Here is a 57,671-nt window from a genome sequence, read left to right as displayed (position 1 = left end):
CTTCGTCGCGAGTGAAGGCGCACGGCACGGTGCAGGCGAGGAGCGCCGCGCTCCGAGGGGTCATGGCAGCGCATTTCAGTATTGATCAGCGGTTCGGCGACTAGCGAATTCTCGTGACCATCTCCGCTCATATTTCCACTGGCGCAAGGAAGCCCGCCATGAACATTGCCGCATCCCGGACTGCGGAAGCTCCTACTGCGCGCGCTCAAGTGCAGTGGAGCCTTCGCTGGGAAAGCGAACTGCTGCTCGCTGATCATGCCGAGCTCGCCGAGTTCTTCCGCAAGAGTTACGGGCCGACCGGTGCGTTCAATGCGCAGCCATTTGAGGGCAACCGAAGTTGGGCTGGTGCAAGACCTGAGGTCCGCGGAATCGGTTACGACGCGCGCGGGGTAGCTGCTCACATCGGGCTACTGCGCCGCTTCATCAATGTTGGTGGGGTCGATCTTCTCGTGGGGGAACTGGGGTTATATGCGGTGCGTCCGGATCTTGAAGGCCTGGGAATTAGCCAAGCAATGCGCGTGATGTATCCCATGCTGCAGCGGCTTGGGATTCCATTTGGCTTTGGCACGGTTCGGCCTGCGCTCGAGAAACATATGACCCGACTGGTCGAAAGGCAGGGGCTCGCGACCCTCATATCTGGCATTCGCGTCCGCTCCACGCATCCGGATGTCTATCCCAATTTGTCGCCGATCCGCCTCGAAGACGTGATCGTGGTGGTGTTTCCGGTTGGACGCTCGATAAGCGAGTGGCCGGCCGGGACGATCATCGATCGGAACGGGCCCGAGTTGTGAAAGAGCTTTTCCGCCCATCTGCTGTCCGTTGCGACTACGCTGACGTGAGTGGAAGTCGCCCTGTCTACTTAACCTTTGATGATGGGCCCAATCCATTTTGCACACCAGAGGTGCTCGATGTGCTGGCGCAACATCGGATTCCGGCGACGTTCTTCGTGATCGGCACGTACGCGGCCGAACAACCTGAGCTCATTCGACGAATGATAGCGGAGGGGCACGAGGTTGCGAACCACACGATGACGCATCCGGATCTATCCAGATGCGGACCAGCGGAGGTGCGCGATGAAATTCTGACGGCGAGTGAGGCGATCCGTTCGGCGTGCCCGCAGGCCTCACCGAGGCACATGCGAGCACCTTACGGCAAATGGACACAAGAGGTGCTCGCTGAGTCAGCGAGCGCTGGCCTCTCAGCTGTGCACTGGTCGGTTGATCCGAGAGATTGGTCCCGTCCAGGGGTCGATAGAATTGTGAATTCAGTGCTGGTGAGCGTTCGCCCGGGTGCAATTGTGCTCCTGCACGACGGATATCCTCCTGATGAGGAGCGACCGTGCACTGGTGCCACGCTGCGCGATCAGACCACGATCGCGCTGTCACATCTGATCCCGGCACTACAACGGCGCGGGTTTGTAATCCGTCCACTCCCTCAACTTCACTGAAAAAAACTGAGACCTTATGGACCTGCTCGCTACAACCAGTGCTGTCGCTGTTTCGTCTTATGCGCTGCTCTCGACGATCTACAAGAGCGCGCAGGCGCTTTATGCCCAACCGCCGGCGAATTCATCGCTGCAGGACAACCTGGGACGATCGGAAGCGGTCCTTCCCAGTGTAGACGTCATCGTACCGTGCTTCAACGAGGATCCAATCACGCTCGCCCAATGTCTGGACTCGCTTGCGAGTCAAGACTACGCCGGAAAGCTACAGGTCTATGTAGTCGACGACGGATCTGCAAATCGCGACCTTGTCGCGCCTGTACACAAAATCTATGCGAACGATCCGAGGTTCAGCATCATCTTGCTGGCGAATAACGTTGGAAAACGAAAGGCGCAGATCGCCGCCATACGCAGCTCATCCGGTGATCTGGTTCTCAACGTTGACTCAGATACGATACTTGCCGCCGACGTCGTCACGAAGCTTGTATTGAAGATGCACGACCCGGAAGTCGGTGCGGCCATGGGTCAGTTGGTAGCGAGCAACCGCAGCCAAACCTGGCTGACCAGGCTGATCGATATGGAATACTGGTTGGCATGCAACGAGGAGCGCGCGGCGCAGGCGCGTTTCGGTGCCGTCATGTGCTGCTGCGGCCCATGTGCCATGTATCGTCGCTCGGCGCTCGCCTTGCTTCTCGATCAATACGAAGCCCAATTTTTTCGTGGGAAGCCGAGCGATTTCGGCGAGGATCGCCATCTAACGATCCTCATGCTCAAGGCGGGATTTCGAACGGAATACGTCCCGGACGCGATCGCAGCAACAGTCGTCCCGGACAGCCTTGGGCCATATCTACGCCAGCAACTCCGCTGGGCGCGCAGTACCTTCCGGGACACGTTGCTTGCATTACGCCTGCTGCCAGGGCTCGATGGCTATCTGACGCTAGACGTTATCGGGCAAAATCTTGGCCCGTTACTTCTCGCCCTGTCATCACTGGCTGCGCTCGCACAGCTCCTAATCGCCGGCTCTGTACCCTGGTGGACGGGATTGACGATTGCAGCAATGACAATGGTCCGTTGCAGTGTGGCAGCCCTTCGTGCTCGCGAACTGCGGTTTCTCGGCTTCGCGCTCCACACACCGATCAATATCTTTCTCTTACTTCCTTTGAAGGCCTATGCGCTTTGTACCTTGAGCAACAGCGATTGGCTATCGCGCAAGGTCGCCAATGTGCCGGCCGAAGGGGAAAAGCAGTCTGTCATCCTGCACCCGAACGCTGGACGACATGCTGCAAGTAAAAGGGGAATGTCTGGAACAATTCATAAGGCGGGGCTTTCGAGCGCTGAATCGAGCCTGACGGCAGCGAAGAGTGTTTGCGGTTGCGATCGTTCGACCGCCTGCAAGTAGGTGATAGTCGCATGATCCCGGACGCAAACTATCAGCTATTAGAGCGAGAGTTGTCTGCCGACGATCCATGGCGCCTCGACAGTAGTTCCTTCGAGCAGGAGCGATACGCGCAAATGCTCCGGATGTCGCGTTGCAATGGAGACGTTGCGTGTGCCCTCGAAGTGGGATGTGCAGCCGGTGCATTCACCGGCATGCTGGCGCCGCTATGCGAACGACTCACTGTGGTCGATGTCATGCCGCAGGCCATCGAGCGAGCGCGACGACGGACCAGGAAGTGGTCGCATATCACGTGGATGACCTCCGACATCCAGCGGTTCTCGACCACCGAGCGGTTCGATTTGATCGTCGTGGCCGAAGTTCTTTACTACCTCAAGGACATTATCGAGATGCATGCGGCTATCCGCAACCTAGTGAGTATGCTTGCGCCAAATGGCGCTCTGATTTTCGGGTCCGCACGTGATGCCACATGTCAACGATGGGGCCTTGCTGCTGGTGCCGAAACGGTGATCGCTCTCTTCAACGAGAGCCTATCGGAGGTCGAGCGTCTGCATTGCCACACCGAGTCGGTCAACGAAGACTGCTTGATCGTCCGGTTCCGGAAGCCGGGTCATTCGTCAGAACAATCAAACGTCGGCCAGTAGACCAGGGGATCGTATGCGCATCTGCGGCATCAAGTTAACACATGACGGGGCAATCGCTGTTGTCGAGGACGGGCGGCTTGTCTTTTGCACCGAGCAAGAGAAGCGCGGCAACAGTCCACGCTATCAATCCGTCGAGAATCTCGATGCAGTCGTGCTCGCCTTGGCGGAGCATGGCCTGGATCCGCGGGATATCGATCAGTTCGTCATCGACGGCTGGGATGGGGAGATTGAGTCGCAGTTCCAGGTCCTAAGTGGCGCTGTGCCGATCGCGCTGAAAGGGGCGCCGTATGTCGAGCGCCATGCTGAGGGCCTTCTTGATTCCGTCGACGGCTTTGGCCTGATCCTCGGAGGCAAGGTGTTTCCCTATAAGAGCTACCCGCACGTCACGGGCCACGTCGCGTCAGCATATAGCACCAGTCCCTTTGCCAGCGGGGGAAAACCCGCGTTCTGTCTGGTATGGGACGGCTGCATCTTTCCGCGTCTTTACTATGTGGAACCCCGGGGGGCACGGTTCATCGCATCCCTGTTTCCGATGATCGGCCATGCCTATGCTGCCGCGGGCCTTCACTTCGGCCCTTACAGGCAGCCGAACCGCTCCAGTTGGGATTTAGGCATCGCCGGCAAGCTGATGGCTTATATCGCACTTGGTTCTGTCGACGAAAGCATTGTGGCAGTGTTTCAGGAGCTCTATGAAAAGCGCTTCGCCGCTGACACGGAGCAGGCTCGTCGCTACCGCGCTGACATCAACAATGCAGAATCGACGCTTGCAGCTGTGCACGACTTCTTCGAGGCAAGCTCCTTGCGCCTGACGGCCAAGCGAGCGGAGGACGTCCTTGCGTCGTTTCATGTGTTCGTGGAACGTCTTCTTGTCAAGGAAATGGCGATGGTTCTGCTGCGATACTCGTCGCTTCCAGGAGCGCGAAATCTATGTATCGCCGGAGGTTGCGGTCTCAATATCAAGTGGAACAGCGCGCTTCGTGCGGCGGGATTGTTCGATGACGTTTGGGTGCCGCCGTTTCCGAATGACAGCGGCTCGGCAATCGGCGCTGCTTGCGGGGCGATGGCGGCGCAAAATGGCTTCGGGCCATTGGAATGGTCAGTCTACAGTGGCCCGGACCTGCAGGACAGCGAGCTTCCGCCGGATTGGGAGGCGGCGCCATGCAGTCTGCGTGAACTTGCGGCGATTCTGGCCGACAACAAGCCGGTCATCTTCCTTTCCGGGCGCGCCGAGCTTGGGCCGCGGGCGTTGGGCGGCAGAAGCATTCTCGCAGCGCCGACCTCCCCGGCGATGAAGGATCATCTCAACGACATCAAGCGGCGCGAGCACTTCCGGCCAGTGGCGCCGATCTGTCTGCAGGATCGGGCGCCAGAAATTTTCAGCCCAGGTACGCCAGATCCTTACATGCTGTTCGATCACCAGACCCGGGCGGAATGGCGCGACAAGGTCCCCGCTGTGGTCCATCTTGACGGCTCCGCTCGGCTACAGACAATCTCCCGCAACTCTCCGCACAAAATCGCCGCGCTTCTCGTCGAATTTGAGCAACTCACGGGCATACCGCTGCTCTGCAACACGAGCGCCAATCTCCATGGACGTGGATTCTTCCCGGATGCTGCCGCGGCCTGCCAATGGGGGCGTGTCGAGCATGTCTGGTGCGACGGCCAGCTCTGGACCAACAAGGTGGTAAGGAAGCCATTGTCGGCCGAGCGACTTCTGTCAGCCTAAGAGTGACCATGTCCACCGTAGCAATCGAGCTTGCCGGCGTGAAAAAGTCATTTGGCGACAAGGTCATCGTCAATGAACTATCATTCTCGGTTGCGCGCGGAGAATGCTTCGGCCTGCTTGGCCCAAATGGAGCTGGCAAGAGCACGATTGCGCGTATGCTCCTCGGCATGATTTCGCCGGACGCAGGCACGATTACGGTCCTCAATGAGCCTGTGCCTTCCCGCGCTCGTGTGGCGCGTGTGCGCATCGGCGTGGTGCCGCAGTTCGATAACCTTGAACTCGAGTTCACCGTTCGAGAGAACCTGCTCGTGTTTGGTCGCTATTTCGGCATGAGCGCTCGCAAGATCGAGGCGGTCGCGCCATCGCTGCTCGAGTTTGCGCGCCTCGAAAGCAAGGCGGACGTGCGCGTCTCCGAGTTGTCCGGTGGCATGAAACGGCGGTTGACGCTGGCGCGTGCGCTAATCAATGACCCGCATCTGCTCGTGATGGATGAGCCGACGACTGGTTTGGATCCGCACGCCCGCCACCTGATTTGGGAACGTCTGCGAGTTCTGCTTGCGCGGGGCAAGACGATTCTCTTGACCACTCACTTCATGGAAGAGGCCGAACGCCTGTGCGATCGGCTGTGTGTCCTCGAGGGTGGACGCAAGATCGCCGAAGGCATGCCGGACGGCCTGATCGATGAGCATATTGGCTGCAACGTGGTCGAAATCTATGGCGATGATCCACATCAGCTCTGCGAGTTGATCAGGCCGCATGCACGGCACATCGAAGTGAGTGGAGAGACGCTCTTTTGTTATACCCCACATCCGGACCAGGTACGCGTGAAACTGCGCGGGCGAGCGGGCCTTCGTATTCTGCAGCGCCCCCCTAATCTCGAGGACGTGTTTTTGCGGCTGACCGGGCGCGAGATGGAGAAGTGAGCGATGGGTGAAAGTTTTGCGGCGGTGATGCCCGCGAACGCGTACAATTGGATTGCGGTATGGCGTCGGAACTTCCTAGCATGGAAGAAAGTCGCACTTGCATCGATTCTCGGCAACCTCGCAGATCCCATAACCAATCTGTTTGGCCTCGGCTTTGGCCTTGGACTGATCGTGGGGCGCGTTGAGGGGACGTCGTACATCGCGTTCCTGGCGGCAGGCATGGTCGCGACCAGCGCCATGACGTCGGCGACCTTTGAAACCATGTATGCAGCCTTTGCACGCATGGACGCCAAGCGCACCTGGGAAGCAATCCTCTCCACTCAGCTCACGCTTGGCGACATCGTTCTGGGTGAACTGGTGTGGGCGGCCAGTAAGTCCGTTCTGGCCGGAACAGCGATCGGGATCGTCGCTGCCACCCTGGGTTATGCGTCATGGCCATCCATTCTGTATGCGATGCCAACAATCGCCCTTACTGGCCTTGTCTTCGCCAGCCTTGCTATGGTCGTCATAGCTCTTGCGCCAAGTTACGATTACTTCGTGTTTTACCAGACACTTGTTCTCACTCCTATGGTGTTTTTGTGTGGCGTGGTCTTTCCGGCGAGCCAACTGCCCGGCTCATTTCAGCAGTTCGCCGGCTTGTTGCCTCTCGCACATTCGGTCGACCTTATTCGCCCAGTGATGCTTGAGCGCGGCGCCGACAGCGCTGCCCTGCACGTAGGTGCGCTCTGCGTTTATGCGGTCTTGCCCTTTTTCGCGTCGACAGCACTACTTCGGCGCCGCCTGCTGCGTTGACGTGAGTTCAGCGAAAATGGAGAAAGTCACATCGATGCAATGTCACGATGCGTTCTGCGGCAGCTCGGGATGACCCGGTCTGTCACAGCAGCTGCTTCAATGGCCTTAAGAGGCCCCGATCGACCAAGGTCTACGGCCGTCTGTTCGGTCGATCGGTGCGGACGCCAGCACCGGTACTTTCTGAGCGCCTGTCGCTAGGCGCCGAGACGGACTTTGCAAAGTTGTGTGTGCTGCCTGGCCCGCGCACCCGACGGAGCGTGACTGTAAAGATTGGATAGGTGGGACGCAGTTGGCGTTCCCCTCATGGTCAAATGGAGAACGGGATGTTGTGCCTGGGAGTGAGTGGCGGTCTTGACAGAATCCATGAAAGCTCGCCGGAGCTGCCGAATACATTTCTTCACGATGGCGCTGCGGTTCTTGTGCAGGATGGCCGCGTGATTGCTGCTGTCGAAGAGGAGCGCCTCAACCGCGTCAAGCACTCCAACAAGTTTCCGAGCAATTCGATCCAATACTGCCTTTCTACCGCAGGAGTTGAGCTCGGCGAGATCGACCGTATCGCGTTCTACGCGACTGAAGCCTACTGCAACACCATGCTCGAGCGTCTTTCTGTTTCTCAGCCCGTTCCGTTGGACGCCAAACTGTTGCTGCGCCAGCTGCTGGCACGGGAGTTCGGCGCTGAGATCGATCCGTCGCGGCTTTCCTTCGTGAATCACCACGAAGCGCATGCCGTGAGCGCGTTTGCCATGTCCGGCTTCGAGCAAAGTCTCGTTTTTGCGATCGACGGCGGTGGCGATTTTCTCTCCGGCTTATTGGCGGTGGGGTCTGGTACCGAAATTGCGCAACTTGCAAGCTTCCCGGAACATAACTCCCTGGGTCTGTTCTATCTCGAGACGATCCGATATCTCGGGTACGGGTTGTTCGACGAGTACAAAGTGATGGGGCTTGCCCCGTATGGTGATCCCGCTCCCTATCGCGAGCTCTTCGCGCAGTTCTACGAGTTGTTGGAAAACGGTGGCTATCGCGTTCACCTTGATCGGATCGGTCCGGCCCTGGTCCGCAACATCGAGGTTCGGCGAAAAGGAATGCCATTCACCCAACAGCATCGAGATGTCAGCGCTTCACTGCAGGAGGCGCTGGAACGGATCGTGTTTCACATCCTACGGTACCATCGTGAAGCGACGGGCATTACACGCTTGTGCTTGGCTGGGGGAGTAGCCCATAATTGCACGCTGAATGGTAAGCTGCTTTATTCCGGGCTATTTGACGACATCTTTGTTCAACCCGCGGCGCACGACGCCGGCTGCGCGCTCGGCGCTGCGTTGATGCTGTCAAACGAGCTGGGCAGGCCGGCGCCGCGGGAGCGACTGCCGCACGTTTATTGGGGGCCCGATCTCGGCAACGAGCAAGCCGTTGAGCATGAGCTCAACGCATGGTCAGGCCACCTCGACATTCAACGCAGTGATGACATAGCATCCAGTGCGGCAGACTGGATGGCGAATGGCGATGTAATCGGCTGGGTTCAGGGCCGCTCTGAGTTCGGCCCACGTGCGCTTGGTAACCGCAGCATTCTTGCGGACCCGCGGCCTGCGGGAAACAAGGGCCGCATCAACGCGATGGTCAAGAAGCGCGAGGGCTATCGCCCCTTTGCGCCATCTGTACTGGAGGAGGATGCGAGCGAGTTCTTTGAGCTCCCGGACGGCACGCGGCAGCTCCCCTTCATGAACTTCGTGGTTCGTGTGCGGGAAGCCAAGCGTAACGTGCTCGGTGCGATCACACACGTTGATGGGACCGCTCGACTGCAAACAGTATCGCGCAAGGCAAACCCCGCCTACTGGGATGTAATTAATGCGTTCAAGAGGCGAACGGGCATCCCAGTTCTTCTGAATACCTCATTCAACAACAATGCCGAGCCGATCGTGGAGTCCGTGTCAGATGCGATCACCACGTTCTTGACGACTGACCTGGACGGACTTGTTGTTGGGCCGTTCCTCGTCAGAAAGCGGCCAGCATCACTGCAGGATTGGAGTGCGCTGAGCGTTTCATTGCCGCCGTATGCATCCCTTCATCGTGTTCGCTCCCACACAGCGCCAGATCGTCAGGAAACGGTCTGCGAGATCCGCACGGGACGTTCCGCCCACGACAGTATGCGTATCTCACATGAGCTTTTCGAGATCTTGATGCGGATCGAGGGCGAGGCGTCGCTCGGCTGGCTTCTCGACGCAACCATGCTGGACCAGGCCAAGCGTGAAGATCTCGTGAAGGAACTGCGGCTCGTGTGGGAGCTGCGGGGCGTTCGGCTGCATCCGCCGCGCGCGGCTTGCGGCTGCAATAAAGTGCAAAGCGAAACATAGCCGGAACTCATGAGCATGGTCATGCCTATGCCTGCATGTGAGGAGGCCAGGCCATCCGACGCGCGGGGATCATCGGGCGTCCGACTGGAAATCGGGCACGTCGACGCAACACCGCTCAGGAAAAGACAGAAAGTGTTGCGAGAACGCGGCCCATCACGGATAGCGCTGCTATGAAGTTCTACCGACGCAGCTCGCCGGCACCGCGATTTCAGACCGTAACGTCGGACAAGATGATACGTGAGATGTCTGCAATGACGTCTCTTGTCCAACCAGGAGCCCGGGAAGAGGCAATGCAGAGCGGTTCGAAGAATGATAGGTTCGTAGTTTCCCGGCGACGCACGGGGTTCGGCGACTGCCTGTGGTCACTGGCGGCAGCTTGGCGTTTTGCAAAGCAGACAGGACGGACGCTAGCCATCGATTGGAGGGGATCTTGCTATCTCGATGAGCCATCCATCAACGCCTTTCCAGTCTTCTTCGAACCGGTTCAAGACATTGCTGGCGTGCGGGTGATTTGCGATGACAAGATCAATCAGTGTTCATTTCCGGGACCATTCTTCCCGACATGGTGGAACAAGCCATCCATCGATTGCGTCTATCGCCCGGACGAGCAGATTTTCCGGGAGCGCGACGAACTCGATCAACTGTTCCAAAGTCACAAAGATAGTGACGCTAACACGGTTGTGTGTGATGCGTGCCTGATGTGGCGCTGCGATCAGGAGGCCGAACGAGAAATCTTTCGGAGCATCAAGCCACGACCTGAAATTCAGTCTCGGATTGATGCTATCTACCGCGAGCACTTTGAATCGTACAGCGTAATCGGCATCCATGTCCGGCATGGCAACGGCGAGGACATTATGGGGCATGCTCCCTACTGGGCTGACCCGGAGCGCGCCTTTCGACAGGTCTGTAATGCCATTGATAAGGCTAGGGGGTTACCCCACGCAAAACCCGTGAAGGCTTTCCTGTGCACGGACAGCGCGATCGTCCTTGAGAAGGTTTCGGCTATATTTCCTGATGTTTTCACGATTCCAAAACAGTTCCAGGCACCTCAGGCCGGCCCATTGCACAACGCCGCGCTCGGAGCCGAGGGCGGCTTTTCCGCCCTCATCGATATGTACCTCCTTGCGCGCTGCGATACCGTGATCCGTTTTCCCCCGACGAGCGCCTTTACGCGCTATGCGCGTCTCTTTGCCCCACGCGTTATAGAATTCGATTTGAAGGATCCGGGCCGATTGATCCTGATTGAACAAACCTCGCGAGAGCTCGTGGATTCATGAAAGTCGTAGCCCGCCTGATCGATCTGATTGCCGCTTTTTGCATCCAGCAATATTGGCAGATCTTCTCGGGGCGGCAATTGTCTGTCCAATGTGAAGCTCTGTCGCGGACTTCCACCGAAGAACAGCGCGACGCGGGGTCCGAATGTCTTCCGCTCGACGTCGACAACAGTGACCTTAACATGCTGCCGCCCCGGTAAACAGGTGTAACACGTCTTCGTCTTCGACTCGGGGAGGCCGCAAGTCGAAGCTCATCGGTGGTCGGTCGCGGATGGACATATCGAAAGCGTCTCCGTTCAGCCGTCGAGTTCCGTCTTACGGTCGGTACTCGCTGGTTGAACGGGCGCTATCGGAGATTCACTGTGTTGAAGAAACATTCAGTGCGCCAGGTCGTGGTCCGGGATCAATCCGCCCGGCGATGTGCCAGTGCTGGACACAACAGAGCGGGGCGCGATGAAGTCGGCCGCAGTTGCGGACAATCTAACGTACAGGTTGGTAACGTCAGCTTTCGTTTGAAGCGGCTACTGGCGGCGGCCGCTATCCTAGGATGGTTGCCTGACGAGAGGCGCTGGCCATTGCTTGGCTCTTCCAGTTGTGCGATCAGGAAGGAGAGCGCGGCTCGTCGCCTTATCTTTACGACGGCGAGTGTGCTCGCGACATTGCGTAGCTGATGCACCAGCGCTGTCACAAAACACACGCAGCGCGTCTTGAACCCGCCAAGCATTCCGCGTGCGCGACATTAGGACGCAAAACGGAAGCGGATTTACATGCATCGCAGTGGCCTAAATCCTGCTACGCGTGCGGCGCGCAACAGGGGAGGAGGCGGGCGTGGGTCTGGATCTGCCAAATGACGATCTAATCAGAGGCCCGCTGCCCGAAACACATTTGGCTTGCCCGTTTCAGGTCGATAAAGCCGGTGTTCATGGCGGAGAACAGAAGGCGATGTTGCTCACCGGAGCATCGCGCGGAATTGGTCATGCCACTGCCAAGCTGTTCTCGGAGGCGGGCTGGCGCATCATTTCTTGCGCGCGTCAACCGTTCGACGGCGAGCGATGCCCCTGGGGGGCAGGGAACGAAGATCATGTCCAGATCGACCTCAGCAATCATCGAATGCTGCCGCGCGCGATCACTGAGGTCAAGAAACGCTTGGCCGGTGCACCTTTGCACGCGCTAGTGAACAATGCCGGTGTTTCGCCGAAAACGCCCGCTGGCGATCGGATGACGTCGTTGACGACGTCAATCGAGACTTGGATGAAGGTGTTCCATCTCAATCTGGTGGCCCCGATCCTGTTGGCGCAGGGCTTGTTTGACGAGCTAAGAGCCGCGTCAGGATCGATCGTGAATGTGACTTCGATTGCGGGCTCGCGGGTGCACCCGTTTGCCGGCAGTGCCTATGCGACGTCGAAAGCTGCGCTTGCGAGCCTCACGCGCGAAATGGCCCACGATTATGCGCCGCATGGCATTCGCGTGAATGCGATCGCGCCCGGCGAAATCAGGACGGACATGTTATCGCCCGATACAGAAGCGCGTCTCGTGCCAAGTATCCCGCTGCGCAGAGTGGGAACCCCGGATGAAGTGGCCAAGGTCATCTTTTTCCTGTGCTCAGATGCGGCCAGCTATGTCACGGGAGCCGAGGTGCCGATCAATGGTGGGCAACATCTGTGAATCGGCCGGCCTTGGCTACGCAGCTGACTTGAGCTGCAGCAGCGGTGCTTATGTTCTCCGCTGACGACGCGCACGCAATCCGCAAAAATGCCATGAAAGCACACCGTAAGTTTACCGTCGTGCCATGAAAAGGTGTTACGGTTCTATGTCATCTCGTCAACACTTGGCGTTAGAGCGAGAGTGACATGCAAAAAGAAGCTCGCCAACCAGGACAAGGTACCAGGGAGGATGATCAAGAGAACGGAGGCCGCCTCATGCTGGATATACCTTCCTCACGTGAAAGACCTGCCTCGCAACCTGAGCCGGAGGGTAATCTCTCGGGGGAGCCGTTGCGTGAGAGCGCGCTAACCGGCATCTTCGAAATATCGAAAATACTCGCCGCACCCTCGCGGCTCGAAGTCACGTTGGCCAACGTTGTTGGTCTTCTGCAGTCGTTTGTGCAGATGCGACACGGCATCGTCTCACTGCTCGATGACGAGGGCATGCCGGACATTACAGTGGGCGCCGGCTGGAGCGAAGGCAGCGACGAACGTTATCGGATGCGATTGCCGCGGACGGCAATCGACCGGATCATCGCGACCGACAGGCCTCTTGTCGTCGAGAACGTGGCCGCCGAGCCGTTATTCAACGCTGCCGACCGGGAAGTGCTCGGCGCCTCGGATGATATGCCCGTGTCGTTCATCGGGGTTCCGATTCGCATTGATCCGAAGGTCGTGGGTACGCTGACGGTTGACCGCATCCGCGACGATAGGTCGAGTCTCGGGCTCGAGTACGATGCGCGACTGCTCGCCATGATCGCTAACCTGGTGGGACAAACAGTGAAGTTGCATCGCTTGTTCGCCTGCGATCGCGAACGACTGATGGCGGAGAAGGACCGGCTACAAAAGCAAATACTAGAGCTCAGGCAACCCGCTCGGGAGCGCAAGAAGCTACACGCCCATGGGATCATTGGGGACAGTCCAGCCCTGCGCGGGCTGCTCGAGAAGATTGCGGTTGTAGCCAGATCTAACAGCACGGTTCTGCTGCGTGGCGAATCCGGTACCGGAAAGGAACTCGTCGCCAAGGCCATTCACGAATCATCGTCCCGCGCCAGGCGCCCGTTCGTTAAGCTGAATTGCGCGGCGCTTCCTGAGACCGTCCTGGAATCCGAATTATTCGGACATGAGAAAGGCGCCTTTACCGGTGCGTTCAGCTCGCGCAAGGGGCGCTTCGAACTTGCCGACAAAGGAACGCTGTTTCTTGATGAGATCGGCGAGATCTCAGCTCCGTTCCAGGCGAAGTTGCTGCGCGTTCTGCAAGAGCAGGAGTTCGAGCGCGTCGGCAGCAACCAGACTGTTAAGGTCGATGTTCGAATAATAGCTGCGACCAACAAGAACCTTGAAGAGGCTGTCGGAAGGAGTGAGTTTCGCGCGGACCTTTACTATCGCATCAGTGTAGTTCCCTTACTGTTGCCACCTCTGCGCGAACGACGCAGTGATATCCCGCTGCTTGCGAGGGAGTTCCTCAGAAATTTCAATAACGAGAACGGCCGTACGCTGACCTTGGAGGCGAGTGCGATCGATGTACTGATGAACTGCGGCTTCCCGGGAAATGTCCGCGAACTCGAGAACTGCATCGAGCGTACAGCGACGCTGTGCGCGGGATCATCGATCGTGAGAAGTGACTTTGCATGCTGCCACGGCCAGTGCCTATCTGCGATGCTGTGGAAAGGCACGTCGGACGAGAGACCAGACCAGCCCGCACCCATGCCATCGGTGCCTGCAAAGTCCACCATTCCGCTAGCTCAGCCGACCCAGCCGGTCCAGTCTGTCGCCGGCGAACTGGCCTCACTGGGGCCTCCCGGCACAGTTCTCGTTAGTGGCGCGAAGATGGCCGACCGCGAACGGGTCATTGCGGCCATGGAAAGATCTGGCTGGGTGCAGGCGAAAGCAGCGCGCCTGCTCGGACTAACGCCGCGCCAGATTGGCTACGCGCTGAGGAAATATGGAATCGAGATAAAGCGGTTCTGAACGACGACATCGCTCGGAACTGCTACTGCCAAATAGCTATCCGAAGACGATCTCCGATAGGTAATCTCATCACAATCTGAAGGAAATGGGTCCGCCCACGGGCGCGACTTGGCCCCGAGCGTCACCGTGCGCGCTTGCGGGACTGCTATCGAAAGGCGGGCTCACCTAGTTCGATGACAGAGGACTTTGCTCGCAATGACATACTTAGCATCACCTGCGGGCCATGCAATCGCGAGCAGTCGGTTGCTGAACATCTAACAAGCGTCATGCCTATCCGTCGATCAAGGTCGGACTAAGTCAACCGGTCCGCCGGCCGCTGGTGATTGGCGGCGGTGGTCTGTCGCAAGCCATGCTGGCGCGCCCTGCGGAAAGCGCTGTCGCAGTCCTGACTATGTTAGCATTCGTTCGTCGGGAAGCGGGCTAGAGGGACGCATTACCCGGTCTAAGCCTCTGTGATGGCAAGCCGATCCCAAAAGGGGCGGGCGATGGTACAACACTTGCTGTGCTCTCCGCACTGTCGCAGCTTTTGGAGCAACATCGTGCACAATGTCGTCTGCATCAAACAGGTTCCGGACTCGGCGCAGATCCGCGTGCACCCCGTGACCAATACAATCATGCGTCAGGGAGTGCCGACCATCATTAACCCATATGATCTCTTCGCCCTCGAGGCCGCGCTAGAGCTGCGCGATCGGTTCGGCGGCGAAATTACGGTGCTTACAATGGGACCGCCATCGGCAGAGGATTCTTTGCGAAAGGCGCTGACTTACGGCGCCGATCGCGCCGTCCTACTCACTGATCGCTGCTTTGCGGGCTCCGACACCCTGGCCACAACGTATGCACTTGCAACAGCCATCCGAAAAATCGGTAAGGAATATGGCCCGACAAACCTCATCTTCACGGGAAAGCAGACCATCGACGGCGATACGGCGCAGGTTGGGCCCGGCATCGCAAAGCGACTGGGCGTATTGCAGCTAACCTACGTTGCGAAAGTCAGATCCTTAGATCTCGCCGCCCATACAATTGAGGCGGAACGACGCTCCGAAGGTGGTGTTCAGGTGCTGCACACGAGGCTGCCGTGTCTGATCACAATGCTGGAGGCAACGAATCAGATTCGGCGCGGCGCGATGCCGGCTGCGTTGCGTGCCGCGCGTGCCCAAATCGTTAAATGGAGCGCAAACGATGCCGGTATCGAAGACGTCTCCAAATGCGGCCTCAAGGGATCGCCGACCGTCGTCAAGCGAGTGTTCGCTCCCTCTGCGCGCGCTGAGAAGGCAGCGCTGGTCGAGGCCGGCGAGCAACCGGCGCAGGCGTTGATAGACGCTATTTTCAAGCATCAGCCGAAGCTCGAAGCCGATCTTGCTGCACTTGTCCGTGACACTTGATCTGGCCGAAACGGTCCAAGATGTACCAACACCATGAGGCACCCGCATCCAGTGAGCGCGCAAGATGTAGCTAGGCATCTCAGAACGCTGCAGCGAGACCGAAGTTTGGACCACCCAGAACTAGAGTTTTGCGCTTCTTTGCAGCGAGACCGAACTTTGGACCAGCTGGAATTAGAGTTTTGCGCCTCTGATCACGTTGGCGGGCTGGTAGCGCCGACGTGTTTTTGCAGCAAAATCGGCGGCCGATTGCCGATCGCCCCGTGGGGCCGTTCCTCGTTATAGTATCTTCGCCAAGTCTCCACCTTTTCCTGGGCGTCCGCAAGGGACAGGAACCAATGGGCATTGAGACATTCGGCCCGGAAGCGCCCATTGAAAGCTTCGATAAAGGCGTTGTCGGTCGGCTTGCCTGGCCGTGAGAAGTCCAGCGTGACACCGCGCTGGTAGGCCCACAAATCGAGGTCGCGCGACACAAACTCGCTGCCTTAATCGACGCGGATCGTGGCAGGGATTCCCACTTCATTGCAAAGCCTTTCCAGAACATCCACGACATCGGTGCCGCGGAAGGTGAGCCGCGGCTCCAGCGCCGGCGAGAAGCGAGAGAAGATATCGATGATCGTGAGCACCCGGAGCTTGCCGCCGGTTGCCAGCTGGTCATGGACAAAGTCCATCGCCCAGATCTCGTTGACCCGCGTCGCTGGCCGGCGGTCATCGCGCAGCTTGGCCTTGACCCGGCGCTTTGGCGATTTGTTACGCAATTGCAGGCCCAGTTCGCGATAGACGCGGCGGGTCTTGTTCTGGCCGTGACGCCATCCTTCGCGGCGCAACAGCACATGGACACGGCGATAGCCGTAGCGTACGCGAACATGGCAGATCTCCTTGATCCGAGCTTCGAGGGCCGCCTGGCCGGAGCGACGCGATTTGTAGTGATAGGTCGATCGATCGAACTCGAGGGCCTTACAAGCCTTGCGGATCGAGACCTGCCACTCACCGCAAACCCTCGACGAGCTTGCGCTTCCGACCAGGCTTCACAGCTTTCGGCGGATCACGTCCTGCAGCATCTCCTTGTCGAGCGACAGGTCCGCCACCAGCTTCTTTAGCTTGGCGTTCTCGTCCTCGAGCTGCTTCAACCGGCGCATCTCTGTCGGCAGCAGTCCGTCGTACTTTTTCTTCCAGTTGAAATAAGTCGCCTGGCTGATCCCGGCTTTGCGGCAGATCTCCGCAACCGGGCCCCCGTCGTTGCCCTGCTTCAGGATAAACGCCTTCTGGGCGTCCGAAAACTTCGAGGCCTTCATCGTTGTCCGCTCCTCCCAGCCGAGGGGATTTACGCAGCGCAACTCTAGCCAAAAATGGTCCAGTTTGCCGGTCTCAGATCACGCGACCACTCTGTTCCATTGCGTTCTTCGATTGCTCGCGGTCACCTGGGACCGCTGTTCCGTAGACCAAATCATGGCCTCGATCGATGCCCGGAGTTGAACGCGATTGGCAGGCGCATCGACAAAGGGCTGCGCATGCGTCCAGATGCCACTTTATGGACGTGTTCGACGGCGTTGAGGCGACTGCCTGCCTCTCGCGTACTTGTCACGAGCTAAGACGGATTACGTCAGCGATCGGGATCACCATGCTAGCGCCCAAACCCCCAAAGCGTTTGTCGAGCGGATCAGGGCGTGAAGCCGACCTATGTGGCACTTTGGACCAATCTCCGCGATTCAATATGCCTATACCCATCGTGAGTGGCGGCTGGCTGTTCGCCGTCTGGTGTCCGACGACCGTGCAAGCGCTGTCAGGTTCAATACACTTGCGATGAGGAGTCGGTCGCGATTTTGTCGATGTATTCAGAGTCTGTGGAGCGAGTGCACGAGTTGGCACGGTGATTGCTGTAAGCGTGCAAGAAGACATCGTGGTGGCACTCGCGAACGTGAAACATAGCGGCGGTCTCTTTAGGAAGCTTGTGCCGGCCAGAAGCCGGCATTTCGCGCTGTTTGCTAGCGAAGGCCAAGAGCCAAGTAGATGCGGATAGTCCTTGCAATGCTGTACGAGGCTTATATCGGTGCGATCGACTGGCAGGAGCAGCAGCAGCGAGGGCCTGCGCGGCGCAATATCTCATCATGACTCTGCAAGCGTATGCTGGCCTTGCCGGGAATTCGCGGTATCGGAGTTTTCGTGCACCGGAATCCGTCTGGATCGCCGCCGCTCAGTTGATCTACGCGCTCCCTTCGATGCGAGTGAGCAGCGCTGAACATACCGCTGCTCCGCTACCGCGAAGGTGGCCATCAAGAACGTCGTCTGGATGGTGAGCGCGAACACAAGCCCATCAAAACCAACAAACTCGCGGTAGCCAATAATTGGGCGGATACGAAATTGCTTCGTAAAAGACCGTTCCCTCCTCATCACCAGGGGTCAAATGACATCTCAAGCGTCTCGACTTACACCCGATCAGCCTCCGCAAATATGCTGCGAGTATTTGACTGAGCAGGCGCGAGCCCTGTTCGGCCCGCACCCGTTCGCTGCGGAGATGTCTGAGGACCAGATCGCTCGCCTGTTGCCTGAATATCTGGCGATGTCACAAGCGTTCCCATACCTGCAGGCGGGGTCGCAACGGGATCTCATTTTTGATGCAATTGATCACAATCGGGATATTGCGAGAGACATTGAACTGACCAGCGTGGTCGGAAATTTCATCTGTTGGGATGAGACGGGCGGTTATGGCCAAGTTCTCAAGGGCGGCAAGGCGGCGCTACCCGACATTCTGGTGACCGAGAACTTCCACTCCAACCTGCTTAGAAAGGATGCGTCCCAACTACTCGGCAGAGCAATACAGCCCAACTACAGCGCCACAACGAAGCGGTACCTGCATTCTCTCTATGCCGGATTGTCATCGAAAGATCCCTTAGTACGTTGCGCCTACATGGTCGCTTTTGAGCTACACGCTGCGGACATGATCCAGTCGCTATGGACCACTCTGGTCAAAACCTTTAAGGCGCGGCCTGACGATCTTGAGTATTTCTGCAGCCATGTCGGCGGAGAAGATCCAGCGGAGAAGTATCACGGAGAGATGACAAGCCGACTGATTGGCGAACTTATCCCGGCTGACCGGAATGATCGCTTTTTAGATGAATTCGATCGGGCCTATCGGCTCAGCCTACAGTGGTGCCGCGATCTGCTCAGAATTGTCTCACTTAAGAGAGATCATCACTCGGAGATTGAACACCATGGCCGTTGTCACTGTGGTTCTGTCAAATTCTACGTCAAAGCACCGCGCGAGCTCTCTGCAGTTCGATGCAATTGCTCAATCTGCCAAATGTCTGGATTTCTGCACCTGCTCGTACCTGGCAATAAGCTTGGCATTGAGTGCGGCGAAGAATTCCTCACGGCGTATCAGTTCAACAAGAACATCGCTCGGCACACGTTTTGCCGGGTTTGTGGCATAAAGCCATTCTATAGGCCGCGGTCGAACCCCACCGGGTTCAGCGTAAATATTCGATGCCTCGATAAAAGGACCATCGAACGCATAACAGTAAGCGAGTTCGATGGCGAGCATTGGGACCAAGCATTCCGCTCGATGCAGCAGGACCTTCAGCCCTGCGTTGAAGACAGACCCTGGAGTGAACTCGAATGGCGCGCGTAATGAATCATAAATCCCGTCTGCTTTCAGAAGAAGCTTTGACAAAATACCGCATAGAGCTGTTGGTAAAGGGGACGGTCGTGATCGGCCCCCAGATATTGTTCACCCAAGATGACTTGGCCAAGATCGATCAGCTGCAGGCTGAGATTCCCGAAGAAGAAGTGAGGGTGGGAGATGCCGGCGACTCGCACAATGTTTTCGTCAAACGCGTGAGGGTCGACCCGCCCGGCCGCGCTCCTAGCGACGCGAGCGGTGCAGCTCCAGGGCAGATCATGGAACTACTCGAAAGGAAAGACCGCAGCTTCGCGCTAAGAAAGATTTTGGGAGCCACGTCGGATTACATGATTCGCCGATGCCAAATGCATCGGATGCCGGCTGGTTCCTTTGTTGGCATTCATCTGGATGCTGCGAGCGACCCTGATTTCGAGTACGCGGTGATTGTGCAGCTGGCGAGGGACTTCGAGGGGGGTGGGTTCGTGGTATATCCAAACGGGTACGAATACCAGGTATTCCGACCGCCATTTGGCGCCGTGCTTATCACCACATGTAAGCTCCGGCACGAGGTGAAGCCTGTGCTGTCCGGCGAGCGCAGATCGCTGGTCTACTTCTGTTCAAAACGAAGCGGCGCGAACCGCCGGATCATCGAAAGTTCTACCGCTGGCGTATGAGGTGGGGTGGCCGAAAATTCGCTTTCGAGTGAACTTGGTAAGGGGTGAGCTCTCAGGAGAGGGGGGAGCTTGGCCATCTTGTGTCACTGTCCAAAGGCGGCCAGGGCGATGAGCATGTGGAAGAGTTGCAACGGAACGAGCCGGATCTCGCCGCCCAGACCCGATTCGTTCAACCTGCGCGAGCCCAGCTGCTGCGCTTGATCTGAGCCGGAGCGACCGCGTACAAACCTTCCAGCAGATCGTCAATGATCAGGATGGCTACGATACCGCCTGTTCGTGCCCGGGAACGATGCTGGCGTTACTGGCGGCGGCGCCCACTTGTCGCTTCTGTTGGTTGTTCGGCGCGTGCCTACCGCGCCGGTTGCCTATCACTATGACTCCGCCTGGTCTTCCAACAGTACCGTTGCAGAATAACTTGCCGCACGTCTGGGCTTCCGCCTGCAAGCGGCCCGCTGGCCCGGCAGCAGAACGGCCATGATTGCGGGGTCTACGTGGTAGAGGCGAGGCGAGCGCTGATTGGACGATTGGCGCGAGGCGAGCGGCCAGACAATGAGCCGATGCACCTCGAGCACCTCATCGCCGATCGGCCAGCCCTTCAGGAGCGACTTAAGTGCGGTCGCGATTGGAGCGGACAGAGCTCGAGCTCGACGAGCGTCAGGTACCGCGCGCGATCGAAAGCAGGGACAAGTTCCGATGAATTGAGCGGTTGAAGATATGGCCGATGTGATCTCAATCAAACCATTCGCAGTAGGTGGTGCTGTAGATCGCGGGCCGCGGCCCTATCGCGCGCAATCACAAGGCACTCCACCGTGCCAGCCTCTTGGTCGGCGGCAAGCGGGATCACGCCCTCCTTGCGTGTGCGGTCGAACAGAAATCCTTCCCTGACCAAACGATCATGCGCTATTTTGAGAGATCCTGATCGAACATTTCTTACGGATAAAATAACGTTGCAACCGGAATAGTCGAATCCCAGCAGCCGGACGGCAATGCTGTGTAACACCGAGCCGCCACCCCAACGGCCGTTCGCTTCATTAAACAGCAACCGTCCGTCAGTAGCGAAAATGGCGTCAATGTTGATCATTCCGCGATATCCCAGGTTTCGCGCAAGCGCCACAAATCGGTAGGCATGCGCCTGGGCAGTCAACCATTGCTCGTTCCCCAGGTCGCTTGGAAGCTCAAGTCCTGTCCAGATCAGAGCTCTCTCAGATCGATCCGCGCTTTTACACAGTCGTATGTTTCCACTGTTCCTGAAAACGATTGAACCATCATCCTCGATTTCATACTCGAGATAGAACAAAGACTTCGCCAGGTGGTAGGACTCAACGACCAGCGTCTTACAGGATGCCGTTGTCATCTCAGACCAAAGCGCGTCAGGATCAAAGGACGGCCATGGAATCCGCCGGGTATCTCTTGCCCCAGGTAGTGGATCGCTTTCATTGCCGGTCAGAATGACATTTCCGACCCCACCGGCTCCATTGTCCAGCTTTACGATGACGCTGCCGGTCTGGGTTCTGAGCGAATCGACCGCTCTGAATAGTTCGTTCGAGTCCGTCGTGACAGATCCATTGGGCAGCGGAAGCGCGACGCTTGTCGCCAATTGACGGAAGTGGCTCTTGCGGTTCAACAGATCAGGCCCTCGCTGCAGAGCGAAGTCGTCGCCGGTCTGCGGTATGCCCAGCGTGGCCGCCAGGCGTGCGACGCCTTCAGTAGAGTAGCAGGGATATAATCGCCAGGTTGAGTCCTGACGAATATGTCTGGCGATTCGCTCAACAACAGTCTTGGACAGGAGTGTGCAATCATCAAGGACCGGCGATTGGCTGCCGCCTTGAGGTACAAGCAGGCAGAGACTCGATGCGTCGAAATCGAGCGTCGCGCCAATGAAGGATAGCAGATCCGCCGGGATGACTACCGGGGAGACTATCAGGTCACTCTCATGAGCAAACCACGCTGAACGGTATGCCGAGTTGGCGGCCAGCGAAAGTTGAGCTGGTGACAGATCGGCGCCCGACATTTGAGCCGTACCGGCATTCATGATCAGGATCCGCGGCATCCGCGACCTCCGGACATCTCGACGCGATCAGAAAGGGATCGTGATGCAAAAATGCTGAACTTGCTGCGCCGTGGTGAGGCACTGAGCGAAGCTTGATTTCGCGCGGTCTTGCTCCGAGAGAGGATGGGTCGGTGCGTTCTCATCGACCATTGCAGCCCCAGAAAATGCGGCCTGCTGAAGCTGAGGATCGCTATCCGCTCTCCCATCTGCACGCTGAGCTGATTGAAGGCGCGAGCGATACGCTCAGTCTGTCGGTTGAGGGTGACGTAACTGAGAGGCTGCTCTTCGAAATGGATCGCAGTTTTGTCGCGAGCATACGTAGCGTTTCGGTCGATCAGGCAGCAGAGATCCAACAACCTATTCATGCCCCTCGCGCCCGCATATTACGTTTCCGCCGCAACCCGGAATTGCTTGGTGAGGCCCCGATCACATGTTTCGGTCTCCCTTGTACAGGCTATGATCACACGGACTTGGAAGGATCATGGTTCTCATGGGTTGCGAACAATGGATATTGCTTGAGGGATCTCGGCCGATTGATCTCTCTCTTTGCTCTGCTGTGCGGCGGTCGTGTGCATCTGTCCGTAGTGATAAACACACCACGAAGACAGTTTCTTGCCGCGTCTTTGATATACAGGCTCGCCACACATATAGGCCTCTCTGGCATCTCCATCTTTGAAGCCGATGATGCAACGGCATTGGCCTTCGATATGGTCGATCAACAGGATCTTCTTGAGGCCGTCGGGCTCTTTCAACTTGCTGCTCCATAATGCCGACCAATATCTTCCGATGCCGCGCTGGCCACGCGGAGCGACAATTGCAGCTTAGGCTCGTTGAAAACCTGCGCAGGCCCGCCGTCTGTCGCACCTTTGCGCGATGGAAATGCCTTGCTACCACGGGAAAGCAGTGACAGAGCGGAAAGTCGGTTCGGCAAACTGATTTTGGCGCGGTGCCGCGCCAGAGGAGGGGCTTGGTTCAGATTCGGGAAGCAGCGTCCCCCACTTAGGGGTTCGGATGGAGGCCTACGTCGCTCAATTCTGATCTCGTCGGCCCTCCGGTGCCCCGGGCCAGAACAGCCACGTAGTCTCGCTTCCGGAATGGCGAGCCTTTCAAAGCTACGCTCGAGCCATAGCGCCGCAATTGGGACTCGCTGCAAAACCCTTCCGACCGACCCACCACGGGGGATGAGGATCCTGACTGACCATGGGGATGAGGATCTGACCAGCTGAGACATTCGCAATCCTTCACAATCCCGGAGGCAGAGCGAGATAGGTGCCCACCTCAAAATCGTACAACTTAACGTTACGTCCGATTCAAGCCCTTTTATGCAGCCGTGTGTGTGTGGCCAAGCTCTCAAATCGGTCCGCCGTCCGGTCTCGTGTCGCACGCATTCGGCGCGGCGATTTGCGTCAAGAAAGTTCGTCTCCCTTCGATCGGGGCCGCTGCCGATAAGCCCATTGTCGGAAACCGCCCTTTTGCGACCAAGTGCTCACTACCTTTGCAGCCGATTGCCCCCCTGACCTCCGCTGCCGTCATCGGATAGCTCGGTCACTTCTATCCGACGCTGATTTGCAATGCGAAATCCGGCATGCGGCCGATAGTTTTCGATGAGGTCGGCCTGACGGGGGCGCAGCCTGTAGCCCTTGGGCAGGGCGAAGAACGGTCCTGCGAATCTGCCGGCGGCCGTCGATCACTGACTTCGCCTGGCGCCAGGATTATCGCAGCGTCTGATACAGGCGGTACAGCAACCGCGCGCGAGGTTCAATCGACCAGATGTAGAGTTGCTCATAGTGCGTATGCGCGCCCTTGCCGTCAACGCCAAGGCCATCAAGGGTTGCGGTATGAGGCGCGGTGAAATTACTATCGGAGCCGCCGCCGCTGAACGCGTCGAGCAGCTCGAAGCCAAGTTCGGAGGCGAGCTTTTTAGCGTGTGCGTAAAGTGCGGTACCGGCGCTGGTCTTCTCATATGGCGGACGGTTCAATCCGCCTGATATCTTCACGCTGACGCCCTCGGTGCGCGAGGTGACGCCGAGAATCTTCGGCACCAGCTCGTCGGCATGGGCCATGGTCGGGACGCGCATGTCGACTTGTGCATAGGCCAGTTCCGCGACGACGTTGGGCCTGGTGCCGCCGCGGACGACGCCGACATTCACGGTGATGCCGCGCGTGAGATCGTTCATCGCCTCCAGCGTCTGGATCACATGGGCGAGTTCCCGGATCGCGCTGCGGCCGTCCTCGGGTCGCGTACCTGCATGCGCGGGAACCCCCTTGATGAATACGTCAAAGCGCGCAACGCCCTTGCGCCCCGTAATGACCTTGCCCCCGTCGCGCGCCGGCTCGGTCACCAGTACGTATTTGGCCTTGCGGCCCTCGGCCTCGATCAGCGCGCGCGAGGTTGGGCTGCCGATCTCTTCGTCCGAGACGTAGAGGTGCGTGATGCCGAGCGGCGGGCGTGCATCATCGGCGCAGATTTGCCGGAATGCGTGATAGGCCAGGTAGGCACCGCCTTTCATGTCGTAGATCCCGGGGCCGAACGCACGGTCGCCCTCGATCTTGAATGGTAGCCGTTCGATGGATCCCACCGGATGAACTGTGTCGAGATGGCTCAACACCAGAATGCCTGGTACGCCCTGCCCCCAAGAAGAGCGGGTGACCAAATGATCTCCGCAGCCGTCACGCCCCGCAACGCGCTCAACGCTGGCCGGCAGGTCGCGATAACCTGCTGCGACAACATCAGCCAGTTTGTTGATCTGATCCGGTCGCTCCGTCGGAGATTCGATCAGGACCCAGCGGCGAATGCCCTCGAGAATCTGGGCGATCTCGAACGCGTTGCTGGACATAGTTGCCTGACGTCTTTGAATTCGGCTTCTCATCGCTTCTGCAAGATCATGACATCACCGTGTACTCACATCTGAATCGAGCCCGAGGATCTAGAGAAGCGCCAACCGTAGTGACCTGGGGCGTGCCTCTGGACCCGATCCCTGCTGCGGCAACAAAACTACTCGCCTGTCGATCACAACTGATCTACCAAAGCTGGTAGTTTTCGACGGGATTATGCAGGCCGAGGCGGTACTGGAGTTGACGTTCTGGTGAGCTGTGGTTGGAACTACTCAGGACCTTACTGGGATATCGGAAAAGCGCGTCCCGACGCGGAAGGTCGCAGACCGGCGCAAGCATAGCACGACAGGCGAAGCGCCGAAATCGCCGGAGCTGATAAGGCCTTTCAATACGAGCTAAAATTTGTGAAACCAGGCGCGCCCCGGGGAATCGTTCGATGACTGTCGTGGAAGCGACCAGGAATTGAGGCCATCGACCGTTCTGCTCTCCCGACGGGATCTGCGCCAAAGATCGCACTCAGTCAAAAGTACGAAGCGCGCCCCGGAAGTTGATCAATGGACTGCCATCGCTTTGTCGGGTCGCGATAATTCGTCCGATAAAGACGGTGTGTGTGCCAAGCAGCTTGTGGTCATACAAAACGCATTCGAGCGCGCAAAATGCGTTGGGCAATAGCGGTACATCGAGGACGCCCTGATCCCAGGGCGCGGTATCGAAGCGGTGAAGGCCTTTCGCCCCCTCCTCACCGCCAAAACGCAAGGCAAGGTCCTCCTGGTCACTGCGGAGAACGCTGACTCCAAAGCTGCCGTTGGCAAGGATGTCATCATGTGCTTCGGAGCGGGCATTGACGCCAACGACCAGGCACGGCGGCTCCATGCAGATGGACGTCACAGAACTCACGGTCAGTCCACGTCTTCCGGCTGCCGTCCCGGTCGTCACGATGGCGACACCGCTTGGCAGGCTTTGCATGGCATGGCGGAACTCTGCCGGTCGGATAGACGGCATATCCCGAATCGCAGGAGAGAACTGGTGGGTCATGATCAGCCTCTGCAGTTGAACCCCACTTCTAGTGTCTCCACACCAGAGACGACTTTGATCCCTGTTGGGCCTGTAATGGGTACCCGGTTTCAAAATTGCGTGACGAGTAGGCTCAGATTGAGACCGAGTATGCCTTTGCTACAGTCATGACCCGACGGACGTGCAATATCTCGGCGCGTTACGCTGGATGGCGATCGCGGCGGCGGAACTGAGAATTGTCGCCGCCACTGTTTCAACAGGGCCCCCATCAAACAGCGAACCGTGCTGAGCCCGGCGACGCGCCAGTGCACATGGAGCGGTGGTCGCGCTCCGACCAGCTGGGCTGGAACCTCGCCGGGCCTCGTGCGGACCGGATGACGCCGATTGCGGCATCGGCCCGCGCCTGCCAGAGTTTCTCCGCATGTAGACGGCATCGGCGCACCTAATGTACTTTTAGGAGAACACGTTTTTTTGCCTCGAGAAGATGCTGATCGAGCGTCGCGTGCAGCGTACCACGCAGCTCCGGCGGGATTGAGCTATCTGTATCGATCAATTCCCGAAACTTGCGAATGATGTGTTCTATCACTGCAATAGATCCGAGTGTTTCAATCCTCTGCCAGGATATCATCGATTATCTCCTTTGGCGCGCAGCGCCTCGTCGCGGGTTCTCACCTCGGCAACCCCGGCTGCAACAGGCTCTCGTCGATAAGAAAGTTGGCTCTCGCGTCCCGTGCTCACGCGAACTGGCGTCAGGCCGAGCTCAGGCGGCGCACGCTCCTTGAAATTCCGCAGAAGTGACGTGCATTCCTGGCTCCAATATTTTTGCGCTCGTGAGCTGCAGACTTGGTCGCAATACTGGAACATCGGCCAACTCGGCTGTCAGGCGTTTGAAACTGCGACGAGGCGCTTCAGTCGAGCGGCTGCGGCGCCGCGATCAAGTGATTCTTGTCCAAGTGCTACGCCTTCCTGCAGTGTCGAGGCCCGCCCGGCCACGACCAACGCCGCCGCCGCGTTCAAAAGCGCGGCGTCGCGAAATGGACCTGATGCGCCATCAAGCGCATTTTGCAGCGCAACGGCATTAGACTCAGCATCGCTGCGCTCCAGCGCGTCGTTGCGGCAGCGGCGGAGCCCGGCTTGTTCCGGCGTCACTTCGAAGGTGCGGACTATACCTGCCTCAAGCGCAGCGACAAATGATGGGCCGGTGAGGGTTAGTTCGTCGAGCCCGTCCGAGCCATGAACAACCCAAACCGACTCGGCACCAAGGTTCTTCAAGACGCACGCCAGAGGCTGCACCCATTCGGGAGACAAAGCCCCAACGATCTGCCGCTTGACCCCGGCCGGATTGCACAGAGCCTCGATCAGATTAAAGATCGTATGGGTTCCAACTGCGTTCCGGATCTGCCCAATGCGCTGCATCGCCGGATAGTGGGCTGACGCAAACATGAAGCCGATGTCGGCTTCCTGCACACAACGTGCGATGGCCTCAGGCTTGAGATCGACCTTCACACCGAGGCGCGCCAACACGTCTGCGGTGCTTGAACCAAAAGACGCAGCGCGGTTGACATGCTTGGCGACGGGAATGCCGGCCCCGGCGACGATGAAGGAAGCGCAGGTCGACACGTTGACGGAATACATAAGGGTCTCGCTCGTGCCAGCGAGACCGACGGGCTCGCATGCCACCTCGACCCGCGGCATTCTATTCCGCATGGCCGCGGTGGCGCCGGTGACTTCTTCGACCGTCTCGCCCCGGACCCGCATCCCCATCAACAAGGCACCGATTTGCGAGGGAGTCGCGTAACCCGACATCATGCTGTCGAAGGCTGACGCAGTTTCGTCACGCGTCAGAGCGGCGCCTGTGGCAACTTTGCCGATGATCGATCTAAGAACTTCCATCGAACTTTACACGTTTCCTGTCCAAACCTCGAGCTCTTCCGTTCAGCGAGACATCGTTGAAGAGACCCGGCACCGCCTTGATGCAGCGGCTCGCCCCACGCGGCGTGGCCTCTTTGACGTTTGAGGCGGCCGTTGATTGTGTGTGGGCACACTTGCCGAGGCTACAACCTGACGCAACGTGAGGGTCAAGCTCTCCATTTCGGCGGTGCCGACGAGAGGAGATCGTCGACCAGCTAAAACACTGCAGTTTCTTGTCGTACGACCGATGACACTGTCTCGCGCCCGGTGGCCGCGTCCGCAGCGGCCTCTTTACCGCGGTGTTCCGGCCGGATCACCGCATCCTACAAAGCCTCTTAGCCTTCGGGCGCCGCCGTGGTGAAGCGTTGAAACGGCAAACGAACAGGCCGCCACATCGTCACTTCGATTCGCTGCTTTTCTTGCCAGTGTCTCGCACGGAGATCACGTGGCGACATTGCTGACTGAGGCTCGCCTGCTTGGATCTGAGGCAGGCAGTGATAGCTGCGCGATCTGGTATGTAGCTGCTACAAAGGCGGAATACGTCCTCCATGCAGGCCTCTTTCTCTTCTGCTGTCGGCGTTTGATCGCGCGCGTTGACCGGCCCGGGAATTACAGCTGTCATTGCGACGACAAGAGCGATGGCGCAGTGGTAGATTGTGAGGCGCGAAGTTAACTGACTTCGTTGATTTTGAGTCATGATATCCCTTCAAGTCCGTGTGGCTACGTTATCGTCCTGCGTGGAGCGCGACATGACCTGTCAACCGGTAATCAGGCCGAACTCCTTAAGGACGGTGCAGGCATGCTCGTGCGTCCGCCTTTGCGGTCCGCACGGTGCTGGTCATCTGTCCGGCACGACAGAAACGACACGTGCCCTAGTGGCGCAGCACCACTAACCGTGGAAGCACTGGCGGCTGAGCTGGCCCAGCAAGTGATCATTCTGGAACTTCCAGTTGTTCGGTGCATGCCTCGACGTCGCGAGGCATTCTGGCGTCTGACATGTGCTTAGGTACTTTGGCTCACCCTACCGCCAACCGACTAATGACGCCGTGGCAGGGAAGGGCTCGTGCCAGCTATCGCGAGGCAGAGAGAGCAGGCAAAGGGGCAGGTGCGCCCAAGCCACTGTTGATGATGCATTCGATCGTTCAGAGCGAACCATGATGGCGCGCGCCGAGACTATGTTTGGTGTAATCGCGCCTGTGTTCAGCGATATGTGAAGACCTTGGGTGGGGTATCTGGGATGGAGCCTCCATCGTCCGTTCTGCCGAGGCGACGGTGATGGGAGCGCCTACCGTGCAGAGCTCGAAACGCGCGATTGCGTCCAGCCGCGACAGGAACAACTCCGACGCAGCGCGGACAAGGATGCACCTGGAGAATCTTATCGTCCTGATCGAGTCGCGCCAGGTGAGTTTAGATGTCTGAAACATTCGCAATTCTCATGACCTGTCCGGAACGGTCGGGATTGTCGGACGTGGTTCCCGCTTGTCGAGGATCGTACAATCTAACGCTACGTGCGGTTCAAGCCCCCTCGTGCGTCTGATCGCCTGAAGATGTCGGATCTGTGCATTCTTCGTACGAGCCTCGGCTGCAAAGCGCACTGTGGTGTTTCAGAATAGCGGCTGTGCATGCGACTGTGCGCTTCGCAACCGTGGCTCCGAGCGTCGCTGTTACGTGATTATACGGAGCGCCGGTGTCGCATTTCTTTGATCTGCGAATTGCATGCTCGCGGCATGAATCCGAAAAGTAAACTCTACCAACCCGACCACTGGCGAGGCCGTGCGGAAGCAACGCGAAAGAAAGCGGAAGCGCTCACTGACGGAAAAGCCAAAGACAGGCTGCTCAAAATTGCCGTGGAATACGACAAGCTGGCTCGGCGCGCCCTCGTGTGGCAGATGCACAAAGAGGAGGACGAGACCTGGCATGAGGAAGAGCTGTAAAGCGTCCCTTCGGATCATCAAAAGGCGCCAGCCTGTTGATCGCTAGCCAACCCAATGGCCACGCAAATGTCGCTCAGCGAGCGAGTCAGTACCTGGAAGGGACGTAGGGGCATCGTAGGGTGCGCATCCTGACGGTCCTGTGCCGCGCTCCAGATCGCGACATATATCTGAAGGCGGAACAGTCCGCCTGCCCAACGCTCCTTCAGGCCTACTTGTTTAGTCAGCTTCTCGAAAGCTAATTCTCATATAAAAAAATGCGCAAGTTACACCTCAATTTGCAGTCGATGCGTCGCAGTTAATGGGGAAGCCCGTCTGTCATGTGTGCTGGAACGCTCGGCTGTTACAGGTCCAGTGTTTGGAACTTCGTCGCGGCTGCAATTGCATATCAGTTTCGCCAGTTCGGGACATTTGCGTCATGCCTCAATATTTCCTTTGCATTCGTCCGAGGGACAGATTTCCAGGTCGTCGGGCTAAGTGTGCGTTAAAACCAAGTCCGTGAAAGAGGTCTCTCGTCCGATTGATGGTCCGCAGACGGTGCGGCCGCGGCCTGCGAGAGGCGTCGGAAAGCCCCCTCGCGCCTCTGCCGTCCGCGAGGATTATTTCAGAAGAACGCTGCGATGATAAAGTAGAGCCCAGCCCAAAGCAGCGCATTTACGAGGAGTGCGGCCAGAGGCCAAAGGTTCCACCTCTTTTGCGCCTGCCGGGAGCGACAATCGCAGCGGTAGTGCTTGATCGGTGGGTGCTTTGGTGCGCGCCAATGCGTCATTTCATCAGACGTCGCGCTGGTCCCCCGAAAAATGCCGGGCTTCGCATGCCTCGTACCACTCATAAGTTCGTAGTCCTCTTTCATAAGGAGAGTATCAGATCGTTGTCTGTTGCGCGGCGATCCTCCGGTCGATGTATGCTCGTGTATGGTCGGTACAGTTAAGGTCGCTTTCCGTCACCGCAGCAATCTACATGCCACGACGCAGAAGTATCGGTACCGCTTTGCTGCCAACAAACGCGCGTCTGTCGGGCGTTGGCGATACAGAGTCGCTGCCAGAGGTCGGATTCGCGACGTCCATGTCTGGAAGACGACACCCGCAATGGCAGCAAAAGGCGCTGCGCGTCGCGGGCGCGATACCATGAACAATGAGTTTGGACTTGCATCTTAGTGACGCGGGAACGTCGGTCGACGGTCGCCCAGATTGAGATCGACTAATCATTGTTTCTGACCGTTAGCTTACGAGGAGACACCGAGATGGCAGGCGACCCGCTGGATGCTACCAGCTCCTACAGTTCATGTCAGGCGTCCGCAGCTCTGGTGCAGGCGGCATAGAGGGTCGAACTCGACGACAAGCTGTGAATGATCAAGTGCGATCTCACCAAGCAGTTAATCGCAGGGCAGCATCAACCGGTGCCATCAGTGGCTTTGCGAGTCGTCATGGAGTGTGGATGTCGAAGGGCCTACGGGAGCATGCCATGATGACGACCAATTCGTTGGAGAGGAGGAGCCGCCAGTGTCTTGTGCTCAAGCAGGTACATGAATGCCCACTAACGCTTGCTCGAAGCGCGGGAGAGCGATGGCGGGCATCAGTGTTGCTGATGGGCGCTCTATTCGTCGATGTCGGCCAACACTGGCTGGCATCGGTGAGTAAGATGCGTCGCATGAGAGGGGATCGATGACAGAGTTGCATCATGAGCGGGAAGTTGCGATCGGCGGACTGATTCGCCATCGCCCAGATCGCTACCGCTGTACTCAGGTAATCAGTGGCCCCTGAGAGCGTTCGGCCCACAATACGATCGAAGACTATAGCAGGAGAACGAGTGATGATGGACATCTGCGGTTTGCTCAGATGGTGCTCTGAGGAGCGGTATAGGAGCGCTGGGCCGAGGATCGAACCGGTTTACGAGTTGCGAGACAACGCCATCTGCATCGAGTTCAAGGCCCTCCGAAAGGCAGAGGAGCGGGCGTGCGAGCGCGGCTGATAGAGAAGCTGGAGGCCGGCCGCGTGCAACACGGCCGGTTCGCTACGGTTCCGGGATCAGGTCCTTGCGGCGTGTTCTTTGTGCAGGGGCCTTGCGGGTGTGAACTAAAGATAACTGGATTTGTCCGTCCTGGCTGGGAGCATGTCGCTGTCTCGACGCCGCGGCGCTGTCCGAACTGGGAAGAGATGTGCTTTGTCAAGGACCTGTTCTGGGATGAAGAGGAGTGCGTCATGCAACTGCATCCGCCACATTCGCAGTATGTGAATAACAGCCGATATTGCCTACACCTGTGGAGACCCACTCATCGGGACATCCCGATGCCGCCGCCGAGCTTTGTAGGCATCGTTGGACTAGGGCCCTCAGACGCGGCAATGTTGTTCGCGCGGATCAGCGCGACACCATGATGAGCTGAGTTATTAATATCAAGCGGAAGGTGACGCCGGCGGCTGCAGAAGCGCCGATTCGGCGCCGCCGAACTGACGCGTCAAAAGCGGGTATATGTCAGGATCGATCGGCTGTTGCTGTGTGCGGGGGCCTGAGCCTGAATTAGTTGCGATCAACTGGGAGCAGCTAACAGTGCACTGATCCCGGAAAGATCGCGGAGCCGTGCTGAAGGCGCTTCGCCAGCAACAACAGTCGACGACCGGTCACAAGGCAATCAGTGCGCGATCCGAGGACGCGAATGGCGCGCTTCTTTGGCGCGAGAAGTGTGTGCCGAGGCGAAATAACGCAATGATGGTGAATCGAGGCCAACGCGACCGTCGAATGCGGTTTAAGGAGGCGTTGTCGGCCCATCACCCAGACTGCGTCCGGAATTGCACAAGGTCGGCTTGCCGTTGCTGTGCGACAGTCATGAGCTCGTGGACCACTACCCCGCCTCTGGAGCGGGGCTCGTAGGCAGAGACGGTCCAGACACCAACTAGGCGCGGGGGAGGCGGTAGCTTCGCCAAATATCTGGTTGTCAGCTCGTCGTCAGCTTGCCGCAAGATCATCCGCAAGCAGAGCGTAAGCAGCCCGCGCTCTGAGGAAAAGTACGCTGAAGAAGCAGGCGAACTGACATGTATAATCGAGTTAGTGACCGATCGACACGCCCTGATCAAGCTGACGAACCGAGTCGGTCGGCGGACAGTTACGAATTTGCCCAAACATTGACGGATCTCGCTCAACGGGAGAGCCCGCCAGCCAGGGAATTATCCGACAAAATGGGGCTATGTTGCAGCAAGCCACAGACCTCAGATGCAATCATTTATAGTCCAAGCACCTCGGACCCCAGCACATCCCCTGTGTCCTCCAGCTCAAATCCATCCTCGCCAGCGAGGCCTATCCGTCCTCTGTTCGAATACAGGACTGCTGAATTGTCCGAGGCCAATGTCAACGGAATCTGCGTTGGATTGGCAGCGGAGTGGCTCCTCAATCTCCCGCGCAGTCCTTCATCCCGGATGAGCGCGCTGCGCCCGGGCACTCAAAATCACAACTCAGCGGCAATGCGGCAGCAGCGGTATGAAGACCTCAAGAGTCTGTTGCGAAGTGATGGGGCGGAAGGTTCTCACAACCTTCAGGCAAAAAGTACGATGTTACGCGAAGCCGGCATAGAGCCGTTCGCCGAACAGACGCAATATGAGTTTGGTACATCTTCGAGCATTGACCGAATCGTGAATGAGGTCACTGACGATGGGTCGATCTATTTGGTCAGCTTGCGTTTCGCCGCAGGTGGCGCCCACACAATCGCAACGTCCACATCGAATGGAATGACGACCCTCTTTGATCCTAATTATGGGGAATTTACTGTTCGGCCAGATCAGATGGATGAGTTGTTCGAAAGTCTCGCCGATCGCTACAGGGACCCGAATCGACATGATATATCGACTGTCGTCACACAAAGGATGACGTGAGTGTTTCGGAGGTTGCAACAGACCCGAGGCCCGCGAGTGAATCTTTCGCGATCGATGCCGGACAGCCGCAGCGCCTCCGACAGCGCACCCACGGCAGGGAACATGGATGTGGCGCCCTGAACGCGCGCCCGACGTGTTAGCGAAGCTCACCGCGGCCCTTCGGACGTTGGAGGGGCACGCTCAAGAGAAGCTCTCTGGAAGTAGTGCGGCGAGGGGAGAATGTTCAGAGAGAGGCTGGCCGGTCACTCAGGTTGATGAGCTTGTGCCCTGGCGCGTCAAAGCCTGAATGGGCTGCGCTTGCACACAAGCAGGACCGTTGGCCCGTTAGACTTTCCTGATAGCTGGCTAATTTCCCCGCCTTTAGCCCTTGAGCTTAGGGCTAAGGGCGGGCATCACGCATCCAACACACGCGGCACAAGCTGTTTTTTCGGTTTGCTTCGGAATCGTTGCAGGCCCGTTTCTCGTAAGCGATGTTCTCAGGCCACGGGCGAGCGTTCTTGGGTAGTGAGATAGGCCCAGGGTAGCAGTTCGTCGATCTGGCTGTTCGGGTGGTCGTTGACGATGCGGGTGATGACGTCGGCGAGATAGGCGTGGGGTTCGACGCCGATGAGCTTGCAGGTTTCGATCAGTGAGGCGATGACGGCCCAGTGTTCGCCGCCGCCGTCCGAGCCAGCGAACAGAGCGTTCTTGCGGTTGAGCGCGATTGGGCGGATAGCGCGCTCGACGACGTTGGAATCGATCTCGATGCGGCCGTCGGCAATGAAGCGCGTCAGCCCGTCCCAACGCGACAGTGCATATCGAATGGCCTCCGCGAGTTTGGTCTTCTGGCTGATCAGATCAAGCTTGGCGCGCAGCCAGGGTTCGAACTCGTGGACGATCGGCCGGCTCTTCTCTTGGCGGACGGCGCGACGCTCGTCGGCGGTGCGGCCGCGGATCTCGGCTTCGATGACGTAGAGCCCGGCGATACGTTCGAGCGCCTCGCTGGCGATCGGTGCGGGACCGGCCGCGGCGAGTTCGTAGAAGCGCCGGCGCACATGGGACCAGCAGAACGCCAGTTCAACGTCACCGCGCTCGGCCAGGACCCGATAGCCAGCATAACCGTCGACCTGGAGGATGCCGGCAAAACCCGCGAGGTGGGCGATCGGCCGTTCGGCCTTGCGATCGGGAGCGTAGACATAGGCGACGGCGGGCGGGTCCGTGCCGCCCCAGGGCCGGTCGTCGCGGGCATAGGCCCAGAGCTGGCCGGTCTTGGTGCGGCCGCGTCCGGGATCGAGCACCGGGGCGGTGGTCTCGTCGGCAAACAGTTTGGGCGACTGCTTCAGCCTCGCGAGCAGCCGCTCATGCACCGGCCGCAACAGGAAGGCTGCCCGCCCGACCCAGTCGGCCAGGGTCGAGCGATCCAGGTCGAGGCCCTGGCGGGCGTAAATCTGAGCCTGCCGATACAGCGGCAGATGGTCGGCATATTTGGCGACGAGCACCTGCGCCACGGTGGCCTCGGTCGGTAGCCCGCCCTCGATCAGCCGCGCTGGCGCCGGTGCCTGCACCATGGTCTCGCAGGCCCGGCAGGCATACTTCGGCCGCCTTACGACTAGGACCCGGAGCTGGGCCGGGACGATATCCAGTCGTTCGCTCACATCCTCGCCGATCCGGTGCAGCGCCTGCTGACAGCACGGGCAGGCGTGACCGTCGAGGTCGATCAGCATCTCGACCCGCGGCAGATGCGCCGGCAGCGCTCCTCTGTTCCTGCGGCGCCGTGCGGCTCGGCTTGATCGCTCGGCCGCATTGGCTGCATCGGTCGCGGCATCACCACTCGCCTCGACCTGCTCGACATCCTCCAGGCCGAGTAGTAACTGGTCCTCCGGCAGCGTCTCGGCCCGGCGGCCGAAGCGATGACGCTGCAACTCCTTGATGATCTGCTCGAGCCGCGCGGCGCGCGCCCGTTCGGCCAGCAGCATCGCCTTGAGCGTGCCGGGATCGTCCGGAAGCGTGTCGGCCGTCGTCGCCATGATGCGATTACACCATGCGTCACGGCCCCCCGCGAGCGCGACATGCATACTGATTCACTGTGCCGCAGTTCAACTCGCCTGGATCGGCGACGGTGTCTCGCGCGCAGCGTGGACGCGCTTCCAGTCCAATCCTTCGAGCAAGGCCGACAGCTGCGCCGCAGTCAGGCGAATGACCCCATCCTGCACGTTGGGCCAGCAGAACGAACCGGTCTCAAGCCGCTTGGCGAACAGGCACACACCCGTGCCGTCCCAATAGATCAGCTTCACCCGGTCGGCGCGCTTGGCGCGGAACACATACACGGCGCCGGAGAACGGATCGGCCTGGATGCTCTCACGCACCAGGGCCGCGAGCCCTTCGGCACCCTTGCGGAAGTCGACCGGCCTGGTCGCCACCATCACCCGCACCGTGCCCGTCGGACCGATCACGTGCAGGTCTTCAGCGCATGGATCACGGCCGCAACCGTCGCGGCATCCGCGCCTCCGCCGACTCGAACCGCGACGCCGTTGATCTCGAGCTCGATGATGCCGCTGTTCTCGCCGCCCTCGGGCGCCTTCCGGAGGCGTCGGCGCTGCCGCGGTGAGCGCTCCGGCGGCGTGGACGATGGGGTAACGACAGCGGGCACGAACGTCTGCGGCTCGGGAGCCACAGGGATCGCAACCGGTTGTCGCATTTGCCGGCGCCACGTAAACAGCTGTTGCGGCGACAATCCGTGCCGCCGCGCGACCTCCGATACCACGGCACCCGGGGCAAGCGTCTCCTCGACGAACCGCGCCTTGTCGTCGGCCGAGAACTGCCGGCGTCGGCCGGTCTCCGTGATGACCTCGACCCGACGAACCGAGGTCCTAGGCTCAAGCATATGGTCAAGCTTAGACACAAGCCGATCTCCAATCAGAGATCGATCATTCTTCGCTCGACGCCTTCAATGGAAGGTGGGGCCGAAACAGCGCTTACCGTTTCTCTACTGACCTCGTCAGCCAAACAGCTGCTGTCAGCGACAATGCGTGCCGTAGCACCACTGCGCAAACGACACGCTCGCCACGCGCTGCGCAACAATCCTTGCCCTTGTCCTCGTCACTGCGCTTTCGCTGAGGTCCGGCTCTGGTTGAAGATCTCAAAACCGGACCAAAAATGATAACACTACGCACCGTGTTCGTTCCAAGCAAACGTTTGCGCCGAGCCGATTACAAGGTCATTTAACAATTTTCGAATTTACGGCTTGGACCCGCTCTCCGCGGAGCGGGCGCAAGCTGGCTATTAGTTTAATCTGGAAGATGTCGTCTGGTGGTTTTTCATATGATCCCAGTCTCACACCGGGAGCAGCAAGGGCGCGACTCGGCGTTGGTCAGGCCGGTGGATCAGACGCTGTCGCTGCCACGCCCGCGCTGGTTGAAGTTAGCAGAAACGTGACTCGGCGCCCAAAAGCCCCACGCATACACGGGGCAAGCGCTGTCCCTACCACGCACCGCTAACTTCGACGTCACCGTACAGGGACTAGCTTTCCGAAAGCTGACGAACCCGACGCGATTCACAAAAGCGAAAGCGGCCGGTGTGGGTCGATGCCCTTCTGCCTGGAACCCACCCATCTGTCCAGCGGAAATCCGATTTAACGTTATGGTCAAGCATAGACATAAGCCGATCTCTTCAAAGAGATCGTGAAACTCGCATATGCCATGTGCCGCGAGAAGGTGTCGACAGAAGTCCATCGACATTTTGCAAAGGCGCGGCTCTGTGACATCGCAGGAAAGACGATACATTATCTCTGGGACTTCGACTACAGCTGGGCCCATCCGATCAAGCTCGAAAGTGATTGGACAACATGCCAACGAACGGCCCTTCATTGTCACTCGATGCCGCCGGTCGCGTCCCGAGGAAGATGTCGACGGTGTGTCGGAGGATGTCGAATACCTCGATGTCAAAGGTGATCCGTCTGTTCCCGAGCACGAACACTGCGCCCGCGCGGCCCAGATAGATCTGATCGCTGCCGGTCGTCTTCGCATTGTCCGGAAAATGGAAGGCGCGTCAGCCGCTGGACCGACCGGGCGCATACACTTCCAACCGCGAGAGAAGATCGACCGCGGTCAAGTGCGGAGCCGCCGGTATGCCGTTTTGCAACCAGAGCAATGACGAGGCATCGGGTCCCATGCCGCCGGAAGGCCTCTCGGCTGCGAGCAAGGCGGGTTCTGAATCCCATGAAACCCCGCGACGATTGAGAGGCGCGGGACAGTTTCCTTTTGGAGATGTGGCTATGCATTGATTCGGCGACGGCCTCGTCAGCTTCTGGAAAGCCTATCCATAATACGATCAACTCAATTGTTTCTTGGACGTGAGGCTAGCATGGACCCATATAATTGTGATCCGTCCAATGTCCCAGCTTGGTCCCGGGCGCAGCAAGCTGTTCCGGACGAGCACCAGGGGGGCCATGACGCGCAAGAGGTCTTTGAGCAGCACTTGACCGAGGCGCGCCCAACCGACCCGAGTCCTGTCTCTGGTGGCGGCCACAACCACCATCCCCATCTCTCTACAGAACAGCGGGACACTATCGACAAGGCGATTGCCCAATATGAGGCTCAGAAGAGCCCGACGCCGAAGACAGTTAAGCGCTACACTCAGGCGCTTCGTCGACTAGGAAATCATCTTGGCGCTCATCGCCAAACGATTGATCTGGGGGATCATGAGGCCCTGGTCCGTTACGTCAAGACCAACTTCCCGAAGGACGAAGACATGAAGAAGGGGTTGGGTGTCCTTCGTGCGTATCATGATCCGAGCTTTGTATCTTCTGGCGGGCGGCCGCGCACAATGCCCTCAGCGGACGACGCGCCCCTCTCAGAGCGGCTTAAGGCCAGCGGCATGACGCCGGGCAGCGTCGCTCTTTATGATCGTAGTCTTCGCAGATTTTCTAAAGCGCTTAATGGTGCGGGCTACTCGATATCCGGGCTAGACCACGCCGCGCGCATTGAATTCGCTCAGAAGTGGTCCCCGAAGGACGAGCATATATTGATCGCGTTAAAGAAGGTTGGCGAGGCCGAGGCTGTTTCCGCAGCGGGTGCATCTCGGAAGCCCAGCCGTCGTGCTGCCCCGTCGCCCACATTGCATCTTTACCCCGATGACGCTCGCATCATAGATGACCTGGAAAAGGCAGAGCTGAGCATGCTTAAACCCGAGGACAGCCGGAGAAAAGTTGTTCAAAATCTGGCCCAGAACCAACGAAGATTCGGGGGGTGGCTTCAAAGGGAGGGGCGACGGAGCATAGTGAGCCGACTCACCGGCACCAGTGAACAGCAAAAGTCTTTGAACGACGATCACACGGACTTTAAAAAAGCCAGTCGAAACGCCGACATGGGCTTCGATCGTCTTCGGAGCTACCTATTGCTCTCGAGGCGAACGCTGCGCTGGGCGTCTCCCCTGACCAGACGGGTGGACAGCCGCGGCCTGGCGAGTCGAACTCAACGTGGTCGCCGCACCTGCCGTCCGATTTCGAGTGGCCGACGCCGGAAGCGGTGCCAGATGGGTCGTCCGCGATCTACCGAGGTCTCGACTCTTTGGTTGATCTGCCGCACTCCTTGCAGGAGGTGAGAGACGATGCTCAGTCCGCGGGTGGGGCTGCGGGGAGACCGCCGCTCTTCACCGGACCATCTAACACGCCAGCTCAGTCGTCAGACATCTACCGCGGTCTCAATTCTTTCGTTGATCTCCCATACACACCGCAGCAGATGCAAGACGATGCTGAGTCCGCGCCGGTGGGTAGGGCTGCCGCCGGACCGCCGCTCTTCACCGAACCATCAGACGCGCCAGCTCAGTCGTCAGACATCTACCGCGGTCTCAACTCTTTGGTTGACTTGCCGTACACGCCGCAGTAGATGCGAGATGATGCTCAATCAGCGCCGGTGGGTGGGGCTGCACGAAGACCGCCGTTCTTCACCGAACCATCCTACTCGCGAGCTCAGTCGTCGGACATCTACCCCGATCTCAGCTCTTTGGTTGATTTGCCGTACACACCGCCCCAGCTGCGAGACGATGCTCAGGCAGCGCCCGTGGGTGGGGCTGCCGACAGACCGCCGCTCTTCACCGAGCCACCAGACACGCCAGCTCAGTCGTCGGACATCTACCGCGGGCTCAACTCTTTGGTTGATTTGCCGTACACGCCGCAGCAGATGCGAGACGATGCTCAGTCAGCGCCCTTGGGTGGGGCTGCCGCCACACCGCCGCTCTTCACCGAACCACCACACACGCCAGCTCAGTCGACGGACATCTACCGTGGGCTCAACTCTTTCGTTGATTTGCCGTACACACCGCAGCAGATGCAAGATGATGCTCAGTCAGCGCCGGTGCTCAACTCCGGCGGTAAACCCGAATTCTTCGTCGGGCGGTCGGGCGTGCTTCAGGAACTTGACGACATCGGATACCGAGCCGGCGAGGATTGGCAGGATGGCTCCAAGCCGGTACCGGATTTCCTGCTCGGTGTTCCGGATAACATCGAGGGCCGGCCGACCCAGTTCAGCGGCCCAATGAAGGTCTCCATGGACGGTGAGACCTACTCGATCACATTGGGGCGCCGAAGAGGCGGCGACGCGCAATTCATCCACGATCCTCGCCCGCCCCCTGTCCCGGGTGCTCAGCTTGGCCCAACGGCTACCGCTGCCTATTCCGACCATCGCAGCGGGCCCGTTCTGGGCCCCACGCAGTGGCTGGGTGACGAGCATATCCAGCGGGATTATGAGCTCCTGGCGCACGAGTTGCAGCAAAACAATCCGGATCTCGCCGCCCGAACGCGGTTCGTGGATCCCCTGATAGCCCAGATGTTGCGATCTCCCTTTAAGGAGGTCGCCGAACGAGCATTAGGATGGGTTCGCTATGATACAGCCGACTTCTTATTCCTGCCGGTGAGCGATGCCAGCGATACGGATAGACATCGGCGCGGCAGTCACTGGTCGCTGCTGCTGGTTGATCGCCGCGATCGGGGCCGGCCGGTCGCCTATCACTATGACTCCACCCAGGGATACAATGACAGGCACGCAGCGGAACTCGCACGACGGCTCGACGCTAACCTGCAACGGGTACCGATAAGACAGCAGCAGAACGGTTATGACTGCGGCGTCTTTGTCGTGGACGGCACCCGGGAACTGGTTCGGCGATTGGCAGCAAGACGACCGGACCTGAACCTCAATAATCTTGTCATTAGTCGGGAGGCACTGCGGGACCGACTAGGCCCTGGTGTCCGCTTCAACTGAACAGGGTGCGCGATCGACTCAAATGCGATTCTTGCCGATCGAAGATCCGCAATCGGTGTGTTCGCAGAGCATCATAGTGTCTCACGTGAGGAGGTGAGCACGCATACGACGAAAACCGCCTCATTGACGCATGTGCGCGGGCACAATGAGCTCTGCGGCTTGCTGACCGGCGGGCTTATCGGCCTGGTGCAGGAGCTTTCATTCCCAGGGCAGCAGTTCGTGCAGGCGTGTCGCGGGAAGGTCGGCGATCCGGGTCAGGATCTCGGTGAGACAGGCCTTGGGCTCGACGTCGCTGAGGCGACAGGTCCTGATCATCGTCAGCATAGTGGCGGCACGATCGGCCCCACGCTGGCTATGAAGGTCCAGTTGGGCTCCCAAGGCGGTGCCTCTCAATGCGCCCTCAGCGCAATTGTTTAAGGGCATGATGCTTTCGGCGCCTCAAACGCTGATGGCGAGGACTGGCCGGCGGCTGCCAGGACCACCAGGTGGAAAGACGTCCGGCATCCGCCAGATATCAGACATACTGCACCAATCTAAGGTAATCGTCCGTGAGGACAGGTGAGCGAATAGAACAAGCCGCGTCTTCAAGGAAGGTGGTCAGAGTCCGACTAGCCCGATCGCGGACTTCGACAGATTGCCGAGTCGGCGAGCGAGTACGGAGAGTTGCAAGTTCGGAACTGACCAGGTCAGCCGCCGCTGCCGCGCAATCTGAGGCAGAGAAGCAACCAGCAGACATGACAGCTTTTGCCAGCCCCAATGTGGTGAGCCAACCCGCATAGATCAGCACGGCACCGTCGGTCTCATTGAGCCCAGAGAGCTCATCGATTGCAGCAGCATGGACTGATGCCGCTCCAACTGACCGAAAGAGATTGGCTATTTCGTCACGCGTGGCTTTAGAGAGGAGGCAGCGGCCGAGATGTGATAGGAGTGCCTCAGTCGGACCTTCGAAGATGCGAAGGATGCGAGCGTCTCGATAGATTTTGGCTAAAGGCGCTCCCTCGTCGTAACCACGGCCACCTAACAGCTGGACGCATTGATCAGCGACAAGGCCGCACCACTCCGAGGACAAAACCTTCGTTGCCGACGCAAGGTGGACGTTTGGCGCGCCCTGCGCTGAAACAAGTCGGCAGGATGCGGCCAGCATCGCCTTCACGACTTCCCGCCGCAGCACCATCTGTCCAAATAACTGCTTGATGTAGCTGTTCTCGATCATATGCAGTTTACCGAGCCGACGATGGCTTGCATAAGAGGCTGCGACCTGGATAGCGCGCTCAAGGGCTCCAAGACCCATAGCAGCCACACCGACACGGCCGCGGTTCATACTAGATGCCGCCGCGCCCCAGCCGTCTTGATCGCGAGAGAGCACGTACGAACGCGGCACCTCGACATCGTGGAACTCCAGGGTATTCTGAATGATGCCGCGTAGACCGAGTGTGCGATGCTCGTGCGTGACCTTTAGGCCTGGAGCTTGCCTGTCAACGAGTACGCCAACGAGGCGACCTTTCGCATCGGGTCCAGACGCGCGCGCAAAGCAAACGATCCAGCGAGCCCAGTCAGCGAGGCCGATCCAGATCTTGCGGCCAGAGATACGAACTTTATCTCCGCGCATGAGAGCCGAAGCCTCTATGTGCCTCGGGGCCGAGCCAGCTCCGGGCTCCGTCAAAGCGAAAGCGCAGAGATCGCCACGTGTTGCACCCCAAATGATATGCTTTTGCTCGGGGATGTGCGGTGCCGCTTGGATGCAGGGCAAGGCCAGGAAGTTATGGATGACGAGGGTAGAGGCAGCGGAGACATCGAAGGATGCAGTGGCGGAGATGAGGTTGATGGCTTCCTGCAACGGAAGAGCTAATCCGCCGTGCTCTCCTGGTGTGGTGAGCCCGAACAGTCCATGCCTTGCCAATATGCTGTGTAGGGTCGGAGGGAATGCCCGGCGGTCATCCGCGTCAGCGAAATTCAGCTGACTGAGGTCAGAGATCAAACTGGAGTATAGTGCAGCTGCACGGCCTTCGGCCGTGCGTTCCTGCGCCTCCCGGAATTGGGAGTAAACCTGAGCATACATAGTCATAAGTCCGACAATGAACCCGGTCGCGCTTCGTGCCAATTAATCCCCATGGCTATCTCGGTTACACATTGGTATAGTGTGGATGTAAGCGCAGTATAAGCACGTTCTCCGGGACTTGGATTTATTGCGGCCGCTGCGCGGGCTCTCATCAAGGTAAGTCTTGTCGATATGACCTATCGGAGGCGCACGCTCGTTTCAGTGATCTCCCATTCCCCTCAAAGACTCACACAGCGTTGTCGATTGGTGTTTCGTCACAAAGAGAGCCGACCGGGGAGAGATCCGTCATGCACCAATCGGCATGGGCTTTCAATCATGTCCTCCGTGGCTGTTCGGCATAGCGCGGGCATACGCGCAGTACCAACAAACCGGGAGATCGAACGGTGATGTGGGACAATGGTCAAGGAAGAACGTTTTCGAATGTGGACCGAAGCCGCGGTTCGATCCCTGGGCTGGCTCCCTGGTGCAGGCCCCCGATCATCATTTGTGCAACTCAGCTGGTCCTTGCTTGCGCGTTCGTCGAACGCAACCCGGAAGCCGGTACGTAATTGCTCCGGAAGTCGACCGGTACTCAGGATTTGATGAGCTCCGACCACGCAGTTCCTCCGGGATGGTTGCAGTATTCGACCAGATTGCGAGCGGCATCGCCGCGACGGGTCCTCATGTTTCTCTCGGGTGGCCTGCGGCTGATGACAGTTACGACGTGGCTGCTGCTCTGCGAAGGGAACGAATCAAAAGTCGTGCCGAGACTGGAGCATGAATCCGATCCGGATCTATTGTGGGATTTGCGGATTGCGAGCTTCGATAGCGACGTCGTGGAGATACCTGAAACGGCCTACAGAGAAGTGGGATGTCGTCGATCCGCATCGAGCAGAGCAGCGAGTTAGTCTCGTGCATCTTCACTGACGGCTACAGCTCGGCGTCACGCTGAGTTTGGCAGCCCGGCAAGCCAAACAATAATGCGCTTGCGGTCGCTTCCGGGCGGGATCTCAACACCGATCGGGCCTCAGCCTTGCAGACGCACAGAAAAAGGGGGGAGGTTTGGCGCAAATACTAAAACAAAAAAACGGCACCAGGGGGCATCGGCAACAGATCGCCGATTTTGCCGCAACCGAGCGAAAAGTCACAAGCAAATTAGGTCTGGGCCCTAGCGCCGTTCATACGGATAGGCCGATAGTTTGGGCTTTTGGCGCGGCCTGCGAGGACTACGTTGCAAGGTCGCCGAAGCAAAACCCTGGCATTCGTGCCAGGGTTTTGCATGGTCGTCGACACTTTGACAGAGTGGATCAGAAGTCCATACCGCCCATGCCGGCGCCTGGAGGCATTGCTGGGCCGGCCGCGGCCTTCTTCGGCAGCTCGGCAACCATGGCTTCCGTCGTGATCAGCAGCGCCGCCACCGAGGAGGCGTTCTGGACCGCGATACGCACGACCTTGGTCGGGTCAATGATGCCCTTGGAGACTAGGTTGCTATACTCGCCCGTCTGCGCATCGAAGCCATAAGAGTACTGCTCGTTGTCCAGGACTTTGCCGACCACGATCGAACCGTCTTCACCGGCGTTAATCGCGATCTGGCGGGCCGGCCAGGACAGCGCCTTGCGCACGATCTCGACGCCGGTCTTCTGGTCGTCGTTCTTGGTCCGCAGGCCCTTGAGCTGCTCGGAAGCACGGAGTAGGGCGACGCCGCCGCCCGGCAGAATGCCTTCCTCGACAGCGGCGCGGGTCGCATGCATCGCGTCATCAACGCGATCCTTGCGCTCCTTCACCTCGACCTCGGTCGCGCCGCCGACGCGGATCACCGCGACGCCGCCGGCGAGCTTGGCGAGACGCTCCTGGAGCTTCTCGCGGTCGTAGTCCGAGGTGGTCTCCTCGATCTGCGCCTTGATCTGGGCCACGCGCGCCTCGATGTCGGCCTTCTTGCCGGCGCCGTTGACGATCGTGGTGTTCTCCTTATCGATCATCACCTTCTTGGCGCGACCGAGCATGTTGAGCGTGACGTTCTCGAGCTTGATGCCGAGATCTTCCGAGATCGCCTGGCCGCCGGTCAGGACCGCGATGTCCTGCAGCATGGCCTTGCGGCGGTCGCCGAAGCCCGGAGCCTTGACGGCCGCGACCTTCAGGCCGCCGCGCAGGCGGTTCACGACGAGCGTCGCGAGCGCTTCGCCTTCGACGTCTTCAGCGACGATGACCAGCGGCTTACCACTCTGCACCACGGCCTCGAGCAACGGCAGCAGCTCGTTCAACGAGGAGAGCTTCTTCTCGTTGATGAGGATGTAGGCGTCGTCCATCTCAACGCGCATCTTGTCGGCGTTGGTGACGAAGTAGGGCGAGATGTAGCCGCGGTCAAACTGCATGCCCTCAACGACATCGAGCTCGGTCTCAAGGGACTTGGCCTCTTCGACCGTGATCACGCCTTCGTTGCCGACCTTCTTCACGGCGTCGGCGAGGAACTTGCCGATCTCCTGGTCGCCGTTGGCCGAAATGGTGCCGACTTGGGCGATCTCCTCATTCGAGGTGACCTCCTTGGAATTCTTCTGGAGGTCCGCAACCACGGCTTCGACCGCCAGGTCGATACCGCGCTTCAGGTCCATCGGGTTCATACCGGCGGCAACCGACTTGGCCCCTTCGCGGACAATCGCGGCGGCCAGGACGGTCGCAGTGGTGGTGCCGTCGCCGGCAGCATCCGCCGCCTTCGAAGCTACTTCGCGCACCATCTGGGCGCCCATGTTCTCGAACTTGTCATCGAGTTCGATGTCCTTGGCGACGGCAACGCCGTCCTTGGTGATGCGAGGCGCGCCGAACGACTTGTCGAGCACGACGTTGCGACCCTTTGGACCCAGCGTGACCTGCACGGCAGTGGCGAGGATGTCGACGCCGCGCAGCATGCGGTCCCGCGCGTCTACTCCGAATTTGACTTCTTTGGCTGACATAAAGAATTTCCTCAGTTCCTATTTTCTCATCCTTCAGCGCGCCTAAGTGGGCGCTCGTCAGGAGTGAGCTGTTCGATCGCTCGGTTAGGCGGCTTTCTTCTTGGGAAACACATCGGTGAGAACGCCCATGATGTCGCTCTCCTTCATGATCAACAGCTCCTCGCTGTCGATCTTGACTTCGGTGCCCGACCATTTGCCGAACAGCACGCGGTCCCCGACCTGGATATCAATCGGAATCAGCTTCCCAGTCTCATCGCGGCCGCCCGGGCCAATTGCAATGACTTCGCCCTGCGAGGGCTTTTCCTTCGCTGTGTCGGGAATGATAATGCCACCAGCGGTCTTCTCATCGGCGTCGATGCGCTTGACCACGACGCGGTCGTGAAGCGGACGAAAATTCATACAAGACTCCTGAGCGATTTGAACAAGTTGGAGATAGTCACAGTGTGACAAGCCCAATTATAGCAAGGGTCAGGCCAATAATGAGCTGGACGATCCATGCCTGCAGCTTTTGCGTGGCTGTGTCGGGAATGATAACCCCACAAGCTGTCTTCTCATCGGCGTCGATGCGCTTGACCACGAAGCGGTCGTGAAGCGGACGAGAATTCATGCAAGTCTCCTGAGCTCAAGTTGGAGATAGTCACATTGTGACAAGACAAATTATAGCAAGAGTCAGGCCAAAAACGAGCTGAACGATCGATAGCTGCAGTTCTGCTGAATTGTTGCCTGGCCTGCGCGTGTCTTTGTCCGGAAGCAAACGCCATCAGATACACGGCCCGCCAAGCTGTTGCGAAGATGACATTGCGTTTCACCGAAACACCCGGTTGGGGCGCGGGCGTCCTCAACATTAACGGCCCTTACACCGATCGAAGCACCGCGTATTTCGAAGGCGGTAGCCGGGCTGCACATGTTTGCTTCGTCTGACAGCGCGCATCGAGGGGCTGGCGCCGGGAAAACGTGCGGCGCACAAGATCCATCGAAGAGCCGGGCCCGAACAATATGAGACCCTCGCGGACAATAAAGATTATGCCGACATCTTGAGCGCGGGGCGTTCAAGAACTTATCTGCACCGACCTGGATCAGGCCACTGGATGCTGCGGTACGAACACAGCAGAGGCGGGCCATGACAATGGCGCACGGAGTCAGGCGTCATCGGCACGGCGATCCGCCGCGGTCGCCGACCACACGTTCGAGCGAGCCGCGCTTCTGCACGCTTGGCAACTACGACGGCCAAACCGGGTTCGTCACATCCTCTCGTCAGCGTTGGATCTTGCTTCCGCTTCCCCACGTTCGAGCCTTGGAGATGGAAATTCGGTTCCGCAGTTCTAGCAGCCCGGGTCGCCCACTCCGGATGCTCACCGTCGTCTTCACATTTGTTGTGTTCGCGACTGACTAGCCTAGCTAGGCCATGTACTCACTAAGTGACCGGCCGCCTGATGTCCGCTCACCCCAACAGCGGCGGAAAACCGGACATCGCCCGGGGGCGCTGTAGGGCAAAACCAGCCGTACCCGCTTGGGTGGCTTCCTCTTGAAGCAAGAGGCAGTTTGATAGGGGGCCGCATCAAACTGCGATGGTCGTGCGCATAATGGCTAAATTGACCGTTGCCCGCATCCGCTGCGGTACCCCATACATGCACGAGCGCCAGAGCCATTCGACAGGACCGAACCGATAGCGGCGCAGCCACCACGCGCTGAACACCACCTGCGCGACATACACCAAAATGCCGATCCCCAGTGTCGCGGCCACGCCGAGGCGACCAAATTGGCCTAGACCATAGCCGTAGAAGATCCAGCCGCAGATCACAGATTGCGCCAGATAGTTGGTGAACGCCATGCGGCCAACCGGCGCGGCCCAGCTCAGCATCTTCCGCCCGCCCGAGAGATTCACAGCGGCGATGATCGCGGCCGCATAACCCAGGGCCAACACGACCGACCCCAGCTGTTCCACCGGAAAATGCGCGCGCCCGAGCGACGGCCAATCGAAGAGCTCTTGTCCTGCTGCCGCGAGACTCAATCCGCCCCCGAGAAGAATGCCAAAGGTTGCGACCACGAACAGCAGGCGCCGGTTCGCCGAAGCCCGACGCACAACCCCGCTGCGCCACGCGAAGGCGCCGACCAGGAATAGCGCGACAGTGCGCGGAAAGATCAAGACGTGCAGCGGAAAAATCACCGGCACCTCCCGGATCCGGAACGCGAGTACGTCGAAAAATCCGCCCGTGCCGTAGGCACGCGCCGCGTCTGCGGCAAGAGCGGCCATCTCGGCTGCACCCGGCAGCGGCACGATCGGCGGTAGCACCAGTATGGTCACGTAGAGCCCCAGGAGCAGCAGGGCTGCACCCGCCATGAGCCACCGCGGGGCGCCGAGGAAGGGCAGCAACAGGAAGCCCGCCAGCGCATATTCGACGAGAATGTCGCCGTTCCAGATCAAATAGAGATGCACCAGGCCAATCGCCAGCAACACCACGAGCCTGCGCACGAGCAAGATAATGCGCCGTGCATTGCCGGCAAGCCGCTCGAATTGGATGGCGAGGCCGACGCCGAACAGCAGCGAGAACAGCGCAAGCGCCTTGAAGTCGACGGCGACCGTCAGCACAGCCGCCACCGCCTGGTCGAGCGGCCCCGCCGGCTCCGCGTTCGGCAAGAACGCCGCGAAGAAAGAGGCCCGAAATATGGTGACGATGTTCATGGCGAGCACGCCGAACAGGGCCAAGCCCCGCAGCACGTCAATCGAGTCGAGCCGTTCCGACGGGCTCATAGGATTTGGAGGCGCGTCACTCCCCGGCGCGGTTCGCGAGCCGATGCGTCCGCCGGTCATTGCAGGACTCCCCCCGTTTCCGATGGAGCGAGTTAGTTAGAATGCCTCCTCGTGCTGCGTCAAACTACCTAAATTGGGGGGCGAATCGAACCATGACAAATTGTTCCACTGCCAATGCGAGGAAATGGACAAGCCGGCGCGTGGCAACGCGCTGTGACAAACTCGCCGCCAACTACCTCGCATTCGTCCAACTTGCATCAATCAGGCTGTGGCTGCGCGTTAATGAGTCCACGTCCGAGGCTAGTCGTGTTGCGACCGAATGTCCCGAGCGGGTCTTCCTACCTCACTCAGGCCTTTGAACAACACACACTTTGCCGCTTCTGAGCGGCTGGCACGAAATTTGAGGCGTGGAGCAGCACACCCTCGACGGTCATATGCGCAAAGAGTGGGCTTGGGTATCCTGTAACATCGCACTTGTTGGATTCGAGCCCGAGATCGATAGGATTATGAAAATTTGCGATCAAACTGGGCTGCGTGAGGTAATCGAGGATTGGCCCGGTGGTTTCCAAACCTACCTGGGCGAAAATGGCGCAAAATTGTCTGGTGGCAAGAAGCAGCGCCTTTCGTTAGTACGAGCTCTATATCGGAATCCGGAAATCCTAATCTTGGACGAGCCGAGCGCCTCCCTTGACTCGGTTGCCGAAGCCACTGTGCACTGGCTCCTTGAGAAGTTTGCGTCGGGCCGGTAAGACGATCGTGGTGATCTCTCACCGACTCAGCACCATCTGTGGTGCCGACAAGATCGTCGTCTTAGACAAGGGGCCGGATCGTTGCGGAGGGCAGACAGACAGATCTGCTGGCTGAAAGCGCTTATGCGCGCTTGTGGCAGACGTAAACCGAGCGGCCCTAAAGTTGCAGATGATGGCTTATCGCAAAATTGGGCGGAATCGCGGAGAGCTTATCCTCTCAAACTGACCCTGCTGATCGACGTTCGAAAAGTGTATACCACGGTCGTGTGACGGAGCGAGATCGGCAGCTCAACAACGACCACGCCTGATGACCGACGATGGCAAGCATCGGGAGAGCGTGCGCGAAATCAACCATAAGGCATGTGAAATCTCGAGGTGAACTACGCCAGCGGCAAGCTGAGGTCGTCAGACGGCGTGGTCTCATGGCATAAGTGCGTCGATTTCGTTCCAGGGTAAGCCGTTGGCAATACGCTGAAGTATCTGAATATAGGCGAATGGATGGACATTGTCATTTCCGTTGTGCGGCAGCGTTGCGGGCTGCCAACGTTTGTCGCCGCCGTCGCTGCCCGCGAAGAGCGTTTTTGAATTGTTGTAGCTGATGGGGCGTTCGACGATGGTGGAGTGGAGCTCGACGCGGCCGTCGGTGGGAAGCGTTCGAAGATGGCGCGCCGAGAGACGGCATAGCGGATCGCCTCGCCCAGCTTTGATTTCCGGAGATCCGCCGCAAGGTCTCCTGCCAGAAGCCGAAGAGATCCGCGCCGACCGCCGTGCAGTGTTTTGCTTGCGCCCGGCAACGCGTGCGTCGATGCTTGAGCGCGTACGGTCTTCCGAAGAGCAGCTGATTCCGAGGACTGGAGTGGTTCACACATTGCGCCAGCGATCTGTGATGGCAGCGGTTAGTCGGCAGAGCACATCTCGCCTGTCGCAACTGTCATCGAGGTGATTGGCTATTGGTGCGCACGAGAGATCAGTCTGGCTGGCACGCTTTAGAGAGAATAGGCGACGACTGACATTCGCACGAAGCCGATCTTTCCGCTGCTCCTAAAGGCGGATATGAATCATATACATTGATATACGTTGTGCCGGCGCGTCTGGCGTGTGATTGCTGCGTCAAAGACGAAATTCATCGGATCTTCGCGCCAAATGGAAAAAGCACCTGTGTCCTCTGTCGAAGTACACCAGCACATTGTTTCACTTCTTCAAAAGCCGAATCCCGTCATCCTGGATATCGGCTGCAATGACGGGACCGATACGCAACAGTTTCTCAACCTCTGCCCGCAAGCTAATCTCTACTGCTTTGAGCCGGATCCCAGAGCGATTGCCCGCTTCAAGAAGAAGCTGGGCCCATCGCTTTCTAAGGTGAAGCTGCTTGAAATCGCGATCAGTGATCGAAACGGGATGATCGACTTCCATCCAAGCAATGCAGATGGTGATGCGAAGGAATGGGACCTCTCCGGCTCAATACGCCGCCCGAAGAATCATCTTACTGAGTATGATTGGGTTCGGTTCGATCGCCCCGTCTCAGTTGAAACGCGGCGGCTGGACGACTGGTGCAGCGAAGCCAATCTGAATACGGTGGATTTCATCTGGATGGATGTCCAGGGAGCTGAAGCCGATGTTATCGCTGGAGGCATGCAGACCTTGAGCAACACGCGCTTCGTCTACACGGAATATAGCGACCGCGAGCTCTACGAAGGGCAGTTGTCCCTGCAAGCCATTCTTGACCTATTGCCATCATTCGAAGTGGAGGCCCACTTTCCCCGCGCAGTGGAGGGTGATGTATTGCTCAAAAATACGCGCTTCTAGTGGCTAATCATATAGGCCGCCTCGTACATCGCTGAAAGACCTGATCAGCGCGCTTATGACGCTCAAAGCTGCAGAACGGGTGATCGTTCGAGCGGATATCAGCCGGACGGGCGCTCCGGTTTCCGGTTGCCATTGCAGACCCGCGCACGACGTCGGCCGTCGGGCGGGGTGGCGGGTTTCTCGCAATCATTTATTTAGCGAGCCGGCACGAGGGACGACTTCGCGGTCAGCAGCCCGAGCCGTTTCAGACGCTTGAATCAACATTGCCAGCCGATGCTCGAAGCGTTGAATCTTCTTGAACCGCTTTTGTATGGGCCGGCCCTCCCACGACGCCGAAGCTGCAGCGAGAGAAATCCGGACGCGAGAGCTTGCCGCGACTGAAGACACACACCGTGCGCGTGTGTGGGACGGCCGACCGAGCGTTCAATCTCGACCAGCGCGATGCGCTTGCGTCCGGGCAAACGGTCGGGATCGTCGACGGGCATCGTCACGCGCACGGATCGACGAGATCGTCGAGCGGATGGAGCGTTAGTATGGCGCGGACGGTCCTCTCTAACTTATGCCCGTCAGCTGAATCAGGCGCTCCGAGTAGAGCCGTGGCGGCGATGCGGTTGGCCGGGTGGTTGGCGTCGACGGCCACGAGGTCGCCGCCATAGCCATGGAGGCAAGTAACAGAGCGGCTCGGGCGTTAGGATCGGATCGATCGATTTCAGCATGTGACGAACTATCTTCCCGATCAATCGCTTACTAACCGTTCGCAATCATCAGATATCGCGGGCCGGAACACTCCCAAACTGTGCTCATCAGTGGCAAAAAAAGGCCCGGCCTCGTTTTCGATGGCCGGGCCGAAGTCAGTCGTCGACAGAGGGAGAGCTGCCGACGGTTCTTGCGGCAAAACGTTCACCGCAAAGTTTAAGGAAGGATCAATGAACGGAGAGATCTGGCGTCGTTTGATGGAATGCGGCTCAACACTTGCTCGCACAAACCTTGAAGGGCGTATTGTCCCTTGTTCTGCGTATCTTCAAAGCCATTGCGATTAAGTGAGCGGCGCCCAACAGAGACGATCCTCGGCTGTTCGAACGGCGCCGACGTGCCCGGCCGCCAAGCGCAGCAACCCAGTACCCCTGGGCTTGGACGAAATTTGTTCGCATGCGAGGACTGGGACCCCGTCCGCCAGACCCGGCAGAAGGGGATTGGGGCCGTGTCGCCCATTGCCGTACACACATCGACCGCATTGGTATCATCGTCTCACCGATGGCAGCAAGCAGCGGGCCGGTCCGATTTACCAGGCATCCTCGTCAGCGACTTAGGAATGGTACAACGTGACGCCACGTGCGATTCAAGGCCTTTTAGCTCATCCGTATAAAATTCAAGCCGCCGATCTCTCACAGGCAGCTGAGGAAACCGCCAGCGGTCGAGGTGCGTGTCGCATTCTATTTTGAATGGGCTTGTACACGTGAGCGCTCAAGACACATTGCACGTCATATTTTGTGTGATGCAATATAGTTGCGTTCTTCGCGTCGAATGCGCACAAAGGAGACTTGCGAATGGCGTCCGACTTCCACAAGCGAGATCGGTATGCGACGGGTGAGGCCTATCTACGGTGTATTTGCTGCGTGGCTGCTGCGTTTTGCACCGGCCGTGAGCCCGAGCGGTCAGGTTCATCGAAGTGATTTCTGGGCATCACGAGGCCGCGGCAAACAGAAGCATTGGTTCAACGCTAAGAAAAGGCAACATCCGGCGATTGGTCGTGAGCTGTAACGGAGATCACATAACGACAGTCATCACAATCTGCTCGCCCGAAAGCAGATGCTCATTAAGCAACTTGATTGTAGCCAGGACGTTGCGCAACGCGAAAAGATCGGTCGTCAACTTTAGGAGAACGCGATATCGACGATCAGGGCGTTTTGACGTGCGGCCTCTGATCTTGCAGCAAAGACTCGCGCTGCATCGGGTCCGCCGCGCTTCAGTGTCCCAATCAATTTTGCAAACGGGCGAATGCTGTTCGCCCTCCCGAAAACTCAGCCAGAGTCCCGCGAACCTCCTCCGAATGAGTGGACGCCTGTGATAGCGTCAGAAAACCTAGATATGCGAATGCCAGCACGTCAACGTAGATCGTTCGCAGAGGATTATTAGCGCCAGGCCGTTGGACTGGCGGGTATCGAGCGATCGATCGATCGGAACGGTCGAAGGAAGTCGGTCTGGGCGACTCGGTGCTGCGACGCTGGGTGGATAAGCTCCGGCAGGAGCCGGCATCAGTGGCGTGGCGCCCGCGCAGGGCGACGCCTAAGCGGGCGCGCCGGACTTCGGAGATCGCCCGCCTGCGGCAGGAGAACGAACGGCTGCGCATGGAGCGCGACATAAAAAAGGAAGTCGGTCTTGGAAGGTTCGTGAGTTGAACCGCCGACTGTCGCGCCGAAATGCAAGTGGATTGTGCTCGAGATGACAATGATCGAGGCGGGGGCGTAGAGACCTGTGAGAGCGCGTTTGCGATGGGGAGGGATGCTCCACGGATATGAACTGGTGTTTTTGAGAAGCGCCTGACTGCATGGGTCTCTCTCTCTTGTCCTTCAAAATAAGGCCGGCAGGCGACTAGTCCTGTAGCTGCGAACAGCATCATCGCGCGTCCGGCAATCCGTTGCCGCGGGGTGTGCGGAACGTGAAGAACCAGTTCATGGAAATCCCGGCTGTGCTGCACTTCCGAGCAGGAGACGGCCGGCGCTCTGAAGCGTTCCCTCGTTTAAAGCTGCGTGCTGGGCAACCACGAAGCTGTCGCACATGGCGCGTGCCAGATTGCTGGTGGTATAGAGCGACGCACTTCCAGCGAGACCGCTCGCGATGTTGCAGACCTCAGCGCTCTGGCGCGCGGCGTTCGTCGCGGCGAGTCGCATCAGCGTCGCCGTGTTCGGGGTTACGGCACCTTTGAGCGCTTCCTTCCACAGCTCCTCGGTGGCCTCATAGAAGAAGGCACGGGCGGAACGCAGCATGGCTTCGGCTCTGGCCATCTCCAGTTGGACATAGCCGCGCTCTGCCATCACGGGCGCTCCCGTGATTGAGGCGCGGCTTCCGGCCATGGCGATCACCTCGTCCAGCGCGGAGCGCGCAATACCGACGCCGACAATCGCATGCGCCTGCGCAGCGAAAGTCACGGACGGATATCGATAGACCGGCGCGTCGAGCGTCGGCGGACCGCCGCGGATCAAGGTCCATTCCTCCGGCACAATGACATCGTTGACAACGACGTCGTGGCTGCCGGTGCCTTGTAGGCCAATGACGTCCCAATTGGGCCGGATTGTCACCTTCTCGGCCGGCATCACGGCTACACGCGCAAGGCCACCGGTCGGATCGTCTTCCACAATAATGCCAACGCCTATGAGATCCGCGCCCGGTGAGCCGCTGGCGAATGGCCACACGCCGTTCACGACAAACCCGTCAGTGCTTCGCCTGGCGGGCTGAAGGGGGAAAAGCGCACCTGCCAACACCACGTCAGGTCCGTTCGCGTATACCTCGCGAAGCGTGTCGTCCGGCAGAGCTGCGAGGTAGCGAGCCCCATCGCCGAAGCTAGCGACCCAACCGGCGGAGCCGTCGGCTTCGGAAATTTGCTCGATCAGGCGACAAAAATCGGCCGGCGTTCGCTCCTCGCCGCCGAACCGCCGGGCGGCCATAGCCCGATAGACGCCAACGCGCTTGAAGCCTTCGATGATGTCGTCTGGAATCTTTTGCGCGCGGGCGAACTCGTTTCGACGCGCGCGGATATCGACCAGCAGCGGCGACAGATTGTCCCAGGTCGCAGCCGTATCTTCGGTTTCTGAAGTGATCCTCTCTAGTGGAGCGTTCATAAGCTGTCCTCGGTGCTTTGAGCCGATCGACGCCGCGCTTCATTGATTTGGATTGCGCGCGCATGGCGAAGCCGGCCAGATTGAAACCCAGTCGGAAGGGATCGTCGAAACTGTCGCAGTTGATATCGACTGTGATGCGATTGCAGGCGGTTGCCTCCAAAAAGGCTGGCTCAAAGAAGGGTCTTGAGCGCTGGAAGGCTGACCGAGATATCGCTGTCGATGCTGTCTTTGAGGCTGAAACGGCAAAGCAGCCGATATGCGGCGGCGAGATCGATCCGCCTCTGCTGCACTATGTCTCCGACGGTTGAAAGCAGCGCTCGTTTTGTCATGTCGTCTCCAACGGACGATTTGTCACAATTGGTGCCGGCCGGCTCGAAGCATGTTGTGAATTCCTGACTTGGCGACCGCGAGGCGCCCAAGCCTGCGGCTCGTTTACATGTCCCCAGCAATCGATGTGCCATCAATCATGGTCTGCCGGCCGTGTCTCAATCGAGCGAGACCCCGTGCCGTGCCAGCAGGATGCTCGCGCCTCCCGTGTCTGATCCCAGGCACAAGACGTCATCAACCGAACACGGCAGAAGGAGAACGACTGAAGTGGACCTCGACCGCGAACCAGTCGCGCTCGGCTTACCTCCTGCAGTTTCAGGCCGCTCCGAGCTCCGACAACCTTCTGTTTATGCTGATTCAAGGTACAGGCCCGAGATAGATGCAACGAGGCTGCTTTCGCTACACTGGCGGTTTTCCAAATGGCTGAGCAGGAGAGGCCGTCCGATGCCGACGCGAATAGAACTTTTCTTTACGTCGGTCGGCTAGGCAGTCGTCGTGGTTGTAATTTTGCACTCTATGATCTTCGGACCTGGCTGAGCCTGCTGATCATGAGCAGGGGCCATAGGTGGCCTCCCGGATCGCGGGTGAGAATCTACCGGAATTTGGTCGCATGCTCCGAAGGCCGAGGAGCTCAGACCCCGCATGCCTCGCACCCGATCTGCCGCTTGAACCACCTCCGTCGGCCTAGCGCATCAGCGTCCAGGCATGAATACTGTTGCGCCGCGGTATGAGAGTCTCTTGGTGCTGGCCTCGCGTGCCCACATGAGGACGTAGAATACGAGGAGATTAAGAGGCCGCGCATACCAAGGATCTTCCCGAAGCTATGACAAATTGTGGAGCGGATTGTATTCGGTGCATTTGATGCAGCCGATGCGCGAGCGAATTGCGCGGAACTCGACCGAAGCCCTGTATCAGGCGGCAAACGACTGTCGGGCAGCGCGAAGGTGCCAGCGTCAGCTCAGCAAATCGACTCTGCCGGTGTCGAGCCGATACAGACCCCCGACGACCTTCAGTCTGTTCTGCTCGACTGCCGCGTTCAGAATCGGCCCCGTCGATTTGAGTTTGTTGACATTGTCGATTACATTTTGTCGGGTTGCTTCGGCGGACGTGTCACCGGTTTGCTGGCGAGAGACTTCTACCGCTGGCGCAAGCGCAGCGACCAGGGATGAAATGTGCCCCGGCGGCGGCTTATTGTCGTGGAGCGACTTGATCGTGGCGGCTATCGCACCGCAATGGTCGTGGCCAAGTACCAGGACCAGCGGCGTGTTCAGCACGGCCACCGCATATTCCATACTGGCGAGCGTGTCATCGTTGACGAAGTTACCAGCGAGGCGGCAGACAAACAGATCACCAAGTCCGCTGCCGAAGACAAGTTCAGGCGCCACGCGAGAATCGGCGCAGCTCAGAACCGCGGCATATGGATTTTGCCCATCCACCAAAACCTGACGCTCGCGCTTTAAATCGTCGCGTCGTGATACGCCCTGGACATAGCGATCGTTCCCTTCCATCAGCCGCTTCAGGGCAGCCTCCGGCGAGATCAGGTTATTTGGCTTGGGCGGCGCTTTTGCTTCCTTTGCATCGACAATGTTGTCGCCAAGCCGTATGCCGACCGACGAAATAGCGAACAGCAACAGCGAGCGGCGCGAAGGCGCGATCTTGGCCAGGTAGGTCGGAGAATGGCCTGCCTTCATGCATCTCACCTCATCGCGCGGCTTTACGCCACCCGGTGGCTTCGGCTTCCGCTTCGCTGCAGAGCCAGCGTTCACCGGGCTTCTTCGTCATGTCGAGTTGTTCGTAGCTGAGTTGCCCGGGCAGGTGGTAAATGCGCTCGCCGTTGCGGTCTACGGCGCCTTTTATCAGACACTCGGACGAGGGCGGGTCCGATAGCAGCGCGGATCCGAGCAGGAGTTCCCGAGCGTCGATCGGAACCGAGCTCGCGCCGATGATGATCGTCCCCTTGTTGCCGCGACGCCAGTCCCAGGGCGCGATGAACGCCCCCGACCACAGCCCCGCATGGGCTTTGCTCGCCACAACCTCATAGATAACGTAGGTATGGGTAGAAGGATCCGACGATAGTGCCCAGCCGGAGCGTACCATCCAGGCGCTCACGTCCTCGCCTTCTATGAAGCAACTGCCGCCTGACCTGCCGTATTCATCACCTCCTGTGGTATGACAATCCCACGTTCGTCCGTTTGAATGCTTGATCAGCTCGTCGCGAGCAGCTATGCCGCAAGCCCATTTCCGACCGTGGGCGTCGAGGCAAATCTGGTCAGTTTCAGGAGCTTCGATGCCTGAGAGCCGAAGCTTGGATTGCTCGATCTCGATCGTATTGCCGTCGAGGATGCGGGCAGGGCCGCTGAGCTTCGCCGCGCAGACCGGAGATGTGATGACAGCGAACAATGCGACCATCATTACGCGCTGTTTCATCCCCACAATAATCTCCCGCTCTTGATCCATGTTCACGCACGATCCGGCGTGCCACG

General features: G+C 58.9%; 38 protein-coding genes and 6 pseudogenes (1 of these 44 only partly in view). 24 read left to right on the top strand and 20 right to left on the bottom strand.

Annotated features, from left to right (window positions below):
• The 14 genes from GPL20_RS39380 to GPL20_RS10275 all read left to right on the top strand — a co-directional run.
• On the top strand, positions 1 to 104 hold the 3' portion of the coding sequence (locus GPL20_RS39380; RefSeq protein WP_246250250.1) for a hypothetical protein. The gene continues 226 nt to the left of window position 1, outside the view; the window shows 104 of its 330 coding nt (coding positions 227-330); the start codon falls outside the window, past its left edge; it ends in the stop codon at positions 102 to 104.
• A gap of 54 nt (positions 105 to 158) precedes the next feature.
• Positions 159 to 791, top strand: coding sequence for a NodA family N-acyltransferase (locus GPL20_RS10335; RefSeq protein WP_157329460.1), 633 nt, complete (start codon positions 159 to 161; stop codon positions 789 to 791).
• Entirely contained in the window at positions 788 to 1,447 is a 660-nt protein-coding gene (nodB, locus tag GPL20_RS10330) for a chitooligosaccharide deacetylase NodB (RefSeq protein ID WP_373568199.1), read from the top strand. The genes GPL20_RS10335 and nodB overlap by 4 nt, the downstream gene beginning before the upstream one ends.
• A 16-nt stretch (positions 1,448 to 1,463) precedes the next feature.
• The gene (gene nodC, locus GPL20_RS10325; protein WP_157329459.1) at positions 1,464 to 2,840 is read left to right on the top strand and encodes a chitooligosaccharide synthase NodC; all 1,377 of its coding nucleotides are present in this window, start codon (positions 1,464 to 1,466) and stop codon (positions 2,838 to 2,840) included.
• 11 nt (positions 2,841 to 2,851) lie between these two features.
• The gene (gene nodS, locus GPL20_RS10320) at positions 2,852 to 3,481 is read left to right on the top strand and encodes a nodulation methyltransferase NodS (RefSeq protein WP_157329458.1); all 630 of its coding nucleotides are present in this window, start codon (positions 2,852 to 2,854) and stop codon (positions 3,479 to 3,481) included.
• Positions 3,482 to 3,494: 13 nt separating this feature from the next.
• Positions 3,495 to 5,204: a nodulation protein NodU gene (nodU, locus tag GPL20_RS10315; protein WP_157329457.1), complete on the top strand. Its 1,710-nt coding sequence runs from the start codon at positions 3,495 to 3,497 to the stop codon at positions 5,202 to 5,204.
• Positions 5,205 to 5,212: 8 nt separating this feature from the next.
• Entirely contained in the window at positions 5,213 to 6,127 is a 915-nt protein-coding gene (nodI, locus tag GPL20_RS10310) for a nodulation factor ABC transporter ATP-binding protein NodI (protein WP_157329456.1), read from the top strand.
• A 3-nt stretch (positions 6,128 to 6,130) separates the two neighbouring features.
• Positions 6,131 to 6,919, top strand: a complete 789-nt coding sequence (locus tag GPL20_RS10305) for an ABC transporter permease (RefSeq protein ID WP_157329455.1) — start codon at positions 6,131 to 6,133, stop codon at positions 6,917 to 6,919.
• A gap of 323 nt (positions 6,920 to 7,242) precedes the next feature.
• The gene (locus tag GPL20_RS10300) at positions 7,243 to 9,270 is read left to right on the top strand and encodes a carbamoyltransferase family protein (protein ID WP_157329454.1); all 2,028 of its coding nucleotides are present in this window, start codon (positions 7,243 to 7,245) and stop codon (positions 9,268 to 9,270) included.
• Positions 9,271 to 9,440: 170 nt separating this feature from the next.
• Positions 9,441 to 10,547: a nodulation protein NodZ gene (locus tag GPL20_RS10295; protein WP_157329453.1), complete on the top strand. Its 1,107-nt coding sequence runs from the start codon at positions 9,441 to 9,443 to the stop codon at positions 10,545 to 10,547.
• Positions 10,544 to 10,744, top strand: coding sequence for a hypothetical protein (locus GPL20_RS10290; protein ID WP_100235591.1), 201 nt, complete (start codon positions 10,544 to 10,546; stop codon positions 10,742 to 10,744). Before GPL20_RS10295 ends, GPL20_RS10290 begins: the two co-directional genes overlap by 4 nt.
• A 628-nt stretch (positions 10,745 to 11,372) precedes the next feature.
• Complete coding sequence (locus GPL20_RS10285; protein ID WP_254125178.1) at positions 11,373 to 12,209, top strand: SDR family NAD(P)-dependent oxidoreductase; 837 nt, start codon at positions 11,373 to 11,375, stop codon at positions 12,207 to 12,209.
• Between the two features lie 185 nt (positions 12,210 to 12,394).
• Positions 12,395 to 14,218 (top strand): nif-specific transcriptional activator NifA, encoded by a 1,824-nt coding sequence (nifA, locus tag GPL20_RS10280; protein WP_157329452.1) that lies wholly within the window; start codon positions 12,395 to 12,397, stop codon positions 14,216 to 14,218.
• A gap of 539 nt (positions 14,219 to 14,757) precedes the next feature.
• Positions 14,758 to 15,600, top strand: coding sequence for an electron transfer flavoprotein subunit beta/FixA family protein (locus tag GPL20_RS10275; protein WP_254125180.1), 843 nt, complete (start codon positions 14,758 to 14,760; stop codon positions 15,598 to 15,600).
• Positions 15,601 to 15,791: 191 nt separating this feature from the next.
• Here the strand turns inward: GPL20_RS10275 and GPL20_RS10270 are convergent.
• Positions 15,792 to 16,892: pseudogene (locus tag GPL20_RS10270) on the bottom strand (IS3 family transposase).
• Positions 16,893 to 18,061: 1,169 nt separating this feature from the next.
• Here GPL20_RS10270 and GPL20_RS10265 point away from each other — a divergent pair.
• Complete coding sequence (locus GPL20_RS10265) at positions 18,062 to 19,225, top strand: GFA family protein (RefSeq protein WP_246250248.1); 1,164 nt, start codon at positions 18,062 to 18,064, stop codon at positions 19,223 to 19,225.
• The gene (locus GPL20_RS10260; RefSeq protein WP_157329449.1) at positions 19,213 to 19,890 is read left to right on the top strand and encodes a 2OG-Fe(II) oxygenase family protein; all 678 of its coding nucleotides are present in this window, start codon (positions 19,213 to 19,215) and stop codon (positions 19,888 to 19,890) included. The genes GPL20_RS10265 and GPL20_RS10260 overlap by 13 nt, the downstream gene beginning before the upstream one ends.
• 733 nt (positions 19,891 to 20,623) lie before the next feature.
• Here GPL20_RS10260 and GPL20_RS10255 read toward each other — a convergent pair.
• The 7 genes from GPL20_RS10255 to trpD form a co-directional block, all read right to left on the bottom strand.
• A complete protein-coding gene (locus GPL20_RS10255) occupies positions 20,624 to 21,940 on the bottom strand; it encodes a preATP grasp domain-containing protein (RefSeq protein WP_157329448.1) in 1,317 nt (438 codons plus the stop codon).
• Positions 21,925 to 22,305, bottom strand: a complete 381-nt coding sequence (locus GPL20_RS10250; protein WP_157329447.1) for an AMP-binding protein — start codon at positions 22,303 to 22,305, stop codon at positions 21,925 to 21,927. The genes GPL20_RS10255 and GPL20_RS10250 overlap by 16 nt, the downstream gene beginning before the upstream one ends.
• A 123-nt stretch (positions 22,306 to 22,428) precedes the next feature.
• Positions 22,429 to 22,692, bottom strand: a complete 264-nt coding sequence (locus tag GPL20_RS10245; RefSeq protein ID WP_157329446.1) for a hypothetical protein — start codon at positions 22,690 to 22,692, stop codon at positions 22,429 to 22,431.
• Positions 22,693 to 23,652: 960 nt separating this feature from the next.
• Positions 23,653 to 24,777 carry a M20 family metallopeptidase gene (locus tag GPL20_RS10240; RefSeq protein ID WP_157329445.1) on the bottom strand — a complete coding sequence of 375 codons (1,125 nt, stop codon included), beginning with the start codon at positions 24,775 to 24,777 and terminating at the stop codon, positions 23,653 to 23,655.
• 514 nt (positions 24,778 to 25,291) lie between these two features.
• Positions 25,292 to 25,810: a flavin reductase family protein gene (locus tag GPL20_RS10235; protein WP_246250233.1), complete on the bottom strand. Its 519-nt coding sequence runs from the start codon at positions 25,808 to 25,810 to the stop codon at positions 25,292 to 25,294.
• 421 nt (positions 25,811 to 26,231) lie between these two features.
• Positions 26,232 to 26,417, bottom strand: a complete 186-nt coding sequence (locus tag GPL20_RS10230) for a hypothetical protein (RefSeq protein WP_157329444.1) — start codon at positions 26,415 to 26,417, stop codon at positions 26,232 to 26,234.
• A 251-nt stretch (positions 26,418 to 26,668) separates the two neighbouring features.
• Complete coding sequence (gene trpD, locus GPL20_RS10225) at positions 26,669 to 27,682, bottom strand: anthranilate phosphoribosyltransferase (RefSeq protein WP_157329443.1); 1,014 nt, start codon at positions 27,680 to 27,682, stop codon at positions 26,669 to 26,671.
• A gap of 1,745 nt (positions 27,683 to 29,427) precedes the next feature.
• On the opposite strand from trpD, the gene GPL20_RS10220 reads away from it, so the two are divergent.
• The 3 genes from GPL20_RS10220 to GPL20_RS39375 all read left to right on the top strand — a co-directional run bounded on the left by GPL20_RS10220 (position 29,428) and on the right by GPL20_RS39375 (position 33,494).
• Positions 29,428 to 29,634, top strand: coding sequence for a hypothetical protein (locus tag GPL20_RS10220; RefSeq protein ID WP_205751149.1), 207 nt, complete (start codon positions 29,428 to 29,430; stop codon positions 29,632 to 29,634).
• Positions 29,635 to 31,586: 1,952 nt separating this feature from the next.
• The gene (locus tag GPL20_RS40250) at positions 31,587 to 32,006 is read left to right on the top strand and encodes a DUF7694 domain-containing protein (RefSeq protein WP_100233438.1); all 420 of its coding nucleotides are present in this window, start codon (positions 31,587 to 31,589) and stop codon (positions 32,004 to 32,006) included.
• Positions 32,007 to 32,660: 654 nt separating this feature from the next.
• A complete protein-coding gene (locus GPL20_RS39375; RefSeq protein ID WP_157329441.1) occupies positions 32,661 to 33,494 on the top strand; it encodes a YopT-type cysteine protease domain-containing protein in 834 nt (277 codons plus the stop codon).
• A gap of 476 nt (positions 33,495 to 33,970) precedes the next feature.
• Here GPL20_RS39375 and tnpC read toward each other — a convergent pair whose 3' ends face one another.
• From tnpC to tnpA, 3 genes are all read right to left on the bottom strand, one after another.
• Positions 33,971 to 35,500 (bottom strand): IS66 family transposase, encoded by a 1,530-nt coding sequence (tnpC, locus tag GPL20_RS10205; RefSeq protein ID WP_157329558.1) that lies wholly within the window; start codon positions 35,498 to 35,500, stop codon positions 33,971 to 33,973.
• Between the two features lie 69 nt (positions 35,501 to 35,569).
• Positions 35,570 to 35,926 carry an IS66 family insertion sequence element accessory protein TnpB gene (tnpB, locus tag GPL20_RS10200; protein ID WP_254125182.1) on the bottom strand — a complete coding sequence of 119 codons (357 nt, stop codon included), beginning with the start codon at positions 35,924 to 35,926 and terminating at the stop codon, positions 35,570 to 35,572.
• A complete protein-coding gene (gene tnpA, locus GPL20_RS10195) occupies positions 35,923 to 36,357 on the bottom strand; it encodes an IS66-like element accessory protein TnpA (RefSeq protein WP_157329440.1) in 435 nt (144 codons plus the stop codon). The genes tnpB and tnpA overlap by 4 nt, the downstream gene beginning before the upstream one ends.
• A gap of 3,790 nt (positions 36,358 to 40,147) precedes the next feature.
• Here tnpA and GPL20_RS40245 point away from each other — a divergent pair.
• A pseudogene (locus tag GPL20_RS40245) lies at positions 40,148 to 40,729 on the top strand (Ulp1 family isopeptidase); the annotation flags it as partial.
• Between the two features lie 198 nt (positions 40,730 to 40,927).
• Here the strand turns inward: GPL20_RS40245 and GPL20_RS10185 are convergent.
• The 6 genes and pseudogenes from GPL20_RS10185 to GPL20_RS10160 form a co-directional block, all read right to left on the bottom strand.
• Positions 40,928 to 41,143: pseudogene (locus GPL20_RS10185) on the bottom strand (transposase domain-containing protein); the annotation flags it as partial.
• A gap of 100 nt (positions 41,144 to 41,243) precedes the next feature.
• Positions 41,244 to 42,788, bottom strand: a complete 1,545-nt coding sequence (locus GPL20_RS10180) for an acyl-CoA dehydrogenase family protein (protein ID WP_167532968.1) — start codon at positions 42,786 to 42,788, stop codon at positions 41,244 to 41,246.
• A 1,286-nt stretch (positions 42,789 to 44,074) separates the two neighbouring features.
• Complete coding sequence (gene groL, locus GPL20_RS10175; RefSeq protein WP_157329437.1) at positions 44,075 to 45,715, bottom strand: chaperonin GroEL; 1,641 nt, start codon at positions 45,713 to 45,715, stop codon at positions 44,075 to 44,077.
• An 84-nt stretch (positions 45,716 to 45,799) separates the two neighbouring features.
• A complete protein-coding gene (locus tag GPL20_RS10170) occupies positions 45,800 to 46,114 on the bottom strand; it encodes a co-chaperone GroES (protein WP_100233444.1) in 315 nt (104 codons plus the stop codon).
• 100 nt (positions 46,115 to 46,214) lie between these two features.
• Positions 46,215 to 46,322: pseudogene (locus GPL20_RS39365) on the bottom strand (co-chaperone GroES); the annotation flags it as partial.
• 951 nt (positions 46,323 to 47,273) lie between these two features.
• The gene (locus GPL20_RS10160; protein WP_157329435.1) at positions 47,274 to 48,527 is read right to left on the bottom strand and encodes a DUF418 domain-containing protein; all 1,254 of its coding nucleotides are present in this window, start codon (positions 48,525 to 48,527) and stop codon (positions 47,274 to 47,276) included.
• A 134-nt stretch (positions 48,528 to 48,661) separates the two neighbouring features.
• Here GPL20_RS10160 and GPL20_RS40240 point away from each other — a divergent pair.
• From GPL20_RS40240 to GPL20_RS10145, 3 genes and pseudogenes are all read left to right on the top strand, one after another.
• A pseudogene (locus GPL20_RS40240) lies at positions 48,662 to 48,742 on the top strand (IS5/IS1182 family transposase); the annotation flags it as partial.
• Positions 48,743 to 48,931: 189 nt separating this feature from the next.
• Positions 48,932 to 49,362, top strand: a pseudogene (locus GPL20_RS10150) (ATP-binding cassette domain-containing protein); the annotation flags it as partial.
• A gap of 1,012 nt (positions 49,363 to 50,374) precedes the next feature.
• The gene (locus GPL20_RS10145; protein ID WP_100233534.1) at positions 50,375 to 51,022 is read left to right on the top strand and encodes an FkbM family methyltransferase; all 648 of its coding nucleotides are present in this window, start codon (positions 50,375 to 50,377) and stop codon (positions 51,020 to 51,022) included.
• Positions 51,023 to 53,694: 2,672 nt separating this feature from the next.
• Here the strand turns inward: GPL20_RS10145 and GPL20_RS10140 are convergent.
• Positions 53,695 to 54,861: an acyl-CoA dehydrogenase family protein gene (locus tag GPL20_RS10140; protein ID WP_157329433.1), complete on the bottom strand. Its 1,167-nt coding sequence runs from the start codon at positions 54,859 to 54,861 to the stop codon at positions 53,695 to 53,697.
• Between the two features lie 62 nt (positions 54,862 to 54,923).
• Between GPL20_RS10140 and GPL20_RS10135 the strand changes: the two genes are divergently transcribed.
• Positions 54,924 to 55,169 carry a hypothetical protein gene (locus GPL20_RS10135; RefSeq protein WP_157329432.1) on the top strand — a complete coding sequence of 82 codons (246 nt, stop codon included), beginning with the start codon at positions 54,924 to 54,926 and terminating at the stop codon, positions 55,167 to 55,169.
• 972 nt (positions 55,170 to 56,141) lie between these two features.
• Here the strand turns inward: GPL20_RS10135 and GPL20_RS10130 are convergent.
• Together GPL20_RS10130 and GPL20_RS10125 are read right to left on the bottom strand one after the other, a co-directional pair.
• Entirely contained in the window at positions 56,142 to 56,879 is a 738-nt protein-coding gene (locus GPL20_RS10130; protein ID WP_157329431.1) for a carbonic anhydrase, read from the bottom strand.
• Positions 56,880 to 56,889: 10 nt separating this feature from the next.
• On the bottom strand, positions 56,890 to 57,645 hold the full coding sequence (locus GPL20_RS10125) for a thermonuclease family protein (protein WP_157329556.1): 756 nt from the start codon (positions 57,643 to 57,645) through the stop codon (positions 56,890 to 56,892).
• Positions 57,646 to 57,671: the final 26 nt, after the last annotated feature.

Origin of the sequence: Bradyrhizobium cajani (assembly GCF_009759665.1) — a bacterium.
GTDB classification, from domain to species: domain Bacteria; phylum Pseudomonadota; class Alphaproteobacteria; order Rhizobiales; family Xanthobacteraceae; genus Bradyrhizobium; species Bradyrhizobium cajani.
This window is presented reverse-complemented; position numbering and strand designations above follow the sequence as displayed.

Coding starts and splice junctions, on each gene's coding strand:
- GPL20_RS10170 (WP_100233444.1), bottom strand. CDS start 46,114: ATGAATTTTCGTCCGCTTCACGACCGCGTCGTGGTCAAGCGCATCGAC.
- GPL20_RS10260 (WP_157329449.1), top strand. CDS start 19,213: ATGGCGCGCGTAATGAATCATAAATCCCGTCTGCTTTCAGAAGAAGCT.
- GPL20_RS10125 (WP_157329556.1), bottom strand. CDS start 57,645: ATGGATCAAGAGCGGGAGATTATTGTGGGGATGAAACAGCGCGTAATG.
- GPL20_RS10230 (WP_157329444.1), bottom strand. CDS start 26,417: ATGATATCCTGGCAGAGGATTGAAACACTCGGATCTATTGCAGTGATA.
- GPL20_RS10135 (WP_157329432.1), top strand. CDS start 54,924: ATGGCGAAGCCGGCCAGATTGAAACCCAGTCGGAAGGGATCGTCGAAA.
- nifA (WP_157329452.1), top strand. CDS start 12,395: ATGCAAAAAGAAGCTCGCCAACCAGGACAAGGTACCAGGGAGGATGAT.
- GPL20_RS10235 (WP_246250233.1), bottom strand. CDS start 25,810: ATGACCCACCAGTTCTCTCCTGCGATTCGGGATATGCCGTCTATCCGA.
- GPL20_RS10130 (WP_157329431.1), bottom strand. CDS start 56,879: ATGAAGGCAGGCCATTCTCCGACCTACCTGGCCAAGATCGCGCCTTCG.
- GPL20_RS10295 (WP_157329453.1), top strand. CDS start 9,441: ATGAAGTTCTACCGACGCAGCTCGCCGGCACCGCGATTTCAGACCGTA.
- groL (WP_157329437.1), bottom strand. CDS start 45,715: ATGTCAGCCAAAGAAGTCAAATTCGGAGTAGACGCGCGGGACCGCATG.
- nodC (WP_157329459.1), top strand. CDS start 1,464: ATGGACCTGCTCGCTACAACCAGTGCTGTCGCTGTTTCGTCTTATGCG.
- GPL20_RS10140 (WP_157329433.1), bottom strand. CDS start 54,861: ATGAACGCTCCACTAGAGAGGATCACTTCAGAAACCGAAGATACGGCT.
- nodU (WP_157329457.1), top strand. CDS start 3,495: ATGCGCATCTGCGGCATCAAGTTAACACATGACGGGGCAATCGCTGTT.
- GPL20_RS10255 (WP_157329448.1), bottom strand. CDS start 21,940: ATGCCGCGGATCCTGATCATGAATGCCGGTACGGCTCAAATGTCGGGC.
- nodI (WP_157329456.1), top strand. CDS start 5,213: ATGTCCACCGTAGCAATCGAGCTTGCCGGCGTGAAAAAGTCATTTGGC.
- GPL20_RS10305 (WP_157329455.1), top strand. CDS start 6,131: ATGGGTGAAAGTTTTGCGGCGGTGATGCCCGCGAACGCGTACAATTGG.
- GPL20_RS10240 (WP_157329445.1), bottom strand. CDS start 24,777: ATGTCCAGCAACGCGTTCGAGATCGCCCAGATTCTCGAGGGCATTCGC.
- GPL20_RS10300 (WP_157329454.1), top strand. CDS start 7,243: ATGTTGTGCCTGGGAGTGAGTGGCGGTCTTGACAGAATCCATGAAAGC.
- GPL20_RS10290 (WP_100235591.1), top strand. CDS start 10,544: ATGAAAGTCGTAGCCCGCCTGATCGATCTGATTGCCGCTTTTTGCATC.
- tnpA (WP_157329440.1), bottom strand. CDS start 36,357: ATGCTTGAGCCTAGGACCTCGGTTCGTCGGGTCGAGGTCATCACGGAG.
- GPL20_RS39375 (WP_157329441.1), top strand. CDS start 32,661: ATGTATAATCGAGTTAGTGACCGATCGACACGCCCTGATCAAGCTGAC.
- trpD (WP_157329443.1), bottom strand. CDS start 27,682: ATGGAAGTTCTTAGATCGATCATCGGCAAAGTTGCCACAGGCGCCGCT.
- nodS (WP_157329458.1), top strand. CDS start 2,852: ATGATCCCGGACGCAAACTATCAGCTATTAGAGCGAGAGTTGTCTGCC.
- GPL20_RS10160 (WP_157329435.1), bottom strand. CDS start 48,527: ATGACCGGCGGACGCATCGGCTCGCGAACCGCGCCGGGGAGTGACGCG.
- GPL20_RS10220 (WP_205751149.1), top strand. CDS start 29,428: ATGAATCCGAAAAGTAAACTCTACCAACCCGACCACTGGCGAGGCCGT.
- GPL20_RS10180 (WP_167532968.1), bottom strand. CDS start 42,788: ATGTATGCTCAGGTTTACTCCCAATTCCGGGAGGCGCAGGAACGCACG.
- GPL20_RS10335 (WP_157329460.1), top strand. CDS start 159: ATGAACATTGCCGCATCCCGGACTGCGGAAGCTCCTACTGCGCGCGCT.
- GPL20_RS10250 (WP_157329447.1), bottom strand. CDS start 22,305: ATGAATAGGTTGTTGGATCTCTGCTGCCTGATCGACCGAAACGCTACG.
- tnpC (WP_157329558.1), bottom strand. CDS start 35,500: ATGGCGACGACGGCCGACACGCTTCCGGACGATCCCGGCACGCTCAAG.